This is a genomic window from Paraburkholderia agricolaris (genome assembly GCF_009455635.1).
In the GTDB taxonomy this organism is placed as follows: Bacteria; Pseudomonadota; Gammaproteobacteria; order Burkholderiales; family Burkholderiaceae; genus Paraburkholderia; species Paraburkholderia agricolaris.
The window spans coordinates 1-55,035 of the sequence record NZ_QPER01000002.1 but is presented as its reverse complement, the minus strand read 5'-3'; the positions used below and the strand labels follow the sequence as shown (position 1 = coordinate 55,035).

At 62.3% G+C, this 55,035-nt stretch carries 57 protein-coding genes and 2 pseudogenes (1 of these 59 only partly in view); 25 read left to right on the top strand and 34 right to left on the bottom strand.

Annotated elements, in window-relative coordinates; translation table 11 throughout:
- The 9 genes in view from GH665_RS21570 to GH665_RS21530 are tightly spaced (at most 49 nt apart) and all read right to left on the bottom strand, a layout consistent with a single transcriptional unit that may run on beyond the window.
- Window positions 1–1,355 carry the 5' portion of a thiamine pyrophosphate-binding protein gene (locus GH665_RS21570; protein WP_153138718.1) on the bottom strand. Its footprint begins 304 nt before the window's first position, so the window shows 1,355 of its 1,659 coding nt (coding positions 1–1,355); its start codon is at window positions 1,353–1,355; its stop codon lies beyond the left edge, outside the window.
- Window positions 1,348–2,157, bottom strand: coding sequence for an SDR family oxidoreductase (locus tag GH665_RS21565; protein ID WP_153138716.1), 810 nt, complete (start codon window positions 2,155–2,157; stop codon window positions 1,348–1,350). Before GH665_RS21565 ends, GH665_RS21570 begins: the two co-directional genes overlap by 8 nt.
- Window positions 2,154–3,047, bottom strand: coding sequence for an IclR family transcriptional regulator (locus tag GH665_RS21560; protein ID WP_174771746.1), 894 nt, complete (start codon window positions 3,045–3,047; stop codon window positions 2,154–2,156). Before GH665_RS21560 ends, GH665_RS21565 begins: the two co-directional genes overlap by 4 nt.
- Window positions 3,048–3,947, bottom strand: coding sequence for an alpha/beta fold hydrolase (locus tag GH665_RS21555; RefSeq protein WP_153138714.1), 900 nt, complete (start codon window positions 3,945–3,947; stop codon window positions 3,048–3,050). It lies immediately after the preceding gene.
- Between the two features lie 34 nt (window positions 3,948–3,981).
- Window positions 3,982–4,509 (bottom strand): cupin domain-containing protein, encoded by a 528-nt coding sequence (locus GH665_RS21550; protein WP_153138712.1) that lies wholly within the window; start codon window positions 4,507–4,509, stop codon window positions 3,982–3,984.
- A 26-nt stretch (window positions 4,510–4,535) separates the two neighbouring features.
- On the bottom strand, window positions 4,536–5,312 hold the full coding sequence (locus tag GH665_RS21545) for an SDR family oxidoreductase (protein ID WP_153138710.1): 777 nt from the start codon (window positions 5,310–5,312) through the stop codon (window positions 4,536–4,538).
- Window positions 5,305–6,402 carry an aromatic ring-hydroxylating dioxygenase subunit alpha gene (locus GH665_RS21540; protein ID WP_153138708.1) on the bottom strand — a complete coding sequence of 366 codons (1,098 nt, stop codon included), beginning with the start codon at window positions 6,400–6,402 and terminating at the stop codon, window positions 5,305–5,307. The genes GH665_RS21545 and GH665_RS21540 overlap by 8 nt, the downstream gene beginning before the upstream one ends.
- 49 nt (window positions 6,403–6,451) lie before the next feature.
- Window positions 6,452–6,763: a recombinase-like helix-turn-helix domain-containing protein gene (locus tag GH665_RS21535; protein WP_030103723.1), complete on the bottom strand. Its 312-nt coding sequence runs from the start codon at window positions 6,761–6,763 to the stop codon at window positions 6,452–6,454.
- Window position 6,764: 1 nt separating this feature from the next.
- Window positions 6,765–7,079: a non-heme iron oxygenase ferredoxin subunit gene (locus tag GH665_RS21530; RefSeq protein ID WP_020068683.1), complete on the bottom strand. Its 315-nt coding sequence runs from the start codon at window positions 7,077–7,079 to the stop codon at window positions 6,765–6,767.
- 441 nt (window positions 7,080–7,520) lie between these two features.
- Here GH665_RS21530 and GH665_RS21525 point away from each other — a divergent pair, with 441 nt between their 5' ends.
- Entirely contained in the window at window positions 7,521–8,597 is a 1,077-nt protein-coding gene (locus GH665_RS21525) for a porin (RefSeq protein ID WP_153138706.1), read from the top strand.
- Between the two features lie 2 nt (window positions 8,598–8,599).
- Here GH665_RS21525 and GH665_RS21520 read toward each other — a convergent pair whose 3' ends face one another.
- Entirely contained in the window at window positions 8,600–9,571 is a 972-nt protein-coding gene (locus GH665_RS21520) for an IclR family transcriptional regulator (RefSeq protein ID WP_153138704.1), read from the bottom strand.
- Window positions 9,572–9,791: 220 nt separating this feature from the next.
- On the opposite strand from GH665_RS21520, the gene GH665_RS21515 reads away from it, so the two are divergent.
- Entirely contained in the window at window positions 9,792–11,477 is a 1,686-nt protein-coding gene (locus GH665_RS21515; RefSeq protein WP_153138702.1) for an acid phosphatase, read from the top strand.
- Between the two features lie 43 nt (window positions 11,478–11,520).
- Here GH665_RS21515 and GH665_RS21510 read toward each other — a convergent pair whose 3' ends face one another.
- A complete protein-coding gene (locus GH665_RS21510; RefSeq protein ID WP_153138700.1) occupies window positions 11,521–12,195 on the bottom strand; it encodes a DUF4410 domain-containing protein in 675 nt (224 codons plus the stop codon).
- A 162-nt stretch (window positions 12,196–12,357) separates the two neighbouring features.
- Here GH665_RS21510 and GH665_RS21505 point away from each other — a divergent pair, with 162 nt between their 5' ends.
- From GH665_RS21505 to GH665_RS21480, 6 genes are all read left to right on the top strand, one after another.
- Window positions 12,358–12,717 (top strand): DUF3564 domain-containing protein, encoded by a 360-nt coding sequence (locus GH665_RS21505; protein WP_153138699.1) that lies wholly within the window; start codon window positions 12,358–12,360, stop codon window positions 12,715–12,717.
- A gap of 389 nt (window positions 12,718–13,106) precedes the next feature.
- Window positions 13,107–13,856, top strand: a complete 750-nt coding sequence (locus tag GH665_RS21500) for a DNA/RNA non-specific endonuclease (RefSeq protein WP_153138696.1) — start codon at window positions 13,107–13,109, stop codon at window positions 13,854–13,856.
- Window positions 13,849–14,109 (top strand): hypothetical protein, encoded by a 261-nt coding sequence (locus tag GH665_RS21495; protein WP_153138694.1) that lies wholly within the window; start codon window positions 13,849–13,851, stop codon window positions 14,107–14,109. Before GH665_RS21500 ends, GH665_RS21495 begins: the two co-directional genes overlap by 8 nt.
- 169 nt (window positions 14,110–14,278) lie before the next feature.
- Window positions 14,279–14,650, top strand: a complete 372-nt coding sequence (locus GH665_RS21490) for a hypothetical protein (protein ID WP_153138691.1) — start codon at window positions 14,279–14,281, stop codon at window positions 14,648–14,650.
- A 195-nt stretch (window positions 14,651–14,845) separates the two neighbouring features.
- Window positions 14,846–15,187, top strand: a complete 342-nt coding sequence (locus GH665_RS21485) for a hypothetical protein (RefSeq protein ID WP_153138689.1) — start codon at window positions 14,846–14,848, stop codon at window positions 15,185–15,187.
- Window positions 15,188–15,189: 2 nt separating this feature from the next.
- Window positions 15,190–16,074, top strand: a complete 885-nt coding sequence (locus tag GH665_RS21480) for a 4-hydroxy-tetrahydrodipicolinate synthase family protein (protein WP_153138687.1) — start codon at window positions 15,190–15,192, stop codon at window positions 16,072–16,074.
- A 40-nt stretch (window positions 16,075–16,114) separates the two neighbouring features.
- On the opposite strand, the gene GH665_RS21475 is transcribed toward GH665_RS21480, so the two are convergent.
- Window positions 16,115–16,720 (bottom strand): lytic transglycosylase domain-containing protein, encoded by a 606-nt coding sequence (locus tag GH665_RS21475; RefSeq protein WP_153138685.1) that lies wholly within the window; start codon window positions 16,718–16,720, stop codon window positions 16,115–16,117.
- A 133-nt stretch (window positions 16,721–16,853) separates the two neighbouring features.
- Entirely contained in the window at window positions 16,854–17,567 is a 714-nt protein-coding gene (locus GH665_RS21470) for a Crp/Fnr family transcriptional regulator (RefSeq protein ID WP_153138683.1), read from the bottom strand.
- A gap of 91 nt (window positions 17,568–17,658) precedes the next feature.
- On the opposite strand from GH665_RS21470, the gene GH665_RS21465 reads away from it, so the two are divergent.
- The gene (locus tag GH665_RS21465) at window positions 17,659–18,198 is read left to right on the top strand and encodes an Mpo1 family 2-hydroxy fatty acid dioxygenase (protein ID WP_153138681.1); all 540 of its coding nucleotides are present in this window, start codon (window positions 17,659–17,661) and stop codon (window positions 18,196–18,198) included.
- 26 nt (window positions 18,199–18,224) lie between these two features.
- Here GH665_RS21465 and rarD read toward each other — a convergent pair whose 3' ends face one another.
- The gene (gene rarD, locus GH665_RS21460; protein WP_153138679.1) at window positions 18,225–19,121 is read right to left on the bottom strand and encodes an EamA family transporter RarD; all 897 of its coding nucleotides are present in this window, start codon (window positions 19,119–19,121) and stop codon (window positions 18,225–18,227) included.
- Between the two features lie 601 nt (window positions 19,122–19,722).
- Here rarD and egtD point away from each other — a divergent pair.
- Entirely contained in the window at window positions 19,723–20,706 is a 984-nt protein-coding gene (gene egtD, locus GH665_RS21455; RefSeq protein ID WP_153138677.1) for an L-histidine N(alpha)-methyltransferase, read from the top strand.
- Between the two features lie 105 nt (window positions 20,707–20,811).
- Here the strand turns inward: egtD and GH665_RS21450 are convergent, their stop codons facing one another.
- Entirely contained in the window at window positions 20,812–21,105 is a 294-nt protein-coding gene (locus GH665_RS21450; RefSeq protein ID WP_063500556.1) for an acylphosphatase, read from the bottom strand.
- Window positions 21,106–21,271: 166 nt separating this feature from the next.
- Here GH665_RS21450 and hpnA point away from each other — a divergent pair, with 166 nt between their 5' ends.
- Entirely contained in the window at window positions 21,272–22,285 is a 1,014-nt protein-coding gene (gene hpnA, locus GH665_RS21445; protein WP_153138675.1) for a hopanoid-associated sugar epimerase, read from the top strand.
- A 198-nt stretch (window positions 22,286–22,483) separates the two neighbouring features.
- On the top strand, window positions 22,484–23,053 hold the full coding sequence (locus tag GH665_RS21440; RefSeq protein ID WP_153138673.1) for a hypothetical protein: 570 nt from the start codon (window positions 22,484–22,486) through the stop codon (window positions 23,051–23,053).
- An 86-nt stretch (window positions 23,054–23,139) separates the two neighbouring features.
- Here GH665_RS21440 and GH665_RS21435 read toward each other — a convergent pair whose 3' ends face one another.
- Window positions 23,140–24,312 carry a glycosyltransferase gene (locus tag GH665_RS21435; RefSeq protein ID WP_153138671.1) on the bottom strand — a complete coding sequence of 391 codons (1,173 nt, stop codon included), beginning with the start codon at window positions 24,310–24,312 and terminating at the stop codon, window positions 23,140–23,142.
- Window positions 24,312–25,178, bottom strand: a complete 867-nt coding sequence (hpnC, locus tag GH665_RS21430) for a squalene synthase HpnC (RefSeq protein WP_153138669.1) — start codon at window positions 25,176–25,178, stop codon at window positions 24,312–24,314. The genes GH665_RS21435 and hpnC overlap by 1 nt, the downstream gene beginning before the upstream one ends.
- Before the next feature lie 375 nt (window positions 25,179–25,553).
- Here hpnC and ispH point away from each other — a divergent pair, with 375 nt between their 5' ends.
- On the top strand, window positions 25,554–26,498 hold the full coding sequence (gene ispH / locus GH665_RS21425; RefSeq protein ID WP_153138667.1) for a 4-hydroxy-3-methylbut-2-enyl diphosphate reductase: 945 nt from the start codon (window positions 25,554–25,556) through the stop codon (window positions 26,496–26,498).
- Window positions 26,499–26,508: 10 nt separating this feature from the next.
- Window positions 26,509–27,669: an adenosyl-hopene transferase HpnH gene (gene hpnH, locus GH665_RS21420; RefSeq protein WP_153138665.1), complete on the top strand. Its 1,161-nt coding sequence runs from the start codon at window positions 26,509–26,511 to the stop codon at window positions 27,667–27,669.
- A 126-nt stretch (window positions 27,670–27,795) separates the two neighbouring features.
- On the opposite strand, the gene GH665_RS21415 is transcribed toward hpnH, so the two are convergent.
- Window positions 27,796–28,401 carry an MlaC/ttg2D family ABC transporter substrate-binding protein gene (locus tag GH665_RS21415; protein WP_153138663.1) on the bottom strand — a complete coding sequence of 202 codons (606 nt, stop codon included), beginning with the start codon at window positions 28,399–28,401 and terminating at the stop codon, window positions 27,796–27,798.
- Between the two features lie 212 nt (window positions 28,402–28,613).
- Between GH665_RS21415 and hpnN the strand changes: the two genes are divergently transcribed.
- Window positions 28,614–31,229, top strand: coding sequence for a hopanoid transporter HpnN (hpnN, locus tag GH665_RS21410; protein WP_153138661.1), 2,616 nt, complete (start codon window positions 28,614–28,616; stop codon window positions 31,227–31,229).
- Between the two features lie 2 nt (window positions 31,230–31,231).
- Window positions 31,232–32,188, top strand: coding sequence for an MlaA family lipoprotein (locus tag GH665_RS21405; RefSeq protein ID WP_153138659.1), 957 nt, complete (start codon window positions 31,232–31,234; stop codon window positions 32,186–32,188).
- Between the two features lie 427 nt (window positions 32,189–32,615).
- Here the strand turns inward: GH665_RS21405 and GH665_RS21400 are convergent, their stop codons facing one another.
- The 7 genes from GH665_RS21400 to GH665_RS21370 all read right to left on the bottom strand — a co-directional run bounded on the left by GH665_RS21400 (window position 32,616) and on the right by GH665_RS21370 (window position 39,695).
- Window positions 32,616–33,347, bottom strand: coding sequence for a phosphorylase (locus GH665_RS21400; protein WP_153138657.1), 732 nt, complete (start codon window positions 33,345–33,347; stop codon window positions 32,616–32,618).
- 3 nt (window positions 33,348–33,350) lie between these two features.
- A complete protein-coding gene (shc, locus tag GH665_RS21395) occupies window positions 33,351–35,408 on the bottom strand; it encodes a squalene--hopene cyclase (protein ID WP_153138655.1) in 2,058 nt (685 codons plus the stop codon).
- On the bottom strand, window positions 35,405–36,676 hold the full coding sequence (gene hpnE / locus GH665_RS21390; RefSeq protein ID WP_153138653.1) for a hydroxysqualene dehydroxylase HpnE: 1,272 nt from the start codon (window positions 36,674–36,676) through the stop codon (window positions 35,405–35,407). Before hpnE ends, shc begins: the two co-directional genes overlap by 4 nt.
- Window positions 36,677–36,680: 4 nt before the next feature.
- Window positions 36,681–37,529, bottom strand: coding sequence for a presqualene diphosphate synthase HpnD (hpnD, locus tag GH665_RS21385; RefSeq protein WP_153138651.1), 849 nt, complete (start codon window positions 37,527–37,529; stop codon window positions 36,681–36,683).
- Between the two features lie 246 nt (window positions 37,530–37,775).
- Window positions 37,776–38,714 carry a sensor domain-containing diguanylate cyclase gene (locus tag GH665_RS21380; protein ID WP_153138649.1) on the bottom strand — a complete coding sequence of 313 codons (939 nt, stop codon included), beginning with the start codon at window positions 38,712–38,714 and terminating at the stop codon, window positions 37,776–37,778.
- A complete protein-coding gene (locus GH665_RS21375; RefSeq protein WP_153138647.1) occupies window positions 38,711–39,334 on the bottom strand; it encodes a chemotaxis protein CheC in 624 nt (207 codons plus the stop codon). The genes GH665_RS21380 and GH665_RS21375 overlap by 4 nt, the downstream gene beginning before the upstream one ends.
- A complete protein-coding gene (locus GH665_RS21370) occupies window positions 39,327–39,695 on the bottom strand; it encodes a response regulator (RefSeq protein WP_028195969.1) in 369 nt (122 codons plus the stop codon). Before GH665_RS21370 ends, GH665_RS21375 begins: the two co-directional genes overlap by 8 nt.
- 238 nt (window positions 39,696–39,933) lie before the next feature.
- On the opposite strand from GH665_RS21370, the gene GH665_RS21365 reads away from it, so the two are divergent.
- From GH665_RS21365 to GH665_RS21355, 3 genes are all read left to right on the top strand, one after another.
- Entirely contained in the window at window positions 39,934–40,245 is a 312-nt protein-coding gene (locus tag GH665_RS21365; RefSeq protein ID WP_153138645.1) for a hypothetical protein, read from the top strand.
- 141 nt (window positions 40,246–40,386) lie between these two features.
- Entirely contained in the window at window positions 40,387–42,675 is a 2,289-nt protein-coding gene (locus GH665_RS21360; RefSeq protein WP_153138643.1) for a hybrid sensor histidine kinase/response regulator, read from the top strand.
- A 212-nt stretch (window positions 42,676–42,887) separates the two neighbouring features.
- On the top strand, window positions 42,888–43,919 hold the full coding sequence (locus tag GH665_RS21355) for a hypothetical protein (protein ID WP_153138641.1): 1,032 nt from the start codon (window positions 42,888–42,890) through the stop codon (window positions 43,917–43,919).
- 84 nt (window positions 43,920–44,003) lie between these two features.
- Here the strand turns inward: GH665_RS21355 and GH665_RS21350 are convergent, their stop codons facing one another.
- From GH665_RS21350 to GH665_RS39455, 4 genes are all read right to left on the bottom strand, one after another.
- Window positions 44,004–44,558, bottom strand: coding sequence for an NADPH-dependent FMN reductase (locus GH665_RS21350; RefSeq protein WP_153138639.1), 555 nt, complete (start codon window positions 44,556–44,558; stop codon window positions 44,004–44,006).
- A 277-nt stretch (window positions 44,559–44,835) separates the two neighbouring features.
- Window positions 44,836–45,072 (bottom strand): DUF6723 family protein, encoded by a 237-nt coding sequence (locus GH665_RS21345; protein WP_235430118.1) that lies wholly within the window; start codon window positions 45,070–45,072, stop codon window positions 44,836–44,838.
- Window positions 45,073–45,116: 44 nt separating this feature from the next.
- Complete coding sequence (locus GH665_RS21340) at window positions 45,117–45,401, bottom strand: hypothetical protein (RefSeq protein ID WP_153138637.1); 285 nt, start codon at window positions 45,399–45,401, stop codon at window positions 45,117–45,119.
- Window positions 45,402–45,951: 550 nt separating this feature from the next.
- On the bottom strand, window positions 45,952–46,083 hold the full coding sequence (locus GH665_RS39455; RefSeq protein WP_256737959.1) for a hypothetical protein: 132 nt from the start codon (window positions 46,081–46,083) through the stop codon (window positions 45,952–45,954).
- 474 nt (window positions 46,084–46,557) lie between these two features.
- Here GH665_RS39455 and GH665_RS21335 point away from each other — a divergent pair, with 474 nt between their 5' ends.
- Window positions 46,558–47,166 carry an RNA polymerase factor sigma-70 gene (locus GH665_RS21335; protein WP_028195975.1) on the top strand — a complete coding sequence of 203 codons (609 nt, stop codon included), beginning with the start codon at window positions 46,558–46,560 and terminating at the stop codon, window positions 47,164–47,166.
- Window positions 47,153–47,356 carry a zf-HC2 domain-containing protein gene (locus GH665_RS21330; protein ID WP_153138634.1) on the top strand — a complete coding sequence of 68 codons (204 nt, stop codon included), beginning with the start codon at window positions 47,153–47,155 and terminating at the stop codon, window positions 47,354–47,356. The genes GH665_RS21335 and GH665_RS21330 overlap by 14 nt, the downstream gene beginning before the upstream one ends.
- Before the next feature lie 93 nt (window positions 47,357–47,449).
- Here the strand turns inward: GH665_RS21330 and GH665_RS21325 are convergent, their stop codons facing one another.
- Window positions 47,450–47,740: a DUF1272 domain-containing protein gene (locus GH665_RS21325; protein WP_153138632.1), complete on the bottom strand. Its 291-nt coding sequence runs from the start codon at window positions 47,738–47,740 to the stop codon at window positions 47,450–47,452.
- Between the two features lie 139 nt (window positions 47,741–47,879).
- Window positions 47,880–49,256, bottom strand: coding sequence for a GntT/GntP/DsdX family permease (locus GH665_RS21320; RefSeq protein WP_153142222.1), 1,377 nt, complete (start codon window positions 49,254–49,256; stop codon window positions 47,880–47,882).
- A 225-nt stretch (window positions 49,257–49,481) separates the two neighbouring features.
- Between GH665_RS21320 and GH665_RS21315 the strand changes: the two genes are divergently transcribed.
- Window positions 49,482–50,465 carry a sulfonate ABC transporter substrate-binding protein gene (locus tag GH665_RS21315; protein WP_153138630.1) on the top strand — a complete coding sequence of 328 codons (984 nt, stop codon included), beginning with the start codon at window positions 49,482–49,484 and terminating at the stop codon, window positions 50,463–50,465.
- 34 nt (window positions 50,466–50,499) lie between these two features.
- Here the strand turns inward: GH665_RS21315 and arsC are convergent, their stop codons facing one another.
- Both arsC and GH665_RS21305 read right to left on the bottom strand, forming a co-directional pair.
- Complete coding sequence (arsC, locus tag GH665_RS21310) at window positions 50,500–50,859, bottom strand: arsenate reductase (glutaredoxin) (RefSeq protein WP_153138628.1); 360 nt, start codon at window positions 50,857–50,859, stop codon at window positions 50,500–50,502.
- Window positions 50,860–51,081: 222 nt separating this feature from the next.
- Entirely contained in the window at window positions 51,082–51,402 is a 321-nt protein-coding gene (locus tag GH665_RS21305; RefSeq protein ID WP_153138627.1) for a hypothetical protein, read from the bottom strand.
- Window positions 51,403–51,883: 481 nt separating this feature from the next.
- On the opposite strand from GH665_RS21305, the gene parA reads away from it, so the two are divergent.
- The 3 genes and pseudogenes from parA to GH665_RS21295 form a co-directional block, all read left to right on the top strand.
- Window positions 51,884–52,546 carry a ParA family partition ATPase gene (gene parA, locus GH665_RS21300; RefSeq protein WP_028195981.1) on the top strand — a complete coding sequence of 221 codons (663 nt, stop codon included), beginning with the start codon at window positions 51,884–51,886 and terminating at the stop codon, window positions 52,544–52,546.
- Window positions 52,547–52,570: 24 nt separating this feature from the next.
- Window positions 52,571–52,679 (top strand): annotated as a pseudogene (locus GH665_RS39665) (ParB/RepB/Spo0J family partition protein); the annotation flags it as partial.
- Window positions 52,680–52,744: 65 nt separating this feature from the next.
- A pseudogene (locus GH665_RS21295) lies at window positions 52,745–53,614 on the top strand (ParB/RepB/Spo0J family partition protein); the annotation flags it as partial.
- A gap of 74 nt (window positions 53,615–53,688) precedes the next feature.
- Here the strand turns inward: GH665_RS21295 and GH665_RS21290 are convergent.
- A partial coding sequence (locus tag GH665_RS21290; protein ID WP_153138623.1) for a replication initiation protein occupies window positions 53,689–55,035 on the bottom strand: 1,347 nt, incomplete at its 5' end.

Below are 55,035 nucleotides of genomic sequence, written 5' to 3'. Positions count from 1 at the left end.
GCGTTTTCCTGCACAGCCGTCGCGAGTTCGCCGACGTTCACCATCAAGCCGCCATCGCCGACCAGGCACACGGTCTTCGCGGCATTGCCGGCGAGTGCCGCGCCAATCCCCATTTGCATGCCCTGGCCGATGCCGCCGCCAAGTGCATGAACGCCCGCGCGCGGCGAGAAAATCTTCAGCATGCGGTTGCCCCACGTGCTGTTCGAGATCGTGACGTCACGCACCCAGTTGTAGTCGCGGCCCACCGCCTGTTGAAGTGCATCGACAAGGCGCTTGTACGGGCCGAGGCCCTTGCCCACATCCGTGACGGCACTTTCGCGCGCGGCGGCGAGGTCTTGCGCAAACGTGGGATCGACCTTCAGACGGCCTTCGAGCAGCGTCGCAAGCTCTTCGAGTACCGCCGATGCGTCGCCGTGCACGAACATGTCGTTGCGATAGCCACGGTTGTCGGCGAGCGCGTCCGCGTCGATGCGATACAACGGTTGCGGCAGCGCCAGCTTGTACTTCAGTGTTTCATTGCCACGCAGACGCGAGCCGACCACCACCAGCGCATCGCAAGTCTTGTAGAAGCTTTCGACGGCGGAATGCACGTTGAACGCACCCAGCGTAGCAGGATGATCTTCCGGCAGCACGCCACGGCCTTGCACGCTAGTCACTACGCCGAAACCCAGCGCCACGAGACGCTCAACCGCAGCGCGTGCATGACGCGTGCCGCCACCGAGCCACAACAACGGGCGCTTCGCACTCGCCAGTTGATCCGCGAGTTGTGCGACGCGCGCGCTGCTATGCGTGAGCGTGGTGACGTGCGGCGCGGCCAGGTCGGCGGGCCAGTCAATTTCCGCCGCCTGAATGTCGATTGGAATTTCGACGCTGACGGGACCGCTCGGCGCCGTCTGCGCGACGCGCACCGCCTCGCGGATCGTCGGCAGTGCGGTCTCGACCGAACGCACGCGGAACGCCGCTTTCGAAATCGACTGCAACATCGACAATTGGTCCGGTGCTTCGTGGATATATGCGAGGTCTTTATCGAGGTACTCCGTTTCGATCTGACCGGTAATGTGCAGGAGCGCCGTGCCCGCCGTCAGCGCTTCGACCATCGCACCGGCCGCGTTGCCCGCTGCCGTTCCCGTGCTGGTGAACGCAACGCCGAGGCCACCGGAGACACGCGCAAGGCCGTCGGCCATATTCACCGCGCCGGCTTCGCCGCGCGCGCCGACATAGCGAATCTTGCCGCGGTTGTGGATCGCGTCGAGGATCGGCATGTTGTGGATCGAGATCACGCCGAATGCGGTTTGAACGCCGCATTGCTCGAGAAAAGCAGCGATCAGTTCGCCAACGGTGGTTGTATTAGACATGTCGTGCAACGCCTCCAGAAACATCGATGTGACTGCCCGTCGTATAGGACGACAGCGTCGTAGCCAGGTAAAAGAGCGCTTGTGCGGCTTCTTCGGGGCGACCGAAGCGGCCTAGCGGAATGTTTTTCTTGCGCGCCAGTTCGGCGGTCCAGTCTTCCCAGCTCTGGCCCGGTTGCGCTTCTTTCGCGTAACGGCGGCGCCATTGTCCCGATTCGACGATGCCGATCAGAATCGAATTCACGCGGATGCGCTGCGGTGCGAGCTCGACCGCGAGCGATTTGATGAGACTCAGCACACCGGCCCGCGCCGACGAAGTCGCCACCATGTGCGGCTCGGGTTGCAGTGCGAGCAGAGAGTTCACGCAGACCACGGCCGCGTTCTTGCCAGACCCCGCGGCGTCGCGCAGCATCGGCAGAAATGCGCGAGTCGGGCGAATTACGCTGAAGTACTTCAGGTCGAGTTCTTCGCGCCAGGCGTCGTCGCCGGTGTCGGCGAAGGTCGAGACGCGGCCCTGCCCGGCGTTGTTCACCAGCATGTCGGTACGGCCAAAGTGGGTTTGCACTGCTTGCGCGAAGGCGGCAACCTCGTGCGCGTTAAGCACGTCGCAGGTTTGCGCCAGCAATTGCGCTTGCGGAAACTGTGCCTTCAGCGAGGCTTCCGCTTGCGCCAGCCGTTCGCTGTCGCGTCCGCAGATCGCGACCGAAGCACCGGCTCGCAGAAACAGTTCGGCGGTCGCAAGGCCGATGCCGGACGAGCCGCCCGTCACCACCGCTACCTGTCCGGTCAAGTCGATTTGGATCATTTGAGCCCCAGTGCCTTCATGTATTTCGTGCCCGCGTTCGAGCTACCCTTCGGCCGATAGTTGAGCCGCTGCGAGAGTTCGTCGGCCGCACGGCGAACCTTGTCGATCAGGCCGCTGTCGAGCAACGAAGCGTCGATCTCAGGACGCGGAATCGTGGTTGTGATCACTGCGACGATGCGGCCCGTGTCGTTGCGAACCGGCGCGCTCACCACCGAAATACCGCGTTCGAACGACGATTCGCTGATCGCATAACCGCGCCTCGCGTCGTCGCAAACCCGTTCGTACAGGTCCTCGACGGTGGCGGGTGTCTGTTTGGTAAAGCGTTCCAGTTCCGGCTCGGGATATAGTTTTTTCAACTCGTCGAGCGTCATGTCGCTCATCAGCACCTGGCCGTGCGTCGTTGCGTAGGCCGGCAAGCGCGTACCGACATTCACCTTCACCGAGCTGAAGATCGGCGCATGACTTTGCGCCTTGGCGACGAACACGACATCGCGTCCGTCGCGAATCACGATATGGCTGGTGAGGCCGGTGTCGTTGCGCAAGGCTTCGATGATCGGCAAACCGAGATCGGTCAGTTCAAGCGAGCTCAGGTACTCGAAACCGAGCCGCAGCACCGCGACGCCGAGGCGATAGTTGCGGTCTTTATCGGCGCGCTCGAGAAAACCGAGCGATTCGAGCGTTTGCAGCAGACGGAACACCGTCGTGCGGGGAATCTTCAGGCGTTTTGATAGTTCCGGTGCGCCGAGAACCGGCTCGCGCGGCGAGAACTCAGTCAGTATCTTCAGACCACGTTCCAGACCCGGCACACGATAGTTGATCTCGCTGCTGGTGTCTGCGTCGTTGCGGTCGTCGTCCGCGGCGCGCTCGGCGTTAATCGTGTCGGGCGTCATTCATTGGCTCCGTTGTCCGTCGCTCGCGCGACAGAACGTGTCGATGATCGCGGTGTACGCGGTGGGTGCTTCGATATAGCCGGCATGCCCAGCACCCGGTACAACCTGCAACCTGGTGCCGGCCGTCAGGGCGAGTCGCTCGCAGGCTTCGGGGGGCGTGATAGCGTCGTCTGCGCCGACTGCGATGCTGATGCGGCCTTTGTAGCGCGCGAGATCGCTGGCGAGATCGGCGTTTGCGAGCAGATGCGTTGCTTGAGCATAGCCACGCGAGATCACCCGCGACATGTTCCAGCGCACCCATGCGCGCGCTTCATCGCTCGCGTTCGCGGACAACATATTGGTGCTGCGTTTTTCAGCGAGACCTTGTGGGCCGAGTTCCTTAATCATGGCGAGACGCTGATCGCGTTTGCTCTCGCGCACGTCCGCAGGCGAAGCGCCATATCCGCCAGCCGGCGACAGCAGGAGCAAACCGGCCACCTGCTGCGGATTCGTCACAGCAAACGCTCCGGCGACGATCGCGCCAAGCGAATGCCCCAGCAGCACACAGCGCTCAATGCCGAGCGCGTCGAGCCATTCTTTCAGCACCGTTGCGTAGTCGCCTGCAGCGGGCGAATCGGCTTCTACCGGCGTCGACGCGCCATATCCCGGCGCATCCCACGCCAGCACACGGCGCGCGTCGCCCAACATTTCAAACTGTTGTACCCACGAAGCCGCGCCTGACCCGATACCGTGAAGCAGCACCAAAGGCAGTGCGTCACTTGCGGCGCTATCCGCCTCGCGATAACTCACCGCACGTTGCGATGCGAGCCAGATCTGCTGCGCCGGAAAGCGTGCAAGGCGCGCTTCGAGCGTAGCGTTCTGAGCGACGTTATCAGCGATACGGGACGGGACTGCGGACATGATTGCCTTCGCGGGGGTTTCCAACACTGAATACTTAGCGTTTGAGCCTGGCCAACGGCGAATCCGGCGGATACGTCGGCGTGATTGGCTTCGGCGAACCGAGCATCACGCACATCAACGCGTCTTCTTCGCCGATGTTCACCTCCGTGCGATACACGCCCGGCGGCACCGAAATCAGATCGCGCTCGCCGAGCACGGCTTCCCACGTTTCGCCGTCTTTTTCGCAGATCACTTTCATCTTGCCGCGCAGCACGAAGAAGATTTCTTCGACATCCATATGGATATGGCTCGGGCCGATGTTGCCGGCCGGAATCACCATCGTCGAAAACGTGAAGCCGCCCGCGGGCACCGTGTTCATGTCCTTCGCGACGCCCGTGCCGCCCGTGCCGACATAGCGCATTTGCGCGCGGCGATACTTCGGGTCGTAGTCGGCCTGGAACTTCAGCGCGTCCCAGTCATAACGACGCGTTTCCAGGCGCGCGACGCGGCCATCCAGCCATTGTGCAAAGCTCGCGTCCGCGGGTTGTTCCCACGATTTGCGTTCGAGTTCGGCGTCCGCCATCTCTTTCTCCTTTCGATTCGACAAGATCAATTCATCACGAAGCCGCCGTTGACCGGCAGCAACTGGCCAGTCACGAAGCGCGCGGCATCGGACAACAGGAACAGCACCGGCCCGGTGACGTCGTCGGGCACCTGTGCGCGCGTCAGCGCGCGGCCTTGCAGGTAATACTGGTGACGCTCGGCGGGTACGTAAGCGGTGGCTTCGACTTCGGTGAGGCCCGGCGCGATCGCGTTGACCGTCACGCCGTGGGCACCGAATTCGCGCGCCAGCGAGCGGGTCATCGAGATCACGGCGCCCTTGCTTGCGACATACGCGAGCAGCTTCGGCGCGCCCCACATTGCCGTGTCCGAAGCGATATTGACGATGCTGCCGCGGCCCGAGTCGCGCAGATACGGCAACGCAGCGCTACTCATCAGCCACGTGCCGCGCACGTTGACGTTCATCACGGCGTCCCACGTATCGACCGACAACTCGTCGGCGAACTTGCCGCCCGAGTTGGTGATCGCCGCGTTGTTGATCAATGCGTCGAGCCCGCCGAGCTGCGCCACGGCCTGATCGGCAAACTGCCTGATGCTGGCGGGATCAGCGAGATCGAGCGGCAGATACGTCACCGCGTGGCCCTGCTCGACCAGCGACGTCGCAAGCGCGCGGCCTTCGTCATGCAGGACGTCGCCGAACACGACTTGCGCACCGGCTTGCACCAGCGCGCGAACGAACGCCGCGCCGAGACCGCGCGCGCCGCCGGTCACGAGGACGCGCCGGTCTTTGAGTGCCGGCAAAGCCGCTGACGCTTCGTTATGCATGGCTGTGGCCTGCTGCCTCGGTTTGAGTAGTGCCTGCCTGAGCGGTCTGAGCGTGATACGCATCCAGCTCGGCGAAATGCTGCTGGGCGCGTTGACGGAACATGCGCCGCACACGCGTCATGCCGACGTCGTGCTGATAGAGGAATTCGTGCTCGCGTGCATTCGGCGCCATGCTTTCGAGAACATAGCGATCCTGTTCCAGCACGGCCCAATGCAGACCTTCGAGGCGGTTGCGATACATGAAACGCCATGCGTCGCGCTGCCAGCCCGACACCTTGCGCGTGCGCCAGAAGTAAACCTGGCAGTTGTTTTCGTCGACGGGCACGGCGAAGCCGATGATCCCGAAGTTGCCGCCCGGGCCGAACTTCTTCTTGTATGGAATCGCGAGGCGCATCCACAGCGTGCCGGTTTCACCGAGTTCGACCCAGTCGAAATTCACGTCGCGCTGTCCGACCTTTTCGAACATCAAGCCGGTTTCCGTCTTGCGCACACGCATATCGGCCTGCTTGTCGCCTTCGGCCATCGAGTGCGAAGTCGCATGCAGATAAGCGCCGTGCATTGGGTCCATCACGTTGTCGATCGCGTACTGGTAATTGCATTTCCAGTTCGACATGCACAGGAAACTCGCGTATTCGTCGCCGACCAGTTCTTCCGGCAGCTCGAGCGGAGCGGGTTCTTTGTGGGCGTCATCGCCGAACCACAGGAAGATCGCGCCGGCATACTCTTCGACCGGATACGACTTCACGCACTTCTGGCCTTCCAGCGGGCAGTTCGAAACAGCCGGGACTTTCGTGACCGTGCCGCCGCCATTGATTTCAATGCCGTGATACCAGCATGCAACGCTGCCGCCGAGGTTCCAGCCGAGCGACAGACGCGCGCCGCGGTGCGGGCAGCGGTCTTCGAGCGCGTGGACTTTGCCTTCCTTGTCGCGCCACAGCACGATCTGGTCGCCGAGGCGCGTGATGCCGACCGGCGCGTCGCCGACCTGCCAACTCGGTGCGACCGGATACCAGTAATTGCGCAAGCCACGGTTCAGATAAGACTGGATCGGGTCGGCCGCGTCTTGAGTCGTTGTATTGGGGGACGTCATAAAGAGACTCCGGAAACGAAAGCGATGAGACGTGTTCGGGAAAGCGCGCTTATTCGGCGAGCAGGCGGAATTCGGCGGCGAGACGCTCGGCGTCCCACGCGTTGCCTTCCGGAGTGCGGAAACCCACGCGGTTCAAACCGTCGACAACTTCCTGCAATTCATTCGCGCCGGCTTCGAAAACCTTTTCGAGCGCATCGCCGAAGTCGTTCTCGTATTGGGTCGGCTCTGCCTTACGCGTTTGCCAGATGAAGTTTTCGGTCTCGCCCGGCTTTTCGATCACGCCCTTGCCGGCGACGTTGTTCGGCTGCGGCGCGAGCCACGGCTTCAGGAAGGGATTGAAGTTCACGATTTGCTCTCGCATGTCATTCCACCTTGATCTGGATTTCTTCGCCGGCGAGACGTACCGAGTACATCTTCAGGTCGCGGCCACCGGGCTCTTTCAAGCATTTGCCGGTCGGGATATGGAACACGGCTTCGTGTAGCGGGCATTCGACGGTGTCGCCGTCGACAAAGCCCTGCGTCAGCAATGCGTATGCATGAGGGCAGACGTTTTCCAGCGCGTACAGCGCATCGCCCACCTTGTAGATGCCGATTTCCGTGCCGTCGAGCTTGAACTCGAGCGGCGCGTCTTCGGACAGGTCGCCGGCATGGCCGGCGCAGCGCCATTGTTCAGTCATTTCTCGCCTTCTCCTGAAGCCTTATGTTCCATATAAGGAACATCAGTTCGTGTATGGATAATTATAGGAGTGGCTTTGGCTCGAGAAAATAAAAATCTGGGGTGGTAGGGGAAAACACCGACTGTCGTGTTCACAACACAGCTTTGCGTGAACAGAAATGAATCGGCGCATCGGCTGAAGAGCCTTTTGGGGCTTGGGTTTGCCCATTATTCTCAGACGAATCGACCGCTCTTCATGCGGGTTTGTACGGGGTCCGAAAATTTATTTTGACCACTTCAAGACTCACTATACTTTTCCATAGGCGATACAAACGCCCATAGGTGGAACAAATAGCAGCGCAGTTTTGGCGCATAAACCCGAAGCTGCATTCAACCCAAAGCAAAGGATCAGGGACGACGAAATGGGCGCGAGCTATCCGTCGTGTGATCAGGAGAACCAACGGTGAAGCACATCATTGCGGCGGCCGGCTTGACGGCAATCTGCGCAACGACTGGCGCATGGGCGCAAAGCAGTGTCACGCTATACGGCAGCCTGGATGCCGGTATCGCGTATATCAGCAATGCAGGCGGCAGTTCGAAGTGGATCGAAGAGCAAGGCAACATGCAGCCGGACCGCTGGGGCCTGAAGGGCGTCGAGGATCTGGGCGGTGGCCTGAAGACCGTTTTCCAGTTGGAAAACGGCTTCTATACGAACACGGGCGCATTCGCCAAAGCCGGCACGCTGTTCAATCGCCAGGCGTTCGTGGGCTTGAGTTCGGACCAGATCGGCACGGTAACGCTGGGTCACCAGACGCCGTTCAGTTTCGACATACTGGACCCGTTTAGCACGGCCTATCTGGCCGCGAGCTGGTACGCGTTCCACCCGGGCAACATCGACGAGCTTGCGGACACCGGCGTGGTGCCGTTCGACAACTCGGTGAAGTTCCGCTCGGCGAGCTTCGACGGCTTCTCGGTCGGCGCGATGATGGGTCTCGGCAACACGACCAACTTCTCCACGGGCAAGACACTGAGCTTCGCACTTAGTTATGCGAATGGTCCGTTCAAGGCCGGCGCGACCTATGCGAACGAGCACAACCGTACGCCGTCGATCGTGACGACCGGTCTCACCACCTTCCAGGGTGTCGCCGCTGCGAACTACAGCGCGGACAAGGTCGAGAACATGGGCGCGGGCGCGTCATACCAGTTCGGCAAGCTGCTGGTACATGGTTTGTACACGCGCGTGAAGCTGGAGTCGTCCGGTCATTCGGACACGTATCAGAGCTACGACGTGGGTGCGAACTACCAGTTCACGCCGTTCAACACCGTCGCGGGCGGCGCCGCGACAACCACGCTAGCCGGCCACCGCTGGACGCAGTTCATGATCGGGGATATCTACGCGCTGTCGAAATCGACACAGTTGTACGTGAATGCACTATATGAGCGCGCGGGCTCGAATACGGACGCCGCGTTCTTCACGGCAGGGGTGTCGAGCGGGCGGAACCAGACGATTTTCCTGACGGGTATCCACCACTCGTTCTGATGTCAGTTCGCCGCAATCAGTCTGCGGCGCGCTTGAGCCGCGGTCGGATCATCCGGCCGCGGACGGTAGCTGAGGCGTTCGGACAATTCGAGCGCCGCCTGGCAAACCGCGACGATGAGCGGCTCGCGTTCTTCTGCTTCGCCGATATCGGAACGCGGAATGGTGACCGTCAACGCGGCCGTGATCTTGCCGCTCTGGTCGCGCACCGGCGCGCTCACGACCGAAATCCCGCGTTCAAAAGACGCTTCGCTCACGGCGTAGCCAAGCGCCGCGCTTTCGCGCACACGTCCGTATAGTTCTTCGACAGTCGCGGGCGTGCGTTCGGTGAAACGTTCGAGTTGCGGCTCGGGATACAACTGACGCAATTCTTCGAAACTCAAGTCGCCCATCATCACCTGGCCATGCACCGTGGCATGCGCGGGCAGACGCGTGCCGACATGCACCTTCACCGAACTGAACATCGGCTCATGGGTTTGCGCCTTGGCGACGAACACCACGTCGCGCTGGTCGCGGATCAGCAGATGCGTGCTCAGGCCGGTCGCGTCGCGCAGACGTTCGAGAATCGGCGTGCCGACATCGGTCAGTTCGAGCGAACTCAGGTATTCGAAGCCGAGCCGCAGCACCGCGACGCTCAGGCGGAAATAGCGGTCGCCGTTCACGCGCTCAAGAAAGCCTAGCGCTTCGAGCGTTTGCAGTAGACGAAATGTGGTGGTGCGCGGAATGCCAATGCGCTTGGACAATTCGGGCGCGCCCAGAATCGGCTCACGCGCGCTGAATTCGGCGAGGATGCGCAAACCGCGCTCCAGCCCTGGCACGAGATAAGTCGATCCGCCGGCGCTTTCTTCATCGGTGGAATCGGGTGAATCGGCGCCTTCCGCGTGGGACAGCGCCGCTTCGTCCTGCGAAGCCGGAGCGGCCGCGCCGCGTGGCTTCGTTTGCTTGCGTCCCGCTCCTGTCTGCTCTTCTTTTGCCATCTTGGCTGCCGTTTCTGCTGTTTCTGCTGTTCATCGGATACAGAGCAACATGATAGCGCGAAGCACGCGGCCTCCCGCACCGTCGCCAGCGTTTCGCGCGGTGCTATCCCGGTGCTATCCTTTGCAGCGATCCATCGCGCCCCAGTGCCGCGCGCACGCCGCCCCGAGCGGCGGCGATCTGATTGTTAAGCGCCCGCCACGCTAATTTCGGAACCTACCGATGACAGACAACGACCCCACCCTGCCGCCGAACCCCGACAACGCCCCCGACGATCCCGAACGCCGCCGTGTCTTAACCGGGATCGCGGCGGTCGGCATCGGACTCGCACTGACCGGCTGCAAGACCGAACAAAGTACCGCGAGCGGCACCGCGCCGCGCAGTGCCGCGGACTTGCGGCTCGACGCCGCGCTACACGATCAGGTCAAGCAGATCGTGGTGATCTACGCCGAGAACCGCAGCTTCGCGAACCTGTACGGCAACTTTCCCGGCATCCAGCATCCGCTCGATGCAGTGAGCGCCGAGCGTTATCTGCAACTCGACCGCGACGGCAAGACGCCGCTGCCGCGTCTGCCGGCCATCTGGGGCGGCCTCGTGCCGCAAGCGCAAGAAGTGGACGGCAAGCGCTACATGATTGGTCAGAAAGACATCGCCAATCTGCGCAACGGCCCGTTTCATATCACCGACGCGCAAGGCGCGCCGCTGCCGACCGGCGTGATCACCCGCGATCTCGTGCATCGTTTCTATCAGAACCAGATGCAGATCAACGCCGGGCGCAACAATCAGTTTGCCGCATGGGGCGATTCCGGCGGCCTGGTGATGGGGCACTACCGCAATTCCGCCGACACACTGCGCCTGTGGAATCTCGCGCAGCAATACACGTTGTGCGACAACTTCTTCATGGCGGCCTTCGGCGGTTCGTGGATGAATCACATCTTCCTGATCTCGGCGCAGGCGCCCTTCTATCCCGACATCCATAACAGTCCGGCAAAGAAAATGGTCTCGGTGGTCGACGGCGACGATCCGACCGGCACGCGCCTCAAGCTGGCGCCGGACTCGCCCGCGTCCGCGCTCGACGGGCCGCCGAAATTCGTCAACGACGGCGCATTTACCCCCGACGGCTACGCCGTCAACACCATGGCGCCACCTTACCAGCCGAGCAATGTGCGTCCGGCCGAAGGCGGCAATCCCGCGTTCGCCGACCCCTCGAATCCGCGCGTGATGCCGCCGCAAAACTACGCGACGATCGGCGACCGTCTGACGGACAAGGGTGTCGACTGGGCGTGGTACAGCGGTGCGTGGCAGTACGCGCTGGAGCATCAGGACACCGGCGCGGTGCCCGACTTCCAGTACCACCATCAGCCATTCAACTACTTCGCCAATTACGCGCCGGGCACGGCCGCGCGGCGCAAGTATCTGCGCGACGCGGGCCTTGGCGACGACGCTTCCACCAACCGCCTGATTGCGGATATCGATGCCGGGCGCTTGCCGGCAGTCACGTTCTACAAACCGCAGGGCGACCTGAACATGCACGCGGGGTATGCGGACGTCGCGTCGGGAGACCGCCACATCGCGAACGTGATCGAACATATTCAGCGCGGCCCGCAGTGGGCCAACACCGTCGTGGTCGTCACGGTCGACGAGAACGGCGGCTGGTGGGATCCGGTCTCGCCGCCGAAAGGCGACCGCTGGGGGCCGGGGTCGCGGATTCCCGCGCTGGTGATTTCGCCGTTGGCCAGAAAGGGCTATATCGACCACACGGTGTACGACACCAATTCGATTCTTCGCCTGATTAGCCGCGTGCACGGGCTGGCGCCGCTCGATGGGGTGGTCGCGCGAGATCGGGCATTCGCGCAGAATGGCCTGGCCCCGCTGGGCGATTTGACCGGTACGCTGGACCTGGCCTAAGCCGTTTTTACCTGTATCGAAGGGGTGAGCGACAGCGCATCGATCACTGCGCCACCCCGTGCAGTTTCGCAATCACCGAATCCGAGATCTGCTGCGCGGTTTTCTTGAGCGTCTTTTTCTCATCGCCGCCCGCCATCACGAACTTGGCCGCGATCACGTAGGGATTGAGCTTGATCACCGCGCCGGGCTTGCCCTTGCTATCGGCTTCTTCGACGGCCTGATAGAGCGGCGGCAAATCAGCCGCGCCAAGGCTGTCGCACGATACCGCTACCTGAATATCGTTCTGACCCGCACCAAAACCGACCATCGCGCGTCTTAGACGATTGCCGTCGTCGACACTCAGAAACACGCCTCGTACCTGCCAGCCCGCTGCGGGTAGCGGCTGACCAGGCGCAATGCGGCGCGCGTCGACGCCGCCTTGCTTCAGATCGGCCGTCAGCGCATCCGCCATCTCGTTCACGATGTCCTTCGCGTGCTCCTCTGGATTCTTGTCCTTGCCCAGCGGCCCCGGGCCGGCCGGCAAAAGACCGCGCAGGCGGCGCACACGCTGTCCTGGTCCACTGTCGGGCGTCACGCTGGACGCGCCGAGTTCGAAGTCGGCCACGTAGACGATGGGCGCCGGCGCGGCGAAGGGGACGCTATCCGCCGCGGCAGTGAGTGTCGATCCCGCGCCCACGCATCCCGCCACCATCGAGAATTGCAGAAATCGACGCAGCATGGCGCGCCTCCACGAATGTCTTTCAGACGCGGGTATCGTACAGCCGCATGCATTGTGCGTACGTTTTTTCGCACCCAATCACGGTCCCTTTTTTGCCTTGCATAACACGCGCTGCGGCATAGACTGTTAGGGCATCACTTCGCACTTTGTACGGAACCTGCCATGCGCCTGACCATCCTCATCAACGGTTCCGATCCCACCGTCAGCCACGATTACGCTGTGCTATGGCTCGACACCGACGAACATCGGTGGTCAAGGGAAGCACATCAAGGGATCGATCTGCCCCCTTGGGGCGAATTACACGACGACAATGGCGTGACCACCCTCTGTGCGCCGAGCACGGATGCACCGCTGTGCACGCTGCGCGGCTTGCACGTCGACCGCAAGCAACGCGTGAGCGCGGCGCAAGGCGCCGCAGCCTGGACAGCGTTGCCCACGCGTGCGCCGACCAGCGGCTTCTGGCGCCTGCAAGCCGTCGATCGTCAGAACGTACACGCCGAACATAGCGTGTTCGGTAATTAGGTTCGAGCGCTTTTTTCGTTAGTCGAATTTTTTACGCACGCGCACCGCGCTGCCCGCGCGGTGAAGGATTCGTGCGCGGTTTCGATCTTCAACGCGCGCCATGCTCTGCGCTGCGTCGGCTTAAGTCCTTCTTAAGTTTGCATGCGTAGAGTTGGAAATCCACGCATTAGGGTCGCTGCAAAGCGGCCCGTTTTTTTGGTGCAAAGCTTTTGAGGCTTTGTGCCTGGCGCTTCTTCCGCTTCTTCCCGTCTTCCGCGCGCAGCATTTTTATCGCTGCGGGCGCCACGCAAAAACGGCTTCCTCCCGCCCGTGTTCCGCTGCGTTCCACGTCGCTCGATAAGGGTTCGCGACGCTATACTTGCGCCCCCGATCCTTCAACTCACTGACACATGAAGAAGTGGTTTGCCTGTCTGTTATTCGCCGTTTCCGCTCACGCGAGCACGGCGCCTTCCTGCATCCAGTTCACCCCGAATGCGCAATGGCCGGTTCTGACCAATCAGAAGATGGCACCAAAAACGCGCATGCTTTGCTATAGCGATTTCGCGGTGCTGCACTCGGGTATCACGCACGGTCCGCTGTGGTCCACCGAGCATCTGACGCGCGACCATATCGAAGCCGCCAAAGACATGGTCCGCACCAACAAATTTTTCGAAGACGCGCGTTTGCCCGACGGCGAAGGTGCCACGCTCGCGGACTACAAGCGTAGCGGCTTCGATCGCGGGCATATGAGCCCGGCGGGCAATCGCTGGACTCAGGAAGCGATGGCACAATCGTTTTCGCTGGCCAACGTGGTGCCGCAAAATCGCGAGAACAATCAGCGCTTGTGGGCACGTATCGAAACGTCGGTGCGCAAGATCGCGACGTCGTACGACGATACGTATGTCGTCACCGGGCCGATTTTCAGCGGCCAGCAACTGCAGACCATCGGACCGACGCGCGTCTTCGTGCCGACGCAATTGTTCAAGGCGGTCTACGTGCCGTCCCGCAAAATGGCGTTCGCGGTGGTAGTGGACAATGTCTCGACCAACCGTTACGACATCCGGACGATTCACGAACTCGAGGCGGCCTCGGGCATCCGTTTTCCGGGCATTCCGGAGAATCTCAAAGACCAGCGACCGGGAGGACTAAAAGGTGTTTAAACCCTATTCGAACGATGACGACGTGCTCAACATCCAGGGCGATGCACTCACCGTCAGCAACGGCACCACGCGCGTGGTGCTGAACGGAACGCTGGAACTGACGCGAGACCAGCGCGGGCTGAAGGCGGCATTGGCATTGAAAGAAGCAATCGATGCAATCGTAGCCACATTGCAGGCGCAGGCCGACTTGCCCGCCAAGGTAAAGGACGAGCCCGACGCGAAACCGGGCGTCGTGCAGAATCCGTTTCAATAGCGCATTCACCGAAACGGCACTGATTGATTCAGCACCCCGATATGTATCCGCCGTTACGTTTTGTCACCAGAGCACCGTCAACTGCTGTCTTCCGGCCAACGTTAAACCGGCAGCGCTGAAACATTTCAGCCGCGACACAAAGAACAACCGGTTTAACAGGAGTTACATCATGAAGACGCTTTTCGCTGCTCTCGCTTCCGCTCTCGTCGTGTCGACCGCATTCGCACAAACTGCAGCGCCGTCGGCCGCGCAACCCGCGCAAACGCAACCCGCCGGTCAAGCGAATCTGAAGGCGAGCACCGCCGTGCAAACCGGCGCCACGGACGAAGGCACGGCGGCAACGAAAGCGCCGACAAAGGCCGCGACGAAGGCGCATGTGAAGAAGGCTTCCGCCACGCATACGGCGAAGGCTCATAAAGCCACCAGGAAGGCCGCTGTCGAACCGAGCGCAAGCAAGACAAAGACGGAGAGTGCGAAAGAGGCCAGCAATGCCCCGGCAAAAGCCGACGGCGCAAAGACCGACGCGACAAAGACGCAATAACACGTGATCGGTTTTCGGCACGCACCGGCCAGGCATGCGTAGTTAATCGAAGCCGAACTGTGCCGTTCAGGGAGGGCGAGTCTCGCGACTCGCCTTTTTTTCGTCAGAGCCCCCAATTTTTGCACTGTGTTTACCCGTAGACGTCTAATCTCGAACTGTCTTGATCAACCATGGCGTCAACGAACGCCGCATTAAATGGCTCTCACGCAATCAATCGACAGCTTCGAAACGCAGCCGCTCAGCGCGCCGCCGGTCCAACGCAACAATGTCATTCCTTTCCCCACGGCTCGCGCCCGCTTGCAGATAACCCTGCCCCATCCGTCGCACGATCTTCCCGGCACCCAGCTCCGCACACTGCTTCATTCTCCGCTCGGCGTATACGTGGTCAGCACGGAAGCCGTACGTGAAGAAGTACGCGTGCAACTCGACATCGCACTCGACGACCTCGACTTCACCCTGCATACGCTGATCTCGACACTCCCCGCCGCACTGATCGGACCACTGAAGCGCCGCCATGCCGTCGCAAAGGCACGCTAATCATGTTTTCAGGTATCTGGTTGCCTATCGTTACCCCGCTGCGTAACGGCGAAGTCGACGTCGACGCGTTGCAACGCCTCGCGGACTACTACCTGAGCACGGAGATCAGCGGTTTTGTTGCCTTGAGCACGACGGGCGAAGCCGCTTTGTTACAGGAATCCGAACGCCTCACCGTGTTGCAGGCGCTGACCGACGTCGTCGGCTCCCGCTTGCCGATGCTGATCGGCGTCGGCGGCTCGAATACGCGCGACGTCCTGCACGAGATTCAGCGTTATGAACGCTGGGACTGCACGGGTTATCTGATTTCGCCACCGTCGTACGTATGTCCGGATCAGGCTGGTGTGCAATGGCATTTCGAACAGGCGGCCCTCGCCACCGAACGCCCTATCGTTCTGTACGACGTGCCGCATCGGACCGGCGTAGCGATTGCGCCGGACACGGTTGCGCGCCTGGTCGAGTACGGCAACATTGTCGCGATCAAGGAGTGCGTCAAGGAACACTTCAGCAAGCTGCGCGGCCTGCCGATCAACGTGTTGTGCGGCACCGACGAAGCGCTGGACGACTGCCTGCACAACGGCGGCACAGGCGGCATTCTGGCCAGCGCGCATGTCTGCGCGGATCTTCTGGTCGCAGTACAGGAATTGATTCATGCCGACCGCGAGCAGGATGAACGCAACCTGTTCGCCAGCCTGCTGCCCGTGTTGCGTCTGCTATTCGCGGCGCCTAACCCATCCGCGATCAAGGCGATGCTGGCGTTCGACCATGCCATGACCGATGAAACGCGTATGCCGATCACGCGCGCTTCGGCACAACTCGTCGAACGTCTGAGCACTGCACGCGACAGGTTGCAAGATCTGCGCGCCGAGTTCGCCGGGGCGATGAGCTAAAAACGCTAAAGCAGAAACACATGCGCCACGAATGCGTCAATCATTCGTGGCGCAAACTTGCGTCCAGGCGCTGCATCCGCAGCACGACACGCCGCGCGTAACCGCGGCCGCCGCCGCTGTAGCGAAGCAGCGCGGCATCGAGATCGCCACCGCTCTCGTCAAGGTAAGCGCGCAAGATGGTCGTGCCGATCCGCACGTTGATCGCCGGATCGGACAAATCAGTTGTGCCCGCAATCAATTGAGGATGCGCCGCGGGCAACACCTGCATGAGCCCACGCGCGCCCGCGTTGCTGACCGCGTGGCGATCGAAACTCGACTCGACCGACATCACGGCAAGCAGCAAAACCGGCGAGATGGCGTGACGGTCGGCTTCGATCAACACCGCGCGCGCAATCTTCATGGATTCCAACGGTGCGACGCGAAACTGCGCGCGCAGCATGGCGGTGATATCGCTGAGCGCCGGCAAGCCGGAGTCAGGCGTTGAATCGCTCGCGGCAGTTGGCGCGGCCAACGTCGATTGCGCGTCGGCAGCGTGGGAGGCAGCGGCAAGCGAGAAGACGATTGCCGCGAACAGGGTCTTCAGGCTGAATTTCGAACCAGGATCGTGTTGTGTTTGCACACCATCCAGAGCGCTATTTCCATGCATATTTTCGCTTCCTGACCGGGGTGGCTCGACCTTACCGGGCTTGGTGTAGCGAATCGCCAAAGAAATAGGGGTGCGCCGTAAAATGCTTATAAAGACGCGTCGTCGTGCGCGACCTGAGCACGACCCGGTTCGATCAGTCTGCGGCCGGATTCAGATCGGCTAGCGCGCTGAGTTTCTGCACATCGGCGATTTCGATTTCCGCATAACGCAACTTCAGCGCGCCCTGCGTTTCGAATTGCTTGAGCACCTGATTGATCGTCTGCCGCGACAAGGCCAGCATCATCGCCAGGTCCTCCTGCGGCACCTTGAGTACGCGCCGCATTGCACCGGGCTCGCCGTAGCCGCCTGCCATCAGCAACAAGCGCCGCGCCACGCGCGGTGCGGCGGGCAGCAAGGCGGCTTCTTCAATGGCGTCGAAAGCGAGGCGCAGTTTTTGCGTCAACAGCAAACCGAAAGCATGCCAGTACTCGGGCGTGCGTTCGAGCAGCGTGGCAAGCGCCGCACGCGGCACATGAAACAGCTCGGCATCGCGCTCGGCATACGCGTCGTGGGTTCGCGGGCGGTTATCGAACAGCGCGATCTCGCCGAACCAGTTAACCGGCTCGATAACCGCAAGCAAGGCTTCCTTGCCGGCCGAACTCGCCGCGCCGATTCGCATCAGGCCGTCGAGCACACAATAGAGGCCATCGTCGGAATCGCCGCGCGTGAAAAGCCGTTCACCGGCAGCAAGGCGCTCGATACGCCCCGCCTGGATCAGCTGCGCCTGCATGGCAGTGGGCGCCGAGCGAAACCACGCGCTGCGCGCCAGCAGCGCGGCAAGCTCATTCGATGAAAAACTCGCAGTCATAGGACGGCATCCGTGCCCGATTGTCGGCTACCCGATGGTTTCAAATTCCGCTGCCCGCGATTATGCTGACTTTGATTGAGGAGCGGCATCCATGAGAACGCTGACACAACAGCTTACGCAATACGCGGCCTACCATCGCGACCGGCGCAACATCGCCACGCATTTCGTCGGTATTCCGATGATCGTGCTGGCGCTCGCGGTCTTGTTGAGCCGGCCGGCTTTCGGCCTGGCCGCGCTGCCGTTTACCTTATCGCCCGCGTGGGTATTGTTCGTCGCGGCGACTATCTATTACCTGGTGCTCGACGTGCCACTCGGCGTGATGATGGCCGTGGTGTCGGTACTGTGCGTCGCGTGCGGACAATGGCTCGCCGCGCAGGCTACGCTCACCTGGCTCGCCTCGGGCATCGGCCTCTTCGTGATCGGCTGGGTGTTTCAGTTCGTCGGCCATGTCGCCTACGAACATCGCAAGCCGGCATTTGTCGACGACGTGATGGGCCTGCTGATCGGACCGCTATTCGTGCTCGCTGAAGCGTTGTTCGGTTTCGGCTGGCGGCCGGCGCTGCGCGAAGCGATCGAAGCGCAGGTCGGCGCGACGCGTATCAATGCGGATCGCGCAGCCGTGCACCGCTAAACCGCTGCGCCTTCTGCGCCACAAGCTCAACGCGGCGCGAACCGAACGAGCCGCACGCTATGCAATGCCGTCAGCGCAACCGCGATCCAGATCGGAATATAGGTGGCCAACTGCGCGGCATTGAGCGTCTCGCCAAGCAATGTGATCGAAACAAACACCAGCAACACCGGTTCGACATAGCCGAGGATGCCGAACAACGCGACCGGCAATAAACGGCTTGCCTTCAGATACGAAGCGAGCGCAAGCGTGCTGAGCGCGCCGAGGCCAGGCAACAACAGGCACCACATATCGATACGTCCGCCGATCGTCGCCAGCGAGCCGCCGATGAAGATGAACACAGCCGCGGCCGGCAATAGCAAGGCCATTTCCACCGTGAACATGGCGAGCGAATCCTGGTTGATTTTGCGGCGCAGCACGAAATACGGCGGATAGCCGAGTGCCACGAGCAAGGTGGGCCACGAAAAGGCACCCGTCATCCACAGTTCGTGCGCGACGCCCAACGCGGCGCAGATCACAGCGAGCCACTGCAAGCCGTCGAGGCGCTCGTGATAGTAGAAGCGCCCCACCAGCACCATCACGAGCGGCAGCAGAAAATAACCGAGCGAGACCTCAAGCATGCGCCCGTGCAGTGGCGCCCATAGAAACACCCACAGTTGCGCACCCAGCAGAACCGCGCTGACACCCATCGCCATGGCAAGCCTCGGCTCCGTCACCATGCGGTAAAGAAGTTGCCGAAGAATGGGCAGACGTTTGCGCAATACGATCAGCAGCAACGCGCCGGGCACGGTCCACACGACGCGCCACGCGAAAATGTCGAGGCCGTTCAACGGCGCAAGCAGTTTGGCGTAAGCGGACAGTAAAGCAAACATCGCGGACGCGCCGACGGATAACGCAATTCCGCGCTTTGGGTCATACTGGTTCATTGCGCGGCCCGTGATGCAGTTGCCTTGGCGTGCGGTGCAGGTGTGTGCGACGCAGCAAGGGGCTGCGCGCTTCGAATTGTTGTCATTGGAAGTGAAGTCTCTCAATCTGGCAGCGCGTCTTGTGGTGTGAATCAGCGCTGCGTTTTTATCTTCGACAGGCGATGCAAGCGGGCGTCAACGGGCATAAGCGGGCATTCTAGACGGGTTCGCGGCCAACGTGCCCGTTCGCTCATTGCAGGAAGCAGCAATTTTCCCCGTGCGCATCGTGCGCCGATGCACTAGAACATAACTTCACGCGCGCCTGGCCAATCTGCAACTGCAACGCCGGCAAGTTCCCGTGCAGTTGCTCAAGCGCGAATCTTGCTTCGAAGTCTGGCGACGCCGTTTGCAACCTCATCCGAGACATCGCGGATATTCGTAGTAACGGTCAGCCGTCATTTGCAACCGTCATCTGCAGCATCAACGAGCCGGGCCGGTAAAGGCAGTCCATACGGACTTGAGCCAGCCCTTCTTTCCCGCGGCATGCAGCAACTTCGTTTCACCGCGCATGCCACCGCCCGGCCGGCAATCCCGCTCATCGAATGTGACTACTGGAGCCAGCATGACCCAGCCAGCCCTATCGCACGACGCGTCGCCCGATCTATTCCGCGCGACCTTTGCCGCCGCCGTACGCGCCGGACTCACGCACACGCCGCAGAAAGAACTGCCGTCGAAGTATCTGTATGACGAAGTCGGCTCCGCGCTATTCGAAGTGATCACCGTTCTACCCGAATACGGCGTGACACGCGCCGAGGAACAGCTGCTGACGAAGCACGCGGCGGATATCGTCGCGCATTTGCCGCATGACGTGACCGTTGCCGAACTGGGCAGCGGCAGCGGCCGCAAAACGCGGCGCATTCTGGAGGCGCTGTGTAAAAAGCGCCCCACTTCTTACTGCCCGATTGAAATTTCGCGCAGTGCGTTGCAGTTGTGCAGGCGCGAACTCGGCGACATCGAGCGCATTTCGATCGTCGGTTATGAACGCGATTATCTGGCGGGTCTGGCCGAAGTGAGCAAGAACCGCGCGGCGGACGAGCGCTTACTCGTGCTGTTTCTTGGCAGTACGATCGGCAATTTCGGCAGACTCGCGGCAACGCGTTTTCTGCGCGATATCCGCAACATGATTGCGCCCGGCGACGCGCTGCTGCTCGGCACGGACCTGATCAAGCCGACGCCGGTGCTGATAGCCGCCTACGACGACGCGGTCGGCGTAACCGCGTCGTTCAATCTGAATCTGCTGGCGCGTATCAATCGCGAGCTCGACGGCGATTTTCCGCTCGATGCCTTCGAGCATGTCGCGCGCTTCAATCCGGACGCGCGCAGCATTGAAATGCATCTGCGTGCGAAGCGCGATCTCACCGCGCACGTGGGCGCCGCGCAATTGACGGTCTCGCTCAAGGCAGGCGAAACGATCTGGACCGAGAGCAGCCATAAATATCGCGCGGACGAGGTGCCCACGATCGCAGACGATGCGGGCTTCGTATGCAGCCATCAATGGATCGAAGACGGCTGGGGCTTTGCGGAGAGCCTGCTGGTCGCGCGTTGAGCGCACCCGACCGCTGCCGGCCGACGGGAGCGGCCGGACCAACACACAAAGGCGGTGCGCCGTAACCATGATGGCGCACCGCTTTTTTCCTTTGCGCGAAGCCGCTCAGTGCTGCTCGAACCGTTCGTAGCGCTTTTCGGTGGCGCGTTCTTCGCCGGTCACTTCGGTCACGCGCGCCGCCGGCGGCCCGTGACGCAGCCACGACAGCATCCGGTCGACCTGGTTGGCCGAGCCCTGCAACATCGCTTCGACGGAACCGTCGTCGAGATTTGCCACCCATCCCTTGATACCGAGCGCGTGGGCCTGCCGCACGGTGGCGTGGCGAAAGCCCACGCCCTGCACGGTGCCGCGCACCCGCACGTAATACGTTTCGATCCGCTGATCCAGATCCGGGGCCATGCCGTCCTCTCCTCGCAATTCTTTCAAGCCGGCATTCTAGTCGCGCCGCGACGAGAATGCTCGGCCACGTTTCATCAGTTCGCCCGCGCGTCTGGACCGCCCGGCGCGCCACGCGGCGCGCGCGACACGTACAATCCGTCGACTGTCACGCAGGGAATGAAACAGAATGACCGAACAGAATCGCGATCTCGTGCTCGTAACCGGCGCATCCGGCTTCGTCGGCTCGTCGGTGGCGCGCATCGCGCAGCAGAAGGGTTTCAAGGTGCGCGTGCTGGTGCGCGCCACCAGTCCGCGCAAGAACGTCGAGGCGCTCGACGCGGAAATCGTGGTCGGCGACATGCGCGACGAAGCGTCGATGCGCAACGCGCTGCGCGGCGTGCGCTATCTGCTGCACGTGGCGGCCGACTATCGCCTGTGGGCGCCGGACCCGAGCGAAATCGAGCGCTCGAATCTCGAAGGCACCGAGGCGACCATGCGCGCGGCGCTGAAGGAAGGGGTCGAACGTATCGTCTACACGAGCAGCGTGGCCACGCTGAAAGTTACCAGCTCCGGCCAATCCGCCGACGAAACCTCGCCGCTCAAAGCCGGCCAGGCGATCGGCGTGTACAAGCGCAGCAAGGTGCTGGCCGAACGCGCGGTGGAGCGCATGATCGCCGAGGACGGCCTGCCGGCCGTGATCGTCAATCCATCCACGCCGATCGGTCCGCGCGACGTCAAGCCGACGCCGACCGGGCGCATCATCGTCGAAGCAGCGCTCGGCAAGATTCCCGCGTTCGTCGATACGGGGCTGAACCTCGTGCATGTGGATGACGTGGCGGCCGGCCATTTCCTCGCGCTTGAGCGCGGCAAGATCGGCGAACGCTACATTCTCGGCGGTGAAAATCTGCCGCTGCAACAAATGCTCGCGGATATCGCGGCGCTGACCGGGCGCAAGGCGCCGACGCTGAGTTTGCCGCGCTGGCCGCTTTATCCGCTCGCCGCGGGCGCCGAAGCCGTCGCCAAAATCACAAAGCGCGAACCGTTTCTCACCGTCGACGGTCTGAAGATGTCGAAGAACAAGATGTACTTCACGTCGGCGAAGGCGGAACGCGAGTTAGGCTATCGCGCACGGCCTTATCGCGAGGGCCTGAGCGATGCGCTCGAGTGGTTCAGGCAAGCTGGATACTTGAACAAGGCCTGATAAAGCCCAGAGGCGGGCACCACCGATCGGCGGCGTAATCAGCAGCGCGCCGCTTCGGCGGCACCACTGAACTCACCCAGGTCACACCGGTGCTCCGGCGTGGCCTGCACGCATTTTGTTACAACGTCACTGTGTTAGCGACAGGTAAAAGCCTACGCGCAACAGTTAAAATCGTAGGTCTTACCAGAGAAACCTCGCATGAATCTTCACGAACAGCTCGGCGCGCTGGAAGTGGGCGTCGATCAGCTCATCCAGGCTGTCGTGGCCCCGCAGGCCGAAAACATCCCCGAGACATCCGCAAACGTCACGGCGCAAGAAGCGCCGGCGGCCAGTCATGCCGCGTCCGAAGCGGCAGCGGAGCGCGTGGCGCCTGAAGCCGCAAGCGCAGCGGCAGAAGCTGCGGAGTCCGCACCTGTGCCCGCCGCAGAACCGGCCGCCCAGTTGCAACCCACACTCGAAATCAACCGTCCCGCACAGAACGAGATCACCATGACGATCGGCGGTCAGACGGTGGCGCTGCGTGCCGAACAGATCGGGCAATTGATCGAGGAGTTGTCGAACGCACGTGCCTCGATGACGCCGGAACCGCCGCCGGGCATCCCGCCGGGCTGGCGCTTCGTTTCGACGAAAAATCCCGTCATGGCCGTGCAGAAGCAGTCGAATGGCGATCGCCTGCTGGTCATGCGCCACACCGGTCACGGCTGGGTGCCGTTCACGTTCTCACCCGACATGGTGATCCAGATGTACATGATGCTCAGCAAGGCCTGATACAAAGGCAAAGGTCGATGTAAAAAAAGCGGCGCCCAAAGGCGCCGCTTTTCTTTTCGTCCGACAAATCGCTGGACGTGCGACTTTTAGCGCTCCTGCACCGGTGCCTGCACGCGCGCCTTCCATTGGCCGCCCTTGCCGCGCCAGTAACGCACCGCTGAGGCAAACGTCGCGCCGACATAGAACAGCGCCACCAGCGGCAGAAACGGCGCCCACAGCGGCGAGCGGCGGTAATAGCTGAGCATCGGCGCATACGCGCAGCACATCAGCGCCCACGCGAGCCACGCAGGCCAGCCCAGCGGCCCGAGCACCAGCGCGGCCACGGGCGGCATCAGGTAGATGATCGTCATGCCCAGCAAGGTGCCCGCCAGCAGCAGCGGCGAGTAATGCAACTGCGTAAAGGCCGTACGCGCGATCATGTTCCAGATATCGCGCCAACTATCGTAAGGACGCAGCGACACGCTGCGCGCCGCCACATCCAGACGGATCGGATGACGCCCCGTGCCGCGATGCTTGATTCGCGCGGCAAGGCTGCAATCGTCGATCAGTTCGGCACGAATCGATTCGATGCCGCCCGCCTCTTCGAGCGCGCTGCGCCGGACCAGCATGCAGCCGCCCGCAGCCGCGGCCGTGCGGTTACGCGGATTGTTGACCCACGAGAACGGGTATAGCTTGGCGAAGAAAAACACGAAGGCTGGAATCAGCGCCTTCTCCCAGAACGAATCGCAGCGCAGACGAACCATCAGCGAAACGAGGTCGCGCTTTTCCGCGTCCGCACGGACCACGAGTTGCGTCACAGCGTCGGCCGGATGGCCGATGTCCGCGTCGGTGAGCAGCAGGAAATCGGCCGGCAGGCCAAGCGTGCGCACCGCCTCGATCCCTTGCGACTGCGCCCACACCTTGCCGGACCAGCCCGGCGGCAGCGGCTTCGCGCTCAGCACCGTCAGGCGATCCGGGCATTGCAGTTGCAATGCGGCCGCGCGGGCAGCGTCGGCGGTGCCGTCGGTGCTGTGGTCGTCGACCACGATCACATGGAATTCGCCGGGATAGTCCTGCTCGAGCAGGGAGGTGACGGCTTGCGCGATCACATCGACTTCGTTGCGTGCCGGCACCACGGCGGCAACCGCGGGCCACGTTTCACGCGGGTCGAGCTTCAGCGGCGCGGCGGGACGCGCCCGCCAGAAACCGCCGCGCGCGAACAGCAACACGCACCAGATCAGCAGGGAAAGACAGGAAAGAAGAAACAGAACCACCACCATTAAGCATTACCCTCGAGTGAACCCGCTTCTACGCCGACGCGCCGCGACAGGCGCATCACCACAGTGCGTATCGCGACGACGCACCAGTCAAAAGTGTTGAGCACCGGCCGCTCGCGAAACACGTCATAGCCGGCTTTTTCGATCCGCTCGAGAATGCGCAAACCGCCGTGAATTGCGCCGCACAACTCGATGCCGAGCCGCCCAGGAATCCGTAATGCGAGCGGCGCGCCACGTACCAGCGTGGCCCGGACAAACGAAATCTCGTAGGCCATCAGTTTTACCCACGCATCGTCGACGACGCCTCTCGCGATCTGCGCCTCAGTCACGTTAAAGTGCCGCAAATCGGCGAGGGGTAAATACAGGCGGTCCTTTTTCCAGTCGGCGGCGACTTCCTGCCAGAAGCTGATCAGTTGCGCCGCCGTGCAGATCGCATCGGCGTCGGCGAGATTCTCCGGCGTGGCGGCGCCCACCAGATGCAGCATCAGGTGCCCGATCGGGCTGGCCGAGTGGCGGCAATAGTCGAGCAAGGCGGCCCGGTCCGCGTAACGGTTGTTGTCGATGTCCTGACCGCAGGCGTGGAGCAGATCGTAAAACGGCGCGAGCGGCAGTTTATACTGCGCGATCACGCCGGCGAGCTTGCCGAACAGCAGCGGGTGCACCGGTGCCGCGCGCCGCTGCGCTACCGCGTCGAGGCCGGCGCGAAAGTCGGCGAGGCGGGCATGCCGCTCGGCCGGGCTCCAGTCGCCTTCATCGGCGATGTCGGCGGCGGTGCGGACAACCTGATAGATAATGCCGATAGGCGCGCGCAGCGCCTTTGGCAGCAACACGCTCGCGACCGGAAAATTTTCGTATTGATCGACGTCCATCCAGCGAGCCTCGAAACCATTCTGTAATGCGGCAGCCGATATGTGCCGCAGGACCACGTAGTTTAAGGGTTCCGTTAAACCGGTGCAGCCTGTAATCCAGCGTGTAATCATTACCAGCCGTGCACTGCCAACCGCATCATGCCGCCATGCGCCATGGATACGACGCTGGACGGCGAACCCGCGGCGCGGCGGTAGTCCAACACCCTGACGGGCCTGTCAGAGCAAAGCCGGCCTGATAGCGTTAGAATGCGCGTTTGGTTTTGCTGTACCGGCTCGTCGCCGGGGCTCAAGACGTCAACTAGATAGATGGTCGCGGCGATAAAGTCAGATTTACCGGCTTCTTCGAAACCCGCGTCAGTCGGAGTTCGCCAATTTATGCGAGTCATCCTTGCTCAACCCCGCGGCTTTTGTGCGGGTGTTGTTCGTGCAATCGAAATCGTCGATCGCGCATTACAGCAACACGGCGCGCCCGTGTATGTTCGCCATGAGATTGTTCACAATCGCCACGTGGTGGACAACCTGCGCCAGAAAGGCGCGCGCTTTGTCGAAGAACTCGATGAAGTGCCGCATGGCGCCGTGGCGATTTTCAGCGCGCACGGTGTCGCGCAGACCGTCGAGCGCGACGCGGAACAGCGCGGCCTCGACGTGCTCGACGCAACCTGCCCGCTCGTAACCAAGGTTCACGTGCAAGGACGCCAATATGTGGCGGCGGGTCGTACCCTGATTCTGATTGGCCACGCCGGCCATCCGGAAGTGGAAGGCACGATCGGCCAGATCCCCGGCAAGGTGCTGCTGGTGCAGAGCGAGGCCGAGGTCGCGCATCTGGACCTGCCGCTCGATACGCCGCTTGCGTACGTCACGCAGACTACGCTGTCGGTCGACGACACACGTGGCATCATCGACGCCCTGCTGCGCCGTTTCACCGACATCGTCGGTCCCGACACGCGCGACATCTGCTACGCCACGCAAAATCGCCAGGCGGCGGTGCGCGAGTTGAGCAAAGAGGTCGATGTACTGCTGGTGGTGGGCGCAACCAATAGCTCGAACTCGAACCGGCTGCGCGAGATTGGCAGCGAAAGCGGCGTGGCAAGTTACCTCGTCGCCGACGGTTCGGAAGTAAAGCCGGAGTGGTTTGCCAACGTGCAAACTGTCGGCATTACGGCCGGTGCTTCGGCACCGGAAGAAATGGTGAAGAACGTAATCGATGCGCTGCGCGCATTGGGGCCCGTCGATGTCACGACGATGGCGGGCCGTGAAGAAAAAGTCGAATTCAAGTTGCCATCGAAACTGATGCAACCACTCGCTGCACGCGAAGTTTAAGGAGGACGTCTTGTCTATTCCGCTGCTACAGAAAGTCCGGGTCGGCGCCTACATCATGCGCCAGCATATGTCTGGCAACAAACGCTACCCGCTCGCATTGATGCTGGAACCGCTGTTCCGCTGCAATCTTGCCTGCAATGGCTGCGGCAAGATCGATTATCCGGATCCCATCCTGAATCAGCGTCTGTCGCTCGAAGAATGCCTTGGCGCAGTCGACGAATGCGGCGCACCGGTTGTGTCGATCGCGGGCGGCGAGCCGCTCCTGCACAAGGAAATGCCGCAGATCGTGAAGGGCATCATCGCGCGCAAGAAGTTCGTGTACCTGTGCACGAATGCGTTGCTGATGGAAAAGAAGATGGACGACTACGAGCCGAATCCGTACTTCGTCTGGTCGGTTCACCTCGACGGCGACCAGCAGGCGCACGATCACTCGGTGTCGCAGGAAGGCGTGTACGACAAAGCTGTCGCCGCTATCAAGGAAGCGAAGCGCCGTGGTTTCCGCGTGAACATCAACTGCACGCTGTTCAACGACGCCGTGCCGGAACGCGTTGCCGCCTTCTTCGATACGCTCGGCCCGATGGGCGTGGACGGCATCACCGTCTCGCCGGGTTATGCCTATGAGCGCGCACCGGATCAGCAGCACTTCCTGAATCGCGACAAGACCAAGCACCTGTTCCGCGAGATTTTCAAGCGCGGCAACAACGGCAAGAACTGGTCGTTCAGCCAGTCGGGCATGTTCCTCGACTTCCTGGCCGGCAATCAGACCTACGAGTGCACACCTTGGGGCAACCCGGCGCGCACCGTGTTCGGCTGGCAGAAGCCGTGCTATCTGGTCGGCGAAGGTTACGTGAAGACCTTCAAGGAACTGATGGAAACCACGGAGTGGGAAAAGTACGGTACGGGCAACTACGAAAAGTGCGCGGACTGCATGGTGCACTGCGGCTTCGAGGCGACTGCCGTGATGGATACGGTGGCACACCCGTTGAAGGCATTGAAGGTCAGCCTGCGCGGTCCGAAGACTTCGGGCGCTTTCGTGAAAGACATTGCTCTGGATAAGCAACGTCCGGCCGAGTACGTGTTCTCGCGCCACGTCGAGATCAAGCTGGAAGAGATTGGGCGTGCGGGTAAGGGCAAGAAGGTGCAGACGGCGGCTTCCGCTTCCGCGCACTAAGCTGTCTTGGGGCGGCTGGGTGCCGCTCCTGGTGCAGTTTTGTCCGTTCCCTGCTGGATATATTGCAAAAAAGCGCGGTGGCCTGATTGCCACCGCGCTTTTTCTTTTGGTGCGACCTGAGCTGGTTTAGCCGTCGCTTCGTGCGTTATGCGCAGTCAGGAACTTGATCAGCCCGTCAACACCGCCTTTGGAAATCTGATCGGCGAACTGCGTCTGATAAACCTGAATCAGCCAGGCGCCCATCATGTTGATGTCGTAAATTTTCCAGCCGTTGGCGCCCTTGGTCAGCCGGTAATCGATGGCGTCATCGCCACCATTGCTGATCACGTGCGATTGCACCACCAGGTCCTTGGCGCCGGCCGACACCGTGACGGGCAAGAACTTGAACTTCACGTCCTGATCGCGCAACTGCGAAAGCGATGCGGCATAGGTACGTACCAGCAGCAGCGTAAACTGGTCGTATAACTGCTTCTGCTGTTCCGGGGTCGCCGTACTCCATGCCTTCCCTACCGCGATCCGCGTGGTCCGCTGAAAATCGGTAGCCGGCACAAAGCGCGTTTGAACCAGTTCGGTAATCTTGGCCATATCGCCACCGCGCGCCTGCGGATCGGCCTTCATCGCGGCAACCGTGCCTTCAACGGCAGTCTTCACCACGGCATCAGGCGCACTTTGCGCATAGGCCGCCGTGGACACCACGGCCGCAGCCAGAAAAGCAGACAGATAACGTTTCATACGCTCGCCACAACCCCAAAAAGTAAGCGCCGGCAGGCTCACGAGCCCACGGCGAAAGCAGGATAGACCAGTATACCGATATTGCGTTCCCACCCCGGCCGCGCTGCCCGGGAGCCTGCCTTGCTACCGAAGTAGAGCCGAGTCGCTCCGGCTCTGTATACTTGTGCACTTTCGTCAAAAACACCACTCGTGATAAGGCCACCTCCGCCTACATGCTGAAGTCATCTATCGTCCGTCTCGTCGCCTATTCGGTGCGCCATCCGTTACGGATCATCGCCCTGTCAGTCGTGCTCGCCATATTGAGCGGCATCTACGTCGCCCATAACTTCAAGATCAACACGGACATCAGCCGTCTCATCGAGACCGACAAGCAATGGTCGTCGCTCGAAAACGCCATGGACACGGCCTTTCCCGACCGGGGCGACACGGTGCTGGTAGTGGTCGAAGCCCGCGCGCCGGAGTTTGCCGATGCCGCCGCCAATGTGCTGACGGCCGCGCTCAAAGCCGATTCCAAGGAGTTCGTCGCAGTGTCGCAGCCTGCCGGCGGCCCCTTCTTCGAACACAATGGCCTGCTGTTCCCGTCGACCGATGAAGTCCTCTCGACCACTTCGCAACTCGTCCAGTCGCGTCCGCTCGTCAATGCACTTGCGCACGATCCGAGCCTGACCGGCCTCGCCGGCACGCTCACCACGAGTCTGTTGCTGCCGCTCCAGCTTGGGCAGGTGAAGTTGGCCGACATGAGCCATTTGCTGTCGCAAAGCGCCACCACGCTCGACCGCGTGCTGGCTGGCCAGCCGGCGGCGTTCTCGTGGCGTGCGCTGGTCGACAAGGGTGTTGCCACGGATCCGGCGCGCGCCTTCGTCACGGTGCAGCCGGTTGTGAACTACGACGCGCTGGAGCCGGGCGCGAGCGCGTCGAAAGCGATCCGTGCCACCGCCGCCTCGCTGCATCTCGATACGCGCTACGGCGCCACGGTCCGTCTGACCGGCCAACAGCCGCTCGCGGATGAAGAATTCGCGTCGGTCCAGGACGGCGCCGTGCTCAACGGCATCGGCACCTTCATCGTCGTGCTGGTCATTCTCTGGCTGGCGCTGCGCTCGGGCCGCATGATCCTCGCCGTGTTCATCACGCTGTTCGTGGGGCTTGCGATCACCGCGGCGCTCGGCCTGCTGATGGTCGGCGCGCTCAATATGATTTCGGTCGCCTTTATGGTGCTGTTCGTCGGGCTCGGGGTCGATTTCGGCGTGCAGTTCGGCGTCAAATACCGTGAGGAGCGCAATCGGGACGACCGCCTTTCCGCCGCCCTGATGCATACCGCGCACAGCATCGGCGTGCCGCTGACGCTCGCGGCCGTGGCGGTCGCGCTGAGCTTCTTCTCGTTCCTGCCGACGGCTTATCGCGGCGTGTCGGAATTGGGCGAGATCGCCGGCGTCGGCATGTTCGTCGCGTACTTCACCAACATGACGCTGCTGCCGGCGCTGCTGAAGGTCTTCAACCCGCCGGGCGAAGCCGCTTCCCCCGGCTTCAAGCAACTCGCCCCCGTCGACGATTTCCTCGATCATCATCGCAAGCCGGTGCTGATCGGCACGCTGATCGTCGTGATCGGCGCCACGCCGTTGCTCACGCATTTGCGTTTCGACTTCAACCCTTTGCATCTGAAAGACCCGCATACGGAATCGATGGCGACGCTGCTGTCGCTGAAAGATTCGCCGGAAGCGGCGGTCAACAACGTGCACGTGCTGGCGCCGACGCTGGCGGATGCGGACCAGAAGGCCGCACATCTGCGCACGCTGCCGGAAGTAGGCCGCGTGACCACGCTCGACACCTTCGTTCCGGCCGAGCAGCAGCAAAAGCTGATGCTGATTGCGAGTGCCGCGCAGCAGCTCTTGCCCGCGCTGCAGCAACAGCCAGCGCCTCAAGCCACGGACGCGGTGCGCGTCGCCGCATTGAAGCGCGCGTCGAACCAGCTCTCGCTCGCCGCCGACGATCACCCGGGCCCGGGCGCCGCCGAAGCCAAGCATCTGTCCGCCACGCTGCAGAAGCTGGCCGCCGCCGACGCCGCCACGCGCGACCGCGCCGAAACCGCGATGTCCGAGCCGCTGCGCATCGCGTTGAAGCAACTGGCGGATCTGTTGCAGCCGACCGAGATTACGCGCGACAACCTGCCCAAGGAGATCGCCAAGGACTGGGTTTCGAAAGACGGCCATGCGCTCGTCGACATTGCGCCGAAGGTCAAACCCGGTGTCGATCCGAACGACGACGCGATGCTCGCCCGCTTCGCCCACGCGGTGAAGAAGGCGGAACCGGGCGCGATCGGCGGACCGATCTCGATCCTGCATTCCGCGGACACGATCATCAAGGCCTTCCTGCAGGCTGCCTGCTGGGCCTTGCTGTCGATCGCGATCCTGCTGTGGATTGCGTTGCGGCGGCTTAGCGATATGCTGCGCACGCTGGTTCCGTTGCTGGTATCGGCGCTGGTGACATTGGAGTTGTGCGTGGTGTTCGGCATGCCGCTGAACTTCGCGAACATCATTGCGTTACCGCTGATGCTCGGCGTGGGCGTAGCATTCAAGATTTACTTCGTCATGGCGTGGCGCCACGGGCAGACTAGCCTTTTGCAGTCGAGCCTTACGCATGCCGTATTGTTCAGCGCGGCGACCACGGCGACGGCGTTCGGCAGCCTCTGGCTATCGCACCATCCGGGCACGTCGAGTATGGGGCGCTTGCTGGCACTCTCATTGTTTTGCACACTGATCGGCGCGGTGGTGTTCCAACCCGTGCTGATGGGCAAGCCGCGCCAACGTCGCGGAAAGCAGAAAGGAATCTAGGCATGAAGCTGCGAACCACCGTGCTGGCGCTGGCCGCCACCGGTCTGATCTCTGGCTGCGCGACCGGCCCCGACCGCAAACCGGGCGACCCGTTCGAGCCGGCCAACCGCGTGATTTTCAAGTTCAACGACGGTTTGGACCGCTTCGTCGCCGTTCCGGTCGCCAAGGGATACCAGAAAGTGACGCCGCAGCCCTTGCGCACCGCGGTCAGCAACTTCTTCTCGAATCTGGGCGACCTGACGAACGCCGCCAACAACCTGTTGCAACTGAAGATCACGGACGCGACGGAAGACATCGTGCGCTTCGCGTTCAACTCGACCTTTGGCCTTGGCGGTCTGCTCGACTGGGCGACGCCGGCCGGCTTGCCGAAGCACCACCAGGACTTTGGTTTGACGCTGGGCCACTGGGGCATCCCGTCCGGCCCGTACCTTGTGTTGCCGCTATTCGGTCCGAGCACGGTGCGTGACAGCATGGGTCTGGTGGTGGATGTGAAGTTCAACCCGCTGAACTACATCGAGCCGGCGGTACGCAATCCGCTGTACGTGCTGCAATTCGTGAGCGTACGTTCCGACTTGCTGGGCGCATCCAGCCTGCTGGAGCAGGCTGCGCTGGACAAGTATTCATTTGTCCGCGACGCCTATACGCAGCAGCGCAAAGCGCGGCTGCGCGGCACAAGCGACAACGCCGCCCCGCTCCCGAACTACGACGACGAGGGTGGCGACTCCGGCGCGGCCGCGCCCGCCAAGGGCGCTTCGGGCGCATCAGGTGCAGCCACCGGCGTACCCAACTACACGGACCCAGGCGACGCCGCCGAGGCCCCGAACGCCGCGTCAGGAAGCGCCACAGGCGCCCCGGCAGGCGTACCGAACTACACGGACCCGGGCGACACACCAAGCGCCCCAGCGGCCGCGCCCGCAGCAGCGTCGGGCGCAACGCCTGCGGTACCGGCGACACAGTAAAGGATCAAAATCGGATGCTTTGGAGCGCACTGCGCTCCAAAGAAAAGCAGACTGAAGTAGACGGTTTGAAGAAGTACCGTGTCGGCGCGCGAAGCGCCGCCGGAAGTATGACGGCCTTGTCACTAGCGCCGAATGTGCGGGAACACGGATTCCAGATGCACCACTACCGTGGCTGTGCGGGGGACCCGCTTAAGAGCTTGCGGTGTGAAGCCGCTTTCTTTTGCCTACTTTTCTTTGCGGCAGGCAAAGAAAAGTAGGTGCCGCCCCGCACAGGGGCAACGCTAATAGACCACTAACAAAACAAGGAAAGGCCAACGAAAAACCCACCACCCTTAATCGCACCAAATACAAGGCTTTCCCTTAGCATTTCAACAGACGCTGAATTGCCAGCGGAGAGTGGCAGCGCAACCAGCGCACGCGGCGTCCCTCAGGCAGCCGCCAACCGCAAAACCCCCGCCTCGCCCATCGCATGCCGCGCCTGCACCAGCGAGGTCCGCGCCGCCCGCGCATCGACCGCGACCTGAATCAGCGCTCCGAGCTGCGACGGCTGCCGCAGCAGCTCCCGCAAAATCGGTCCTAGCGCCGTCGTGCCATCGTCACGCAAGCCCGCCGTTGCAGCCGAAGGCAACGTCCGCCACGCCGGATCGACAATCGCGCGGCACACCGCAAACGGCAGCCCATGCGCGGCGGCCGTGGCGCCGGCAATGTGCGATTCCATATCAACGGCCAAAGCGCCCGTCGAGCGATGCAGCACGCCCTTGTCGTCGGCGCTGACTAAAGGCGCGGTCACGACCGCCATCAGGCCGCGTCGCAAACGTGCCGCGAGCGGTCCTGTCGATAACGCGGCGGCGAGCCTGTCGGCCCATGGCCGGTCGGTCTCGAGCCGCCCAAATGGCCCCTCGACAGCCTCCGCAACGATCAGCGTGCCCGGCGCCAGATCGGGCGCCAAACCACCCGCCGTACCGAAACTGACAATCCCCGAGCAACCGCGCGCGACCGCTGCGCTCAACGCCCGCTCAAGCAGATCGGCGCGCGCCGCGTAGACCACCTCAACACCGTTGCCGCGCGCGATGCGCGCCTCAAACGCCATCCCCGTCACCACGATCACCGGCAACGCGCCGTGGCCGATGCCGGCTGCCGGCGTTGTCGAAAACGTCATCCGTTACATCCCGACCGCGACGCGCGTCAGCCCGTTGCGTTTCAGATGACGGAAACGGGCCAATGCCCACAACGGGAAGAACTTGCGATAGCCGTGATAACGCAGATAGAACACGCGCGGGAACCCCGTCGCCGTGAAACGCGTTTCATCCCACAGGCCGTGCTCGCGCTGTTCGCGCTGCAAATACTCGACGCCGCGCGCCACCGCCTCGTGATTGACCTCGCCCGCCGCCATCAGGCCCATCAGTGCCCACGCGGTTTGCGAAGCGGTGCTCGGCGCGCGCTCGTAGCCGCGATAGTCGAGCTTGTAGCTTTCGCCGCCCTCACCCCAGCCGCCGTCTTCGTTCTGGATCGACAGGAGCCACTGCGCGGCGCGCTTCATGCGCGGGTCGTCGTGCGGCAAACCTGCTGCGTTCAGCGAACATAGCGCGGTCCACGTGCCGTAGATGTAGTTCAGACCCCAGCGGCCGTACCAGCTGCCGTCCGATTCCTGTTCCTTCAGCATGTAATCGAACGCCCGCTGCGCCGGTTCGCTGCTCTTCGGAAATTCGCCGAGTTGCGCGAGCATCGACAGGCAGCGGCCCGAGACATCCGCGGTTGGCGGATCGAGCAACGCGCCATGATCGGAGAACGGAATGTTGTTCAGGTAGTACTGCGTGTTTTCCGGTTCGAACGCGCCCCAGCCGCCATCGCTGCTTTGCATGCCGACCACCCATTCGCGCGCCCGCGCAATGGCTTCACGATCCACATCCGATTGCGTCAGCGCCGCCGAGCGCTGCATTGCCATCGCCACGACCGCCGTATCGTCGACGTCCGGATAGTGCGCGTTGTTGTACTGGAACGCCCAGCCGCCAGGACGCACATTCGGACGGCGCGAAATCCAGTCGCCGCGCACGTCGAGAATCTGCAGCGGACGCAGCCATGCGAGCCCGCGTTCAGCCGCTTGCTCGGCGTGCGCTTCGCCGGTTTCGAGCAGCGCGTGTGCCGCGAGCGAGGTGTCCCACACCGGCGACAGGCAGGGCTGGCAATATGCTTCGTCATCCTTGATAACCAGCAGCTTTTCGATCGACTGACGGGCAATCGCGCGGTTCGGATGATCGGCCGGATAGCCGAGCACGTCATACATCATCACCGAGTTCGCCATGGCCGGGAAAATCGCGCCGAGGCCGTCTTCGCCGTTCAGCCGTTCGTCGACAAAGCGTACCGCCTCGCGCACCGAGCGGTCGCGCGTCACCTTGGGGAACAGGCCGTCGACCATGCGCAACATCACGTCCACCCCGCTGAAGAAGCGGAACCAGCCCTGATGCTGATGCGGCGCCCGCTCGCGCATGCCGGTGTTCACCGGCGCGCCGCGGAACAGTTCGTCGATACGCACCCGACGGGGATTGCGCGCCACCGGCCGCTTCGCGTTCAGCACCAGCAGCGGCACGATCACCGTACGCGCCCAGTACGACACCTTCGACAGATGGAACGGGAACCACTCCGGCAACAGCATGATTTCCACGGGCATCATCGGCACGGCGCGCCAGGACACCACGCCGAACAGCGCGAGCAGAATCCGCGTAAACACGTTCACCGTTTCCGCGCCGCCGTTCGCCAGAATCGCCTCGCGGGCGCGAACCATGTGCTCGGCATCCGGCGAGTCGCCGATCATTTTCAGTGCGAAGTACGCCTTCACGCTGGCGCTGATATCGAGCGCGCCGTCGGTGAAGAGCGGCCAGCCGCCGTCCACCTGCTGGATGCGGCGCAGATAGCGGGCGATCTTCTGCTCCAGTTCCAGGTTCGGCGTCTCGCCGAGATAGTGGACGAGGAGCACGTATTCGGCGGGAATCGTCGCGTCGGCTTCGAGTTCGTAGACCCAGTGGCCGTCCGGATTCTGTGCGGCGAGGATCGCGTCGGTGGCGCGCGTGATCGAGGCATCGAGCGAAGTCGCGACCGCTTGCGGCGCGGCAGCGGATGCGGCATCCGGCATCAGGTTCGGCACATTCGGCACATTCGGCGCCGCATCGGCGAATTCAGGCAGGACGGCGTCCAGCGGCTGAGCTTGAGATAAGTCGTTCATCGGCGTTCCATCGGTTGATTCAGCAGCGTGTCCGCGGCCTTCTGGCCGGAGCGGATCGCCCCTTCAATCGTCGCGGGCAGGCCGGTAGCCGTCCAGTCGCCCGCGAGCATCAAATTGTTCCAGCGAGTGCGCGTGCCGGGGCGCAGCGTTTCCTGATCCGGCAAAGCGGCAAACATCGCGCGTGGTTCCGTCACGACCTGCCAGGCCGGCATCGGCTCGACCGCCAGATTGGCGGCCTGAGCCACTTCGGCCCAGACGGTTTTCGCGAGCGCTTCGTGCGCTGTGTCGAGCAGACGCTCGGCGGCGTTGACGGTGACCGACACGCGGCCCTCGAAGGCGAATAGCCAGTCGGCCGTTGCATTGAGCAGTCCCGTGACCGGTGCCATACCGAACGGCGGCTCGACGGCAAAATGCACACTAACGTTTGCCGCGAAGCGAGCGGGTGAGCGCAAGCCGGGCACGAGCGTCTGAGCAATGTCCGGCGGCACCGCGAGCACCACGGCCTGGTTCGCGTCGAGCGCGATGCTTTCGTCCGCGAAATTCAGTGCCGAGACGCGCGCTGGGCCAGTATCGGCAAACACCATATTCTGCAAGCGCGAGCCGAGCCGGATTGCCGCGCCGCCATGCTGCAACAGACGCAGCGCCGGGTCGACAAAAGCACTGCTCAACCCATTGCGCGCCATCAGCGGCCGGCACGCGAGACCGCCGGCAATAAGCGTTTCCCTGACCATCGCACCCGTCAGCTCCGCCGACGCTTCACGCGGCTCGACATTGAGCATCGCGAGAAACAGCGGCCGCAGCAAACGGTCCCACAGCGGACCATTGCAGCGCATGGTGTGCGCGACGGTGCGCGCGGGCTTGGCGAACAGCAGCGGCAGCAGCGTCAGATAGTCGCTCGGGCCGGTATTGGGCACACGCGCGTTCGCGTCGAAGATCCACCAGGGCAGAAGGCCCGGCGACATGCGTACGGTCCAGCGCGCCTGCGTCGCCAGATCCACGAACGGATATTCGGGCTGCGCCGGGCCGACCAGTTCGTCGGCGGCGCCGATCGCGCGCACATAATTGAGCGTGGCGGTATTGCCCGACAGCACCATGTGATTGCCGCTATCGAGGGTCGCGCCCAGCTGGGCGTCGTAATACGAACGGCAACGGCCACCCGCCTCGGACGCCGCCTCATGCAGCACGACTTGCGCGCCGCGGCGCTGCAATTGCACCGCTGCGGCCAGGCCGGCGAGGCCGGCGCCGATCACATGGATGAGCTTCGGCATCAGCTCAGAAGAGCGCGTAACGCGCGACGATCCACAGCATGCGCAGTTTCGGCTTGCTGACCTTCGTACGCGGAATATCGAAACCGCGCTCGAGCGTTCGTTCGAGCAGCACGCGATAGACACCCGACATGATGCGCGGCGCACGCACGTGGTTGCGCGGCTCGCGATCCATGATCGCGTCGGAAGCGGCGAAATGTTCCTTGGCCCGCTCGGCGAGCGTGGCGCAAATACGCGGCAGCGACGGATCGTCGGCGATCTGCGTGGGGCTCGTCACGGCGATGCCCTCGCGCGCCAGCAATTCGTGCGGCAGGTAGCAGCGGTTGATGCCGGCGTCTTCGTCGATGTCGCGCAGGATATTGGTCAGTTGCAACGCGCGGCCCAGATGGTGCGCGAGCAGATGGCCCGGCTCTTCCTGCATCCCGAATATCCTCACCGATAGACGGCCCGCCGCACTGGCGACCCGGTCGCAGTACAGGTCGAGCGTAGCCTCGTCGGGGGCGCAAATGTCGGCGGCGGCATCCATCGCCATGCCGTCGATCATCGCGTGAAAATCTTCGCGTTGCAGGTGAAACGTATGAATGTGCCGCGTCAGCGCGCGCAAGGACGCGCGCGGTGCGCCGGCATAGCACGCGTCGATGTCGGCGCGCCAGCGCTCGAGCGCGGCGGCGCGTTCGGCGCGCGGCAGATCGCTGTCGGCGATATCGTCGACAGCGCGGCAAAAGGCGTAGACCTGATACATCGCATCGCGCTGCGCGGCCGGCAGGATGCGCATCGCGAGATAAAACGAGCTGCCGGACGTGGCGGCAGCGGCGTCGATTTCTGTATCGTCCACGACAAGATTGGAAACAGCCAAGACGATCTCCGCTGGAGGCGCCCGCTGAAAGGCGTTCAAGAAGTTTTAATGCCTACTGCGCAACGCAGACGGCCCGCGCGCGCGGACACGCGCGAAACACCCGGCAGGGATGCCGGAAACGGCGAAAAGTATAACAACGTTTGTGAGATGCCGCAGTTTCGGGGGTGAATAAGGGCCGGAAGCAGGGCCGGGCGCCTGGTGGCAAGCCTTCCCGCCAGGCGCCGCGCGCCGGCATGACCGGAAAACTCAGGAGAAAGCCACCGAGCGGTTGCGTCCCTGTCGTTTCGCGCTATAGAGCGCAGCGTCGGCTTCGTTGATGAGCACGTCGTACGCCGGCACGCCCGCGCGCGCCGCCGCGCCGCCGACGCTGGCCGTCACCGGCACGCTCGTGCCCTGCACTTCGACCGGCGTGTCGGCGATCGTGCAACGAATCTTTTCCGCGACCCGCATGGCGTCTTCGAGAGGCGTACACGGTAGCAGCAACGCAAATTCCTCGCCGCCGAAGCGCCCGAACGTATCCTGCGCGCGCACCACCTCGGCGACCCGCTGCGCCATCACGCGCAACACCGTATCGCCAACGCCGTGGCCAAACTGGTCGTTGATTTTCTTGAAGTGGTCGAGATCGAACAGCAGGACGGACATCTCGCCGCCATAGCGCTGCCAGCGCGTGTACTCATCGCGCAGGCGCGCTTCGAAGTAACGCCGGTTGGCGATCCCCGTCAACCCGTCGCGGTCCGCGTATTCCTGCAGCTTGGCTACCGCTTCTTCCCGTTCGCGCTGCACGATGCTGACGTGCGTGACATCGGAGATGGTCACGCACACGGCCACCACCTCGCGATCGCGCATCAGCGGCATGAACGTGAGGTCCTGCTGCATGAAATCGACGCCGCCGGTAATCGGCCGGTCGTGATCGAACTTGAAGAGATAGGGGCGCTGCTCCCACGAACTGAACGCGAAGCTGCCGAGCTGAAATACGCTTTCGATCTTGCGCGACAGCCACACGCGCGGCAATTCCGGAAAATTCGCGAACAGCGATTTGCCGACCACCTGTTCCGGCGACAACCCGCTGTGGTCCTGCATGAAGCGGTTCCACATCAGCACCTTCATCTCGCGATCGAGCACGAAGATGCCGAAACCCACACGTTCGACAACCAGATCGCTCAACGAGTCCACAGGCACATTCATAAGCTGGACAGCAACTCGTCGAGCGCCTCGTTCATATGGCGGATCGACTCTTCGGCCATCAGCATCACGAGGTGCGCGCGGAAGCTCTGATCCTCGAGCGCAAAGTTGACCTCGACCAGCAGCGCGACTTCCCATTGCAGGACGCCGGGCTGGAATACGTCGTCGAGCGTCATTGCTTCACCGAGCAGGCCCGGCGCGGAGAACACCGGCGTGCGGCCGAGCTGGTCGAGAATGCACGAGACACACGCGCCCGTCAGCACGTTCGCGACGTCGAACACGAGTTCCTGCTGGCTCACCGCCTCGTAGCTCGAGCGCGAATAGGGATCGCTCACCAGCGCACACAACTGGTCGATGCTGTCGCTGCGGCAGATCACCAGCGCTTCGCCCTTGATGTCGGAACGAAAACCCTGACGCACCGCGCTCACCGTGTCCTCGATCCCGGTCATCTCGCGCAGCGCCGCTGCCGCCTGGCTCACCGCCACCACCTTCACGCGCGGTACCGACAATTCGATAAACGCATCGAGCAGACGCGCAAGACGCGTCGCGGCCTGGCCCATCGCCAGATTGGCGACCTCCTGCAGCGCGTCGCGCCGGTCTTCGGTGAGGACTGGCTCAGACATACAACCCGTACTCCTTGAGGATGGGTAGTACCGCCTCGGGCGTCACGGGCTTGGCGATGAATGCGGCGGCGCCGAGCGCGCGCACGCGCGACTGGGCCATCGGTTGAACATCGGCGGAAACGACAATGACGAAGGTGTTCAGGTCCTCATGCTGCAAGGCTTCCAGCACCTGATAGCCGGTCATGTCCGGCATCGTCAGATCGAGGAACATCACCGACGCCTTGCCTTCGCGATACAGGCCGAGCGCTTCGCGCCCGTTCGTCGCGTAGGACACGTCGACATCCCAGTCCGGCGGCAATGCCTTGGTGAGCACCTTGCGGGCAAGCAATGAATCGTCGGCGATCACAATGGGCAAAGGCATGGGCGGGTCGGTAAGCAGAATAAGCTCTTGCGCGTTAACGGCGGATAGAGTCAGTTTCTTTAGCGCGCAGTCTGTCGACTAGCGGTAAAGCGAGCTGAAGCTTGCGAGAATGCAGCTTGCAAACGAGCGGGGAGAGAGCGCACTGCGGCGCTTTTGACGGAAGCCGTGGGCGCGCATGGATGCGTGCAAGCACGGTGGACGACGGCTATGACCGGCATGTTCGAAGCCTACCCCGTAGATGAATCCGCGCGGCTTCACGGATCGGGCTGGTCCCCTTGCCGCGCGCCTGATTCCGCGAACGCCTTCGGTCACGCGTTGTGCGCGTTGTCTGGCGGCCCTCGCGGTAGATGCATCCGAACATGGCGGACACATTATTTGTGATGACGGCGATTTTCGAAGTAAAACGGCGGAAAGGCAATACGCCAATTTCGCTTTGATTAAAGAGATTTTCCCATTAGACACTACTTATGAAAATATTTTTGTAGATTTCGAAGGCTTTCTTTTACATTTATACTTTTGTGTACGTTTGCGCTTCTCGATTTGTCACTGATTCAAACGGCAGACAAATCATGGCGCGACCATGAGTCACAGATACCCGGCCTGCCGCTACCTGTCTATGCTTTTTGTATGAAACCGATTTTCGGCCCGATTTCTGGCCCTTTCGTCCCGAACGACCTTCGCGTTATCGACCATGACACCTGACCGGTTCGACCCGCCCGAAGCGAGCCGCAGCCCCGCTAGCCGCCAGGACGAGGCGCGTTTCCCGGCCGTGCCGGAGCAGAATTTCCACGTCCGCCGCATCACGCTGATCGCGTTGTTGATCACTGCCATTGTGCTGCCGTGCGTGTACGTCGCGGCAATGGCGTTCAGCGATCTGCGCACCCGCATGGCCGACGCGACCGACGTGACGCTGCGCACCGTGCGCGTGGCGGAAGAACACGCGCTGAAAGTGTTCGACATGAACGAGACGCTGGACGCGCGCGTCGTGGATCTGACGCAAGGTCTGGACGACAACGGCGTGCGCGCCCAGGAAGGCGAGATTCACGAGAAGCTGCGTACGATGGGCGGCGGCTACCCGCAGGTCGCGGCCGTATCGATTTTCGGCCACGAGGGCGACCTGCTCGCCACCAGCCGTTTCTATCCCGCTCCAGTGCTGTCCGTTGCCGAGCGCGACGATTTCGTCGGCATTCGGGACGGCAAGAGCCTCGAGCATGTCTCGAAGGTGATGGCGGGACACGTGACGGGCGAACAGCTATTCAATACCGGCGTGGAGCGTCGCGCCGCCGACGGCTCGTTTGGCGGGGTCGTGTCGGTCGCGCTGCGGCCCAGCTATTTCGACGCGTTCTACCGCGAACTGCTCGGCGGCAACGGCAGCACGCCGATGACCATGAGCCTGCTGCGCGCCGACGGCGCAATCCTCGCGCACTATCCGCGCCGCCTCGGCGAGCCGCTCGCGATAGGAGCGGCTTCGCCACTGGCTGAAGCACTGGCGCAGGGGCGGCGAGCCGGCGTCGTACGGATGCATTCCGACATCGACGGCGACAACGTGATCCTCGCGTTCCGGCGTGTGGGCGCCTATCCGCTCTACGTGTCGTGCGCCTATCGCACCGCGGCGATCTGGGCCGCCTGGTACCGGCACCTGAGCGTGCTGATCCTGTCGATGTTCACGCCGTCCATCGTGCTGTGGTGTGTCATCTGGCTATCGCTGCGCCGCCTTGGCGCCGAAGAAGAGGCGTGGGAGCGCTGGCAGGCCGAAGCCTCGATGCGCCGCTCGATCGAATCCGCGTATCGCCAGTCGCGCAAGATGGAGGCGCTCGGCAACCTGGTCGGCAGCGTGGCGCACGATTTCAACAACCTGCTCATGGTCGTTTCGGCCAACGTGCAGATCGCCCGGCGGCGCGGCACGCCGGGGCTCGACCGCGAGTTGTCGGCGATCGAGCGGGCACTCAAGAGCGGCCAGTCGCTTACCCGGCAATTGCTCGGCGTCGCGCGCAAGCAGCCGTTGCGCAGCGAGACGCTGGCGCTCGAGCGCTGGCTGCCGGCCTGCCGCGAACTGCTGCGCGCGTCGCTCGGCGCGAAGATTTCGCTGGTGATCGACATCGGCGTCAATATCTGGCCGATGCGTGTCGACGTCGCCGAGCTCGAACTGGCGCTGATCAACGTCGCCGTGAACGCGCGCGACGCCATGCCCAACGGCGGCCGCTTCACCGTTCGAGCCGCCAACATCACCTTCCGCCGTGAAGAAGGCTTTCCACTGACTGGCGACTTCGTGCAGCTCTCGCTCGAGGACACCGGCGGCGGCATGCCGCCTGAAGTGCTCGCACGCGCCTTCGAACCGCTTTACACGACGAAGCCCACCGGCATGGGCACCGGTCTCGGACTGCCGCAGGTTTTCGCCTTCTGTGAGCGTTCCGGCGGCCTTGCCGCGATCGACAGCGCAATCGGTGCGGGCACCTCGGTGCGGCTCTATCTGCCGCGCGCCACGGCCGAGCCCGAGGCCGAAGTGCCGGCCGAAACGGGCGTCGAGGAAAGCAGCTCGCCGCCCGGCTTGCGCATTCTGCTGGTCGAGGACAACGATGAAGTGGCCGCCGGCACCGAAGCCCTGCTGCAGATGATGGGCCACCAGGTCACGAGCGTGTTCAACGCCGACACCGCACTGCGCCTGTTCGACGACGCCCACGCGAAGCAGGCACGCACCGGCAGGCCGCTGCCCTTCGATCTGGTGCTGTCGGACATCCACATGCCCGGCACGATGAACGGTATCGACCTTGCCGAAGCCGTGCTGGCTTTCGACACCCGGCTGCAGGTCATTCTGGTCACCGGCTACGCGGAAGAACTCGACCGCGCGCGGCATGTGAACGTACGGGTGCTCTCCAAACCTTTCGATATCGCGCTACTGGAAACGCTCCTGCAAGATATTCAGCGCGATCTGGCGCAAACGGGCGCCGATCCGGCCGCGGCGTCGCATCCGGCCGGGTAAATCCAGGCGGGTCAGCGCCGCCATCAATTACCAGCGCTTGTAAAAGCGCAGTAGCGGTACGCCGCAGTTTCCACCTACGCCAATCGGCGTCGACGGCCAGCAGCAGGCGCGCGGGACCATCCTGCGGGCCCGGCATGATCGTTGCGACGTTTCTGAAGGAGGCCGACGCGCTCTTGCGCCGTCTGTTCCAGCAAAACCGTCGGGAGGCAGCTATGCGACACACTGTGATTGGTTTATTCGAGACCTATTCTCAAGCGGAAACCGCGCGCGACACGCTCGTGCAAACTGGTTTTGCACGCGAAACGATCGAGTTGCAAGCCAATCCGGAACCGTCCGTCGACTCCGCGACCGAGGAGGTCGCCAGTTCGGGCGTGCTCGCCAATATCGAGCGCTTTCTTTCAAGCCTGTTTGCTGCCGGCCCGCGCGCGCCGGACACGGCCCGTTACGCTGAAGCCGTGCGCCGCGGCGCTGTGCTGGTCTGTGTGAACGCGGCCAGCGAATCGCACGCGGAACTCGCTCGCAATACCTTGAATAGGCTGGGCGCAACCGACATTGGCGAGCGCTCGCCCGATTGGGACACACCATCGGAATCGAGTCGCGATCATTCGATACTCGACGAACTCGGCATCGGCGCGGTGACGCCCGGCACGCCGCATACATCGAGCGTTGCGACGCCCGGCGTAGCGACGCCCGGCGTCGATGCGCCCCGTTCAACCGTGCGGCCTGCCGATCCGGACGATACGCTCTATCCGCCGCCGCTCATGGGCACCGACGCGGAGCCGTTCATCCCGCCATCGCTCGCCGAGCGGCCGCTGCACGACCCGCTTAACCTGCCCGCCGATCCGCTGGCCGACGATGCAGGACGCACCGCGATTGCCGCCGGTTCGATGCCGGGCTCAGGCGCGATCTTGCAACCCGCCGAAGTGGTTCCCGAAACGGGGCAGCCAACTGCGGGTTTGGGCAACCAGATCCCGAACGAGTACCTGGAATACGAAGAGGATTTCCGCGCTCACTACGACGAGCAATACGCTGCCGAGAGTTCGCGCTATGAAGATTACGCGCCGGCCTATCGCTACGGCGCGGAGATCGGCCGCGACACGAATTATCACGACCGGCAGTGGGACGACATCGAACCGGAAGCCCGGCGTCATTGGGAAACCACCTCAGCGGACAGCACGTGGGAGCGCTTCAAGCTCGCTGTGCGTCATGGTTGGGAAAGAGTGACGGGGCATCACCACGTCTAAGCGGATGCAGGGGCAGCGCCGGCGTACCGTGAGCTCACGGACAACGGCGGCGCGGCCCTTCTGGGCGTGTACGCGGACGGGCCGTCAGGCAGCGGTCTGACGTTTGACCCACGCGACGTAGCGATCGACAAACGTCTGCAGGAACTGGCGGGTGCCGTCGTTCAGGATCTCGCCTTTCTCGTTGATGGCCGACGCGTCGTGCTTGATGAACATTTCGGGCTGGGCAAGCGTAGCCACGTCGAGATAGGCCAGCACGTTGCGCAGATGCTGTTGCGCCAGCGCCGTGCCGGTTGCGCCAAGCGAGGTGCCGAGCACGGCACCGGGCTTGTTGCCCCACGAATTGGTGCCCCACGGCCGCGAGCCCCAGTCGAGTGCGTTCTTCAGGACGCCCGGTATGGAGCGGTTGTACTCGGGCGTGACAAACAGCAGGCCGTCAGCGGCTTCGACGCGCTGCTTCAGGTGTTTGGCAACTTCGGGATAGTCGGCGTCGTAATCCTGGCTATAAAGCGGCAAGGTGCCAATATCGATGAATTCGAACGTGAAGTCCGCGGGCGCAAGTGAAATCACGGCTTGCGCCAACTGGCGGTTGAACGACTCGCGGCGCAGGCTGCCGACAACGACTGCGATGTGATAGGCCATGTTCGCTTCCTTAAAGTAAGGCGCTCGACGCGCGAAAGGGTACGAACTGTCCATCATAGGCAAAAGCCGCGCGAGATGGCGGCGACGAGTATAAAAACGGCAGCTTTCAGCAGCGCGGACCACCGTCCCGAAAATTACAGGCGGTGGATAACCCGGTAGCACCTAAAGTTATCCACAGATTCACTGAATAACCTTGTGGATAACTGGTACTTTTGCCTTGTCAATCAAGCATGCTTTCGGCCTAGGACGATTTGAGGCAAACGCGTGTTTGTCACCGTCATTCCGGCACGGCGATATCGCCATCCACGAGTTGCCAGCCATACGTCTCGGCAAACGACTGGGCTGCGTCGGCCGTTTCGAAGAACGGCATGTCCGCGTGCCCCCGAAACGGGTAGATCACGCGCTCGTCGCTCAGCCGGATCACTTTCAGCGTCGGCACCGTCCCGCTGGAGGTTCGACGCGACGACACCGCGACCTGATAGTTCGCGCGGCCGGTCAACGGCGGGGAATTCACGCCCTGCGAGCGCCTGGAAACATGACTTGCCATCGGCGCGCGCATCAAAGGCCGGCGATCGACTGGCCGACAACCATGCCGTCGATCACCCGTTCCGCGTAACTTGTCGACGCAATCCGCGCGTCGCCGGCCGCGCCAAACGGCGAACGGCTCGGCACGTGAAAGACACGGCTGCTGGTCAAGGTGTCGTCGGTGCCGCGCCGGCAGATTCGCACGGCGGCGTCGAAGCCCGCATCGTAGTGGCGGGCGCCGTCGGGAGAGCGCGGCTGGTGTGGATAAACCAGCGGATAAATCTCAAGGCCCCGATAGCTTCTGATCGTATTGTTCATGGTGGTCGTCTCCGGTGAAGGATCTCGCCTGGAACGTGTTATGGATGGGCGGCGTGACGCCGGGCGAGTCGCGGCGTTGCAGCGGAAGATACGGTGCTGATCGGCGATGCGCATGACGAGCGGCCACTTGGCCAGGCCACGCCGACGACATCGCAAAACAGGGTAGAAGGAAAGGACCCTGTTCGATTCAGGGCGCTGTGATGAGAGGCAGATGCCTGAGGGACTGCGCAAGACGCGCAGGAGAACTGCAAGCTGTTGGGCCACTGTAACACGTTAGAAGCGTGAGCATTAGACGCATTTGCGTGCCGGGCGCGGGTGTTGCTTCGGAGTGCCGGGTATTGTGTACCGCTTTGCGTTTCGCGATGCTCATACGGCGATGCAGTGGGTCTTTGCCAGGCTCCGCCGATACCTTGCACGCACGCGTCAAACGTCTCGAGATTATTGAATACGAAAAAAGGGCGCCCTTATCGGCGCCCCTTTTTTGGCTTCGAGAATCTGTCTCGTCAGCGGACTCGCGCTGGACATGTGTCCAGCTGCGTTCTTCAGACGATTAGTTGCCGAAGAACACGTTGCAGTACGATGCCGGGCCGTTGCATTGAGCCGGCGCGGCGGCCTGAGCGGCGCCCGAAGCAGCGGCAAACAGGGCGACGGAAGCGATCAGGGCGGTAAGAATGCGTTTCATGGTGTAGCTCCTCTTCAGTGCGTTGGTGTGCGATCGGATGCGATCGATGGACTGAAGAATAGCGATTCAGTGTCCGCATAAAAACACCGAAGAGAAGAAGACTTTTTTTCAAATATTGAAATAATTCAGGTGCGCATTTAATGTGGATCTGCGACCTGCTTTGACGCGTACCTGACTGCACATCTCATCCATACGCCCAACCTTGCAAGTTGTCACCGGAGCGTAGATTTCATTTTGCGCAATAATGTTTTTTGCTTTCATCAGTCCAGTCATAAACTCCGTCGCGGCACGACTAAGCTCATCAGGTCATCGCTTGCCGGCGGGCACATGTTCAATACCAATTCGCTTGCGCAGCAACCTGCGGGAGAATGGCGCACACATCAGGGTACTGCGCGAGGAAACTCACCCGCCTATGAACTGCAACGATTCAGAAGAAAACGTGCTGCAACCGCAAGCGCGGCGACGGAGCCTGCCATGGCGCAAGTAAGCGGGCCGGCGCTCGACGATCCCGTCTACCTGACGCAACTGCGGCGCGACCTGGTGCGCTTCGCCCGCTTGCAACTGCGCGATGCCGCTGCCGCCGAAGACGCCGTCCAGGAGGCTCTCGCCGCTGCCTGGACGCAAGCCGACCGGTTTGCCGCGCAATCGGAACACAAGACGTGGGTGTTCGGCATCTTGCGGCACAAGCTTGTCGACACTTTGCGCGCCCGGCAGCGCACAGTGAACCTGTCAGCGCTGGAATCCGAAATCGATGGCGAAGCGCTGCTCGATCGCGAGCTCTTCAAGGACAACGGCCACTGGTCACGCGAAGCCAAGCCCCAGCCGTGGCCGACGCCGGAAACCGCGCTACGTCAGCAGCAATTCTGGACCTTGTTCGAGATGTGTCTGGATCACCTGCCCGAACACATCGGGCGCGTATTCATGATGCGCGAATTTCTCGATCTCGACACCGAGGCGATCTGCGCCGAATTGCAGATGACCGCCAATCACTGCAGCGTACTGATCTATCGCGCGCGCCTGCGCCTGCGCACTTGCCTGAGCGAAAAAGGCCTATCCAGAGAGGATGCGAATGGGGAAGTGTAAGAACATCACGCGCCTGCTGTCGGACGCGCTCGACCGCCGTTTGACGACCGGCGAATGGGTCGCGATCCGGCTGCATCTGCCCACCTGCAGCGGCTGCCGCAATTACCGCAAACAGATCCGCCTGTTGCGCGTGGCAGCGCATACGGTGAGCGGGATCGCGACACCGGGGACAGGCGGCGGCGACGACTGAAACGGCGCCGGAATCTGGACGGCGCGTCGAGCAATAGCGTGACGGGCCGCGTTGAGGGCGGTGCATGGAACCCGCCCTCAACGCCAGGCTTGTTTAGCGCTCGCCGGGCGATGTGTTCCGATAGCGCTCGAAAAAGCTCGCGTGCGCTGCTTCGTCGACGGAAACGGGATGCGCGGTGGCGCCGGCCGGATGTTTGGCCAACTGCGCACGCGTGCGGATCGGCCGATGCTGGAAATTGCCGCCGCAGTTCGGGCACACGTTGCGCAACACGCTGAGTGCACACACTTCGCAAAAGGTGCATTCGTACGTGCAGATCATCGCGTCAGGTGCGTTTGGCGGCAATGATTTGCCGCACCCTTCGCAGGACGGTCTCAGTTCAAGCATGGTGGCTCCAAGTCGGCGGGGAACGAGGTGCGGGACTGCGCCTCGCCTATTTCGAAGCAGTGTAAGCGGACCAGGTCACGTGGAATTGACAGCCGGGCGTCAATTCCTGCCACCGTTGCGTGCATCTCCATGCAAAAACTCAGGTCAGCACGGTCCACAACGCGAACGTCAAGACGAGGCCGACGACGGAAACGATCGTCTGCAGCACCGACCAGACCATCACCGTCTGTTTCAATTGCAACCCGAAGTACTCGCGCACCATCCAGAAGCCCGCATCGTTCACGTGGCAGAAGAACACGGAACCGGCCCCGATCGCGAGCGCCATCAACGAATTGTGCGTCGCGCTGAGACCCGCGACGACCGGCGCGACGATACCCGCGGTCGTGGTGGTCGCCACCGTCGCGGAGCCGGTAGCTTGCCGCAGCGCGACCGCAATCAGCCACGCCAGCAGAATCAGCGGCACATGCGCGCCGACTGCGATCTTGCCGATCGTCGTGCTGATGCCGGCCACCACGAGCGCCTGCTTGAGGCCACCGCCCGCGCCGATGGTCAGCAGCAGCGCGGCGATCGGCGGCAGGCTTTTGCGCAGAATGCCGCCGACCCGGTCGCGCGCCATGCCCCGTGACCAGCCCAGCGCCACCACCGCGAACAGCACGGTGAGGCCGAGCGCGACCAAGGGCTCACCGAGAAAATCGAGCACGTTGAACAGTACGGTCTCGGGTTGCAGCACCAGTTTGGCGACCGTGCGGCCTAACATCATCGCGACCGGCAGCAGGATCGTGATGAGTGAGATCGCGAAACTCGGCGGCTCACCGGTGTTTGGCGACGCGGTGAAAAGCTTGCCCATTTCTTCCGGCTCGACCACGTGCATCCGTTTCGACAGCCAGATGCCGTAGAGCGGGCCCGCGAGAATGACCGCGGGAATCGCGACGATCAGGCCAAGACCGAGCGTCAGACCGAGATCGGCATGCAATGCGCTCACGGCAATCAGCGGCCCCGGATGCGGCGGCAGCAGGGCGTGCAGCGTGGTCATGCCGGCAAGCGCGGGAATCGCAATCCGCAGGATCGGCTGCTGCGAGCGGCGCGCCATCACGAAGATGATCGGCACCATCATCACCAGGCCGACTTCAAAGAAGAGCGGCAAGCCGACGATGATCGCCACCAGCGCCATCATCCACGGGAGCGTGCGAGGTGTGGAATGTTTGAGGATAGTCGAGACGAGTCGGTCGGCCGCGCCTGATTCCGCCATCAGCGCGCCGAGCATGGCCCCAAGCGCGATGATGATGCCGACGTCCCCGAGCAGCGCGCCAGCGCCTTTGCTGAATGCGCTGGCCACCGCTTCCAGCGGCAACCCGGCCGAAAAGCCTGCCGCGAACGTGCCGACCAGAATCGAGAGAAACGGCGCAAGCTTCAGCACGCTGATGAAAACGATGATCAGTGCGAGCCCGAGCACGCACGACAGGATCAGTTGAGTGTCGTGGGATGACCACGGCGCGAGTGTTGTCGTCAGATGCACGATGTCCCTTTTTTCGATTGACACAGCCGCGACTGCGTGCGGATGAAGGATTGTAGCGGGGCACGCCGACTCGACGCTGCGAGGCACGCAGGTAGGGATCGCAGATGTCTGGACTCTTCGACGTGATTTGCTTATGCAAATTTATCGGTTCGTCCAGGCTTGCAGACGAATTATCGTCGGAGGCAATCGGTCCGTTTTGCGTCCGTTTTCTGAACGAGCACTTTTATGTCCCGTCCTCTGCTGCTCAAGCGCCGCGCACTGATCGCCGGCGTGGGCGCCTCGCTGGCCGCCGCGGCCTTGCCTATTGTCTCGACATCCGTCTTCGCTGCGAATGTGCGTCCGAAGGAATTTCGCATCGGCTACCAGAAAGCAGCCAATACGCTCGTGTTGCTGAAGGCGCACGGCACGCTCGAGAAGCGGCTCGCGCCGCTGGGCATCACGGTCAAGTGGACAGAGTTTCCCGCCGGACCGCAATTGCTTGAAGGACTGAACGTCGGCGCAATCGACTTCGGTTATGTCGGCGAGGCGCCGCCGGTATTCGCGCAGGCGGCCGGCGCAAACTTCGTCTACACGGCTTATGAGATCCCGACGCCGCATGCGGAAGGCATCCTTGTACATCAGGACGCGCCAATCAAAACGCTAGCGGATCTGAAGGGCAAGAAGATCGCATTCAATAAAGGCTCGGATGTTCACTGGTTTCTGGTCGCCGCCTTGCAGAAGAGCGGCGTGAAGTACAGCGATATCCAGCCCGTCTTTCTGGCTCCCGCCGATGCGCGCGCGGCCTTCGAACGCGGGTCGATCGACGCATGGGCGATCTGGGATCCGTTCCTCGAGGCGGCAAAACGCCAATCGAACGCCCGCTTGCTTGCCGACGCCGAAGGTATCGTGAGCCACCATCAGTTCTTCCTGAGCGCGCGACCGTTCGCCGAGCAAAACGGCGACGTGCTCGCTATCGTGATGGACGAAGTAGGCAAAGAGGGGGCGTGGGTGCGCGGCCACTACAGTGAAGCAGCCGCCCAGCTTGCGCCGATTCAGGGGCTCGACGCAGGAGTGATCGAAGCGGGTTTGCGACACTACGCGCACGTCTACAAACCCATCGACGCGGACGTACTTGCCGAGCAACAACGTATTGCCGACACGTTTAGCGAATTGCGCATCATCCCGACGAAGATCGTGACGAAGGATGCTGCGTTACCTGCCAAGGCCTAGGGCAATTTTCACTTAGGCCATAGTGCTTAGGCGTCTAGGCAAATAGCGCTTCGACATTTTCCGGCGGGCGGCCAATCACGGCTCGCCCGTTCCGCACGACGATCGGTCGTTGCAGCAGGATCGGATGCTTTGCCAATGCTTCGTATAACTGAGCGTCACTCAGAGTGAGGTCGGAGAGATCGAGCGCTTTGTATTCGGCTTCGGTGTCACGGATCATCTCGCGGACTGAGCAACCCAACTGCGCGTTGAGTTGTTTGAGTTGCGCGACTGTGAGTGGCTGCTTCAAGTATTCGACAACTTCCGTTGGTTCGTTCGCGCTGTTGTAGGTGTTGGCAATCAGATCGCACGCGGCGCGAGATTTTGAGCAACGAGGGTTGTGGTAGATGGTGATCATGGTTGTTGAGTAGGTGGTGTTGGTATTGGGTGGCGTGACGCTTCTTGCGGAGATTCTAGCGGGTGCTGGAGGGGCAGGTGCACTGGGTGAGGCGGGTGTTGGGGTGACTGAGTTTCTCTTGGTTGGGACAGGCGCGTTGCCTGTTAGCGGCTCGGGGTAATCGGTTTATGCGCATAAAGTGCAGGTGGAAATTTGTCGTTACGTGACTGAGGACCGCATAGGTCACTCGGCGTAACGCTTCACTTCGTGTGCTGTGGTGGCCGGTCTCTGTGCATCAAAGCGGGGCTTCGCGCATCGCCAGTCCCAGTCCCAGTCCCAGTCCCAGTCCCAGTCCCAGTCCCAGTCCCAGTCCCAGTCCCAGTCCCAGATGCCGTGCCGTGCCGTGCCGTGCCGTGCCGTGCCGTGCCGTGCCGTGCCGTGCCGTGCCGTGCCGTGCCGTGCCGTGCCGTGCCGTGCCGTGCCGTGCCGTGCCGTGCCGTGCCGTGCCGTGCCGTGCCGTGCCGTGCCGTGCCGTGCCGTGCCGTGCCGTGCCGACAAAATCATACCGGTCCGCGTGGTCAACCCTCACTGCGGCAGCGACTCGACGTGTGGGCAGAGCGCAATGGGTTTATGCGCATAAAGATAACCGGGCGAACCGGCTCGCTGAACACGAAAGCGTCCCGCAGGTGAACCTCGCCGCCAGCAGCTGGGCCGCGCAAAAGCGCGATATGGCAAAACCAGATCTGGTTCATAAGGGCTGCGTCGAATCTGGATACGACGGACGCTATATCCGAGGGTGCCAGCCGCACTGTGCTCAACCGCGGCCACTTCACTTTTCGCCCCTTCATACCGTCTGACATCTCCCAGACGCCACCAGCTTGTTCCCACTGATCGCGCTTCATCGCTGCTGCGCTATCGCTCACCTTCTTTATGCGCATAAACCTATCCCGAACGGCTAATTCTTCTCGCGTTTACACAAAAACGATTGAAATGAGAATTCATCCAGGTAAAATCCATTTGCGTCTAAAAAGAGGAGGTTAAGATTGTGGCAGCAGAAATCATCGCGGTAACTCAGCAGAAGGGTGGGGTCGGAAAGAGCACAATCGCGATGCATCTCGGGGCTGCGTTCCATGAGAAGGGTAAGCGCGTCCTCGTCGTAGACGCAGATGGTCAAAACACGCTGATCCATTGGGCCAGCGCATCATCCGACGGCGAAACCGGCATCCCCTTTCCAGTTGTCAATCTCTCCGAAGCCGGCAGCCAGATCCATCGCGAGATCAAGAAATTCGTGGCTGACTACGACATCATCGTCGTCGACTGCCCGCCCTCCATCACCGAGAAAGTGTCCGGCGTCGTGCTGCTTGCAGCGAGCGTTGCGATCATGCCGACGTCGTCGTCGCCCGCCGACTATTGGTCAAGCGTCGGACTGGTGAAGCTCGTGCAACAAGCCCAAGTAATGAACGAGGACCTGCGCGCAGTCTTTCTGCTGAACAAGACCGAAGAGAAACGGATGCTGACGCGCGAACTGAAGCGCGCGTTGGAAGAACTCGGCTTCCCTCTGCTCAAGACCCAGATCCCAACGCGCGAAGCCTACAAACAGGCGATGGCGTTAGGGCAAACAGTGCTTCAGATGAACGATCGCGGCGCCAAGCTCGCCGCCATCGAAGTACGGGCGTGCGCCAACGAGATCGCAGCCCTGCTCCCTTGAATTTATGCGCATAAAGGACCCTGAATGAAACCCTCCCAATTCGCCAAAGGCTTTCAAGCACGTCCTGATACGACCAGCAGCGAAAAGCGAACCGCCCTCGACCGCCTGAATGCGATCGACGACATGGTCAAGACTGGCGATGTACCGAGCCGCACCATCCAGCCGGTGACGCCGCAGGAGGTCGCAGAAGTCGACGCTGCCGATACCGCCAATGAGTCAGCGGCCTATCGCGCGTGGCGGATCGAGCACGCATACCGTCCGGGCCAGGTGATCGAGTTGACGCTCAAAACGATCAAACCCAGCCCGTTCAACCCGCGCCATTTCTATCTGAAATCGTCGATTGCCGAGCTTGCTGTCAATCTGGCAAAGCAGGGACAGCAGCAGGCCATTCACGTCATTCCCGATTACGACAATCCCGGCACCTACTTCGTCAGCGACGGCGGCCGGCGTGTGCGGGCGCTTAAGGAAGCGAACAAGGAATCGGTGAAGGCAATCGTGATCGATCTGCCGATCGGCCTCGAAAGCTACAAGCTCGGCTATGACCTCAACGTCCAGCGCGACTCGCAGACGGTGTTCGACAACGCGGTCGTCTGGAAACGCTTCCTCGACGACCGGCATTTCCAGAGCCAGAAGGAGCTTGCCGAACATCTTGGCCTAGACGAATCGACCGTCGCCGTGGCGCTGTCGATTGCAAAGCTGCCCGAGGCGGTAATGCATGAGATGGTCGCGAGGCCTGACCGCTTTGGTTCGAACATGGCGTATCAGGTGGGCCGCTATCACACTGCCCGCGGCGCCGAAGCCACGCTACGCCTGATCAACAAAATCCTCTCGGACGACCTGAGCACGCGACAAGTCGCGGACATCGTAAAGGGCAGGGCAAGCGCGCAGGAAAGTACCAAGCCGGCGGGGCGTCAGCGTTACGCGCAGCGTCTGGAAATCAAGCTTGGCGGAGTTGCTGTCGGCGACCTGAAATCGTATGGCGACGATCGAATCGAACTGCGCCTGAAGGGTCTTACGCGTGAAAAGCGTGACGACATTCTTCGTCAGATTGAGAAGATGCTGAAGTAGCAGAGCGGAAACTTTCCGCAGGGAAAAAAACGGCGGCGCACCAAAGTGCGCCGCCGTTTCTCTTGATGACCAGATTACGCCGCGCGCGATTGGCTCAGCGTGAAGGCGAGCAGATCGCCATCAGTGGGTTCGCCCCACGTTTTGCGAGCCAGCCAATCGAAGAACGCCGTGTCGACGATCTTCGAATCCAGCCCACGACGGCGCCAGTCGTCCCGCATATGGGTGCCGAGACCCGGCAACTCGTCGTCCTCAAATGACTTCCGGGCGATCTCCCGCTCGGACTCACCTTGCTCCTCGTAGAGCTCCCGCGCTTCCTTGCGGCGAACCGCCGAGTACTCGCCAAGCAGACGCGCTTTCAAGTCGTCTGCCGGCGCGGCCACTGCGGCCTTGCCGCCAGCGGACGGCAGCGCCTCGACCGGCGGTGCATAGCCCTTCTTCAACGCGTCCTTGAACAGAGCCGGTGCACTACGCACAGGCGGCAAAGACGTGCTGCGCATGCGTTGCTCGGTCATCTGCAGCGCCGCGCGAATCCGGTTTTCTTCGCTGTCGGCATACAGCGTTTGCGCTTCTTTCAACGGAATGCCGATCTTCACCATCCGGTCGACCAGGGTGCTATCGAACACATTCGGGTGCTCGTCGAGTGCAAGCATGGGCTGCTTGCGCTCGGTCACGCGGAACTGGATCTCGGCGACCCGCCGCCCTTCCCGGTGCTCGATCAATTCGACAAAGATGTTGGTGACCGCATTCACTTCGGCGATGGCGGGGCGCAAGTAATCGCGTTTGAAGTACTTGTACTCGCGCTTGGCCTCGTCGCCGGCTTCGGTATCGGGGGTGCCGGACAGGATAGGCCGCCACCATTCCCATGTCTCGCGCATCGTCAGATGGCTCGGATTAGTCAGGTAGCGAACGCAGATTTCGTAAAGGGCGAGACCCGCGCTACTGCGCAACTGGCTCTGGAACTGCAGACTCAGTCGCGCATACTGAACCGGATCGAGCAGTTTTTTCTTGATCTTGGGGGCGAACGAGAATTCCACCCAGACGCGGCGAGTAGTGGGATCCTCGAGAATTTCCGCGTCGGCAATCAACGTGGAGATACCCCATTTCCGGCCCGGCTTCTGGCTGGACGTGCCCGTGCTCCATTCGACCTGCACCGACACCATGCGCCGCAAGTGCTCCTTGACCAGTGCCGTGTCGTTCGAATCGAATGCCGAATTGGCGACGATGTCGGACAGCAAGGCCCGATAAGTGTCACCGGACTCGTCAGCTTGCTGAGCGACCGCAAGCAGAACGTTGAACAGCTTGCGGGTAAGGAGCGTGATCTTGCCGCTCTTGGGCTGGATAGCGATCGCCTCAACGGCCTTGCGTAATTCGGCCGAGCTCGGGCTGACTACATCTGTCTTCTTCGCGCGCTTCGTGGCCAT

What these genes read in the sequence shown, in the direction of transcription:
- GH665_RS21565 (WP_153138716.1), bottom strand. Translation starts at nt 2,157, where the DNA reads ATGATCCAAATCGACTTGACCGGACAGGTAGCGGTGGTGACGGGCGGC.
- GH665_RS21560 (WP_174771746.1), bottom strand. Translation starts at nt 3,047, where the DNA reads ATGACGCCCGACACGATTAACGCCGAGCGCGCCGCGGACGACGACCGC.
- GH665_RS21555 (WP_153138714.1), bottom strand. Translation starts at nt 3,947, where the DNA reads ATGTCCGCAGTCCCGTCCCGTATCGCTGATAACGTCGCTCAGAACGCT.
- GH665_RS21550 (WP_153138712.1), bottom strand. Translation starts at nt 4,509, where the DNA reads ATGGCGGACGCCGAACTCGAACGCAAATCGTGGGAACAACCCGCGGAC.
- GH665_RS21545 (WP_153138710.1), bottom strand. Translation starts at nt 5,312, where the DNA reads ATGCATAACGAAGCGTCAGCGGCTTTGCCGGCACTCAAAGACCGGCGC.
- GH665_RS21540 (WP_153138708.1), bottom strand. Translation starts at nt 6,402, where the DNA reads ATGACGTCCCCCAATACAACGACTCAAGACGCGGCCGACCCGATCCAG.
- GH665_RS21535 (WP_030103723.1), bottom strand. Translation starts at nt 6,763, where the DNA reads ATGCGAGAGCAAATCGTGAACTTCAATCCCTTCCTGAAGCCGTGGCTC.
- GH665_RS21530 (WP_020068683.1), bottom strand. Translation starts at nt 7,079, where the DNA reads ATGACTGAACAATGGCGCTGCGCCGGCCATGCCGGCGACCTGTCCGAA.
- GH665_RS21520 (WP_153138704.1), bottom strand. Translation starts at nt 9,571, where the DNA reads ATGGCAAAAGAAGAGCAGACAGGAGCGGGACGCAAGCAAACGAAGCCA.
- GH665_RS21515 (WP_153138702.1), top strand. Translation starts at nt 9,792, where the DNA reads ATGACAGACAACGACCCCACCCTGCCGCCGAACCCCGACAACGCCCCC.
- GH665_RS21510 (WP_153138700.1), bottom strand. Translation starts at nt 12,195, where the DNA reads ATGCTGCGTCGATTTCTGCAATTCTCGATGGTGGCGGGATGCGTGGGC.
- GH665_RS21505 (WP_153138699.1), top strand. Translation starts at nt 12,358, where the DNA reads ATGCGCCTGACCATCCTCATCAACGGTTCCGATCCCACCGTCAGCCAC.
- GH665_RS21500 (WP_153138696.1), top strand. Translation starts at nt 13,107, where the DNA reads ATGAAGAAGTGGTTTGCCTGTCTGTTATTCGCCGTTTCCGCTCACGCG.
- GH665_RS21490 (WP_153138691.1), top strand. Translation starts at nt 14,279, where the DNA reads ATGAAGACGCTTTTCGCTGCTCTCGCTTCCGCTCTCGTCGTGTCGACC.
- GH665_RS21485 (WP_153138689.1), top strand. Translation starts at nt 14,846, where the DNA reads ATGGCTCTCACGCAATCAATCGACAGCTTCGAAACGCAGCCGCTCAGC.
- GH665_RS21480 (WP_153138687.1), top strand. Translation starts at nt 15,190, where the DNA reads ATGTTTTCAGGTATCTGGTTGCCTATCGTTACCCCGCTGCGTAACGGC.
- GH665_RS21475 (WP_153138685.1), bottom strand. Translation starts at nt 16,720, where the DNA reads ATGCATGGAAATAGCGCTCTGGATGGTGTGCAAACACAACACGATCCT.
- GH665_RS21470 (WP_153138683.1), bottom strand. Translation starts at nt 17,567, where the DNA reads ATGACTGCGAGTTTTTCATCGAATGAGCTTGCCGCGCTGCTGGCGCGC.
- GH665_RS21465 (WP_153138681.1), top strand. Translation starts at nt 17,659, where the DNA reads ATGAGAACGCTGACACAACAGCTTACGCAATACGCGGCCTACCATCGC.
- rarD (WP_153138679.1), bottom strand. Translation starts at nt 19,121, where the DNA reads ATGAACCAGTATGACCCAAAGCGCGGAATTGCGTTATCCGTCGGCGCG.
- egtD (WP_153138677.1), top strand. Translation starts at nt 19,723, where the DNA reads ATGACCCAGCCAGCCCTATCGCACGACGCGTCGCCCGATCTATTCCGC.
- GH665_RS21450 (WP_063500556.1), bottom strand. Translation starts at nt 21,105, where the DNA reads ATGGCCCCGGATCTGGATCAGCGGATCGAAACGTATTACGTGCGGGTG.
- hpnA (WP_153138675.1), top strand. Translation starts at nt 21,272, where the DNA reads ATGACCGAACAGAATCGCGATCTCGTGCTCGTAACCGGCGCATCCGGC.
- GH665_RS21440 (WP_153138673.1), top strand. Translation starts at nt 22,484, where the DNA reads ATGAATCTTCACGAACAGCTCGGCGCGCTGGAAGTGGGCGTCGATCAG.
- GH665_RS21435 (WP_153138671.1), bottom strand. Translation starts at nt 24,312, where the DNA reads ATGGTGGTGGTTCTGTTTCTTCTTTCCTGTCTTTCCCTGCTGATCTGG.
- hpnC (WP_153138669.1), bottom strand. Translation starts at nt 25,178, where the DNA reads ATGGACGTCGATCAATACGAAAATTTTCCGGTCGCGAGCGTGTTGCTG.
- ispH (WP_153138667.1), top strand. Translation starts at nt 25,554, where the DNA reads ATGCGAGTCATCCTTGCTCAACCCCGCGGCTTTTGTGCGGGTGTTGTT.
- GH665_RS21415 (WP_153138663.1), bottom strand. Translation starts at nt 28,401, where the DNA reads ATGAAACGTTATCTGTCTGCTTTTCTGGCTGCGGCCGTGGTGTCCACG.
- hpnN (WP_153138661.1), top strand. Translation starts at nt 28,614, where the DNA reads ATGCTGAAGTCATCTATCGTCCGTCTCGTCGCCTATTCGGTGCGCCAT.
- GH665_RS21405 (WP_153138659.1), top strand. Translation starts at nt 31,232, where the DNA reads ATGAAGCTGCGAACCACCGTGCTGGCGCTGGCCGCCACCGGTCTGATC.
- GH665_RS21400 (WP_153138657.1), bottom strand. Translation starts at nt 33,347, where the DNA reads ATGACGTTTTCGACAACGCCGGCAGCCGGCATCGGCCACGGCGCGTTG.
- shc (WP_153138655.1), bottom strand. Translation starts at nt 35,408, where the DNA reads ATGAACGACTTATCTCAAGCTCAGCCGCTGGACGCCGTCCTGCCTGAA.
- hpnE (WP_153138653.1), bottom strand. Translation starts at nt 36,676, where the DNA reads ATGCCGAAGCTCATCCATGTGATCGGCGCCGGCCTCGCCGGCCTGGCC.
- GH665_RS21380 (WP_153138649.1), bottom strand. Translation starts at nt 38,714, where the DNA reads ATGAATGTGCCTGTGGACTCGTTGAGCGATCTGGTTGTCGAACGTGTG.
- GH665_RS21375 (WP_153138647.1), bottom strand. Translation starts at nt 39,334, where the DNA reads ATGTCTGAGCCAGTCCTCACCGAAGACCGGCGCGACGCGCTGCAGGAG.
- GH665_RS21370 (WP_028195969.1), bottom strand. Translation starts at nt 39,695, where the DNA reads ATGCCTTTGCCCATTGTGATCGCCGACGATTCATTGCTTGCCCGCAAG.
- GH665_RS21365 (WP_153138645.1), top strand. Translation starts at nt 39,934, where the DNA reads ATGAATCCGCGCGGCTTCACGGATCGGGCTGGTCCCCTTGCCGCGCGC.
- GH665_RS21360 (WP_153138643.1), top strand. Translation starts at nt 40,387, where the DNA reads ATGACACCTGACCGGTTCGACCCGCCCGAAGCGAGCCGCAGCCCCGCT.
- GH665_RS21355 (WP_153138641.1), top strand. Translation starts at nt 42,888, where the DNA reads ATGCGACACACTGTGATTGGTTTATTCGAGACCTATTCTCAAGCGGAA.
- GH665_RS21350 (WP_153138639.1), bottom strand. Translation starts at nt 44,558, where the DNA reads ATGGCCTATCACATCGCAGTCGTTGTCGGCAGCCTGCGCCGCGAGTCG.
- GH665_RS21340 (WP_153138637.1), bottom strand. Translation starts at nt 45,401, where the DNA reads ATGAACAATACGATCAGAAGCTATCGGGGCCTTGAGATTTATCCGCTG.
- GH665_RS39455 (WP_256737959.1), bottom strand. Translation starts at nt 46,083, where the DNA reads ATGAAACGCATTCTTACCGCCCTGATCGCTTCCGTCGCCCTGTTTGCC.
- GH665_RS21335 (WP_028195975.1), top strand. Translation starts at nt 46,558, where the DNA reads ATGGCGCAAGTAAGCGGGCCGGCGCTCGACGATCCCGTCTACCTGACG.
- GH665_RS21330 (WP_153138634.1), top strand. Translation starts at nt 47,153, where the DNA reads ATGGGGAAGTGTAAGAACATCACGCGCCTGCTGTCGGACGCGCTCGAC.
- GH665_RS21325 (WP_153138632.1), bottom strand. Translation starts at nt 47,740, where the DNA reads ATGCTTGAACTGAGACCGTCCTGCGAAGGGTGCGGCAAATCATTGCCG.
- GH665_RS21315 (WP_153138630.1), top strand. Translation starts at nt 49,482, where the DNA reads ATGTCCCGTCCTCTGCTGCTCAAGCGCCGCGCACTGATCGCCGGCGTG.
- arsC (WP_153138628.1), bottom strand. Translation starts at nt 50,859, where the DNA reads ATGATCACCATCTACCACAACCCTCGTTGCTCAAAATCTCGCGCCGCG.
- GH665_RS21305 (WP_153138627.1), bottom strand. Translation starts at nt 51,402, where the DNA reads ATGATTTTGTCGGCACGGCACGGCACGGCACGGCACGGCACGGCACGG.